55 protein-coding genes (2 of these 55 cut by a window edge) are annotated in these 56,771 nt (G+C 62.7%); 35 read left to right on the top strand and 20 right to left on the bottom strand.

The genetic code is table 11. The features are described 5' to 3' along the window. Positions 1–2,434 carry the 5' portion of a DEAD/DEAH box helicase gene (locus ACNQOP_RS01070; RefSeq protein WP_257368151.1) on the bottom strand. The gene continues 101 nt to the left of window position 1, outside the view, so the window shows 2,434 of its 2,535 coding nt (coding positions 1–2,434); its start codon is at positions 2,432–2,434; the stop codon falls past the left edge of the window. Between the two features lie 70 nt (positions 2,435–2,504). Between ACNQOP_RS01070 and ACNQOP_RS01075 the strand changes: the two genes are divergently transcribed. The 15 genes from ACNQOP_RS01075 (at position 2,505) to ACNQOP_RS01145 (ending at position 18,357) form a co-directional block, all read left to right on the top strand. Next, the gene (locus tag ACNQOP_RS01075) at positions 2,505–3,281 is read left to right on the top strand and encodes a trans-aconitate 2-methyltransferase (protein ID WP_416403048.1); all 777 of its coding nucleotides are present in this window, start codon (positions 2,505–2,507) and stop codon (positions 3,279–3,281) included. 154 nt (positions 3,282–3,435) lie between these two features. Continuing rightward, on the top strand, positions 3,436–3,816 hold the full coding sequence (locus tag ACNQOP_RS01080) for a GntR family transcriptional regulator (protein WP_257368149.1): 381 nt from the start codon (positions 3,436–3,438) through the stop codon (positions 3,814–3,816). A 65-nt stretch (positions 3,817–3,881) separates the two neighbouring features. Continuing rightward, positions 3,882–6,809, top strand: coding sequence for an excinuclease ABC subunit UvrA (gene uvrA / locus ACNQOP_RS01085; RefSeq protein WP_416403049.1), 2,928 nt, complete (start codon positions 3,882–3,884; stop codon positions 6,807–6,809). Positions 6,810–6,870: 61 nt separating this feature from the next. After that, positions 6,871–7,587 carry an HAD hydrolase-like protein gene (locus ACNQOP_RS01090; protein ID WP_416403050.1) on the top strand — a complete coding sequence of 239 codons (717 nt, stop codon included), beginning with the start codon at positions 6,871–6,873 and terminating at the stop codon, positions 7,585–7,587. Beyond that, the gene (locus ACNQOP_RS01095) at positions 7,574–8,242 is read left to right on the top strand and encodes a lysophospholipid acyltransferase family protein (RefSeq protein ID WP_235521722.1); all 669 of its coding nucleotides are present in this window, start codon (positions 7,574–7,576) and stop codon (positions 8,240–8,242) included. The genes ACNQOP_RS01090 and ACNQOP_RS01095 overlap by 14 nt, the downstream gene beginning before the upstream one ends. 61 nt (positions 8,243–8,303) lie before the next feature. Next, on the top strand, positions 8,304–10,319 hold the full coding sequence (gene uvrC, locus ACNQOP_RS01100; RefSeq protein ID WP_416403051.1) for an excinuclease ABC subunit UvrC: 2,016 nt from the start codon (positions 8,304–8,306) through the stop codon (positions 10,317–10,319). 53 nt (positions 10,320–10,372) lie between these two features. Continuing rightward, the gene (gene rapZ / locus ACNQOP_RS01105; protein ID WP_235521724.1) at positions 10,373–11,293 is read left to right on the top strand and encodes an RNase adapter RapZ; all 921 of its coding nucleotides are present in this window, start codon (positions 10,373–10,375) and stop codon (positions 11,291–11,293) included. Then, a complete protein-coding gene (locus ACNQOP_RS01110) occupies positions 11,293–12,309 on the top strand; it encodes a gluconeogenesis factor YvcK family protein (RefSeq protein WP_235521725.1) in 1,017 nt (338 codons plus the stop codon). Before rapZ ends, ACNQOP_RS01110 begins: the two co-directional genes overlap by 1 nt. Positions 12,310–12,318: 9 nt before the next feature. After that, the gene (whiA, locus tag ACNQOP_RS01115; protein WP_235521726.1) at positions 12,319–13,299 is read left to right on the top strand and encodes a DNA-binding protein WhiA; all 981 of its coding nucleotides are present in this window, start codon (positions 12,319–12,321) and stop codon (positions 13,297–13,299) included. A gap of 172 nt (positions 13,300–13,471) precedes the next feature. Next, on the top strand, positions 13,472–14,095 hold the full coding sequence (locus ACNQOP_RS01120; RefSeq protein WP_211712622.1) for a superoxide dismutase: 624 nt from the start codon (positions 13,472–13,474) through the stop codon (positions 14,093–14,095). 270 nt (positions 14,096–14,365) lie between these two features. Further along, complete coding sequence (gene gap / locus ACNQOP_RS01125) at positions 14,366–15,376, top strand: type I glyceraldehyde-3-phosphate dehydrogenase (protein ID WP_024821016.1); 1,011 nt, start codon at positions 14,366–14,368, stop codon at positions 15,374–15,376. A 9-nt stretch (positions 15,377–15,385) separates the two neighbouring features. After that, positions 15,386–16,612: a phosphoglycerate kinase gene (locus ACNQOP_RS01130; protein WP_257368145.1), complete on the top strand. Its 1,227-nt coding sequence runs from the start codon at positions 15,386–15,388 to the stop codon at positions 16,610–16,612. Positions 16,613–16,687: 75 nt separating this feature from the next. Beyond that, complete coding sequence (gene tpiA, locus ACNQOP_RS01135) at positions 16,688–17,503, top strand: triose-phosphate isomerase (protein WP_416403053.1); 816 nt, start codon at positions 16,688–16,690, stop codon at positions 17,501–17,503. A 36-nt stretch (positions 17,504–17,539) separates the two neighbouring features. Continuing rightward, positions 17,540–17,797: a preprotein translocase subunit SecG gene (gene secG, locus ACNQOP_RS01140; RefSeq protein WP_211712625.1), complete on the top strand. Its 258-nt coding sequence runs from the start codon at positions 17,540–17,542 to the stop codon at positions 17,795–17,797. A gap of 164 nt (positions 17,798–17,961) precedes the next feature. After that, on the top strand, positions 17,962–18,357 hold the full coding sequence (locus ACNQOP_RS01145) for an RNA polymerase-binding protein RbpA (RefSeq protein WP_284985654.1): 396 nt from the start codon (positions 17,962–17,964) through the stop codon (positions 18,355–18,357). On the opposite strand, the gene pgl is transcribed toward ACNQOP_RS01145, so the two are convergent. From pgl to tkt, 6 genes are read right to left on the bottom strand one after another with little or no spacing between them, the layout of a single operon-like run. Beyond that, the gene (gene pgl / locus ACNQOP_RS01150) at positions 18,310–19,128 is read right to left on the bottom strand and encodes a 6-phosphogluconolactonase (protein ID WP_257368142.1); all 819 of its coding nucleotides are present in this window, start codon (positions 19,126–19,128) and stop codon (positions 18,310–18,312) included. The two genes, ACNQOP_RS01145 and pgl, sit on opposite strands and share 48 nt — an antisense overlap. Beyond that, complete coding sequence (locus tag ACNQOP_RS01155; RefSeq protein WP_257368141.1) at positions 19,118–20,059, bottom strand: glucose-6-phosphate dehydrogenase assembly protein OpcA; 942 nt, start codon at positions 20,057–20,059, stop codon at positions 19,118–19,120. Before ACNQOP_RS01155 ends, pgl begins: the two co-directional genes overlap by 11 nt. Then, the gene (gene zwf / locus ACNQOP_RS01160; RefSeq protein WP_235521733.1) at positions 20,056–21,612 is read right to left on the bottom strand and encodes a glucose-6-phosphate dehydrogenase; all 1,557 of its coding nucleotides are present in this window, start codon (positions 21,610–21,612) and stop codon (positions 20,056–20,058) included. The genes ACNQOP_RS01155 and zwf overlap by 4 nt, the downstream gene beginning before the upstream one ends. A 15-nt stretch (positions 21,613–21,627) precedes the next feature. Next, the gene (locus tag ACNQOP_RS01165; RefSeq protein ID WP_416403057.1) at positions 21,628–23,259 is read right to left on the bottom strand and encodes a glucose-6-phosphate isomerase; all 1,632 of its coding nucleotides are present in this window, start codon (positions 23,257–23,259) and stop codon (positions 21,628–21,630) included. Positions 23,260–23,265: 6 nt separating this feature from the next. Continuing rightward, positions 23,266–24,384, bottom strand: a complete 1,119-nt coding sequence (tal, locus tag ACNQOP_RS01170) for a transaldolase (protein ID WP_235521735.1) — start codon at positions 24,382–24,384, stop codon at positions 23,266–23,268. A gap of 31 nt (positions 24,385–24,415) precedes the next feature. Next, the gene (gene tkt, locus ACNQOP_RS01175) at positions 24,416–26,533 is read right to left on the bottom strand and encodes a transketolase (RefSeq protein WP_257368433.1); all 2,118 of its coding nucleotides are present in this window, start codon (positions 26,531–26,533) and stop codon (positions 24,416–24,418) included. 435 nt (positions 26,534–26,968) lie between these two features. Here tkt and ACNQOP_RS01180 point away from each other — a divergent pair, with 435 nt between their 5' ends. The 5 genes from ACNQOP_RS01180 (at position 26,969) to ACNQOP_RS01200 (ending at position 32,509) form a co-directional block, all read left to right on the top strand. Continuing rightward, positions 26,969–27,931: a heme o synthase gene (locus ACNQOP_RS01180; RefSeq protein ID WP_257368138.1), complete on the top strand. Its 963-nt coding sequence runs from the start codon at positions 26,969–26,971 to the stop codon at positions 27,929–27,931. A 181-nt stretch (positions 27,932–28,112) separates the two neighbouring features. Beyond that, the gene (locus ACNQOP_RS01185; RefSeq protein ID WP_416403058.1) at positions 28,113–28,421 is read left to right on the top strand and encodes a peptidase inhibitor family I36 protein; all 309 of its coding nucleotides are present in this window, start codon (positions 28,113–28,115) and stop codon (positions 28,419–28,421) included. Between the two features lie 57 nt (positions 28,422–28,478). Further along, positions 28,479–29,405: a hypothetical protein gene (locus tag ACNQOP_RS01190; RefSeq protein WP_416403059.1), complete on the top strand. Its 927-nt coding sequence runs from the start codon at positions 28,479–28,481 to the stop codon at positions 29,403–29,405. Continuing rightward, the gene (locus ACNQOP_RS01195) at positions 29,392–30,558 is read left to right on the top strand and encodes a hypothetical protein (RefSeq protein WP_416403060.1); all 1,167 of its coding nucleotides are present in this window, start codon (positions 29,392–29,394) and stop codon (positions 30,556–30,558) included. The genes ACNQOP_RS01190 and ACNQOP_RS01195 overlap by 14 nt, the downstream gene beginning before the upstream one ends. 97 nt (positions 30,559–30,655) lie before the next feature. Next, complete coding sequence (locus ACNQOP_RS01200; RefSeq protein ID WP_416403061.1) at positions 30,656–32,509, top strand: ATP-binding cassette domain-containing protein; 1,854 nt, start codon at positions 30,656–30,658, stop codon at positions 32,507–32,509. On the opposite strand, the gene ACNQOP_RS01205 is transcribed toward ACNQOP_RS01200, so the two are convergent. Genes ACNQOP_RS01205 through ACNQOP_RS01215 form a run of 3 tightly spaced genes read right to left on the bottom strand, consistent with a single transcriptional unit; the run spans position 32,506 to position 35,225 of the window. After that, a complete protein-coding gene (locus ACNQOP_RS01205) occupies positions 32,506–33,450 on the bottom strand; it encodes a COX15/CtaA family protein (protein WP_284985659.1) in 945 nt (314 codons plus the stop codon). The two genes, ACNQOP_RS01200 and ACNQOP_RS01205, sit on opposite strands and share 4 nt — an antisense overlap. Before the next feature lie 48 nt (positions 33,451–33,498). Continuing rightward, on the bottom strand, positions 33,499–34,263 hold the full coding sequence (locus ACNQOP_RS01210; RefSeq protein ID WP_257368132.1) for an ABC transporter permease: 765 nt from the start codon (positions 34,261–34,263) through the stop codon (positions 33,499–33,501). Continuing rightward, positions 34,260–35,225 carry an ABC transporter ATP-binding protein gene (locus ACNQOP_RS01215; protein WP_257368131.1) on the bottom strand — a complete coding sequence of 322 codons (966 nt, stop codon included), beginning with the start codon at positions 35,223–35,225 and terminating at the stop codon, positions 34,260–34,262. The genes ACNQOP_RS01210 and ACNQOP_RS01215 overlap by 4 nt, the downstream gene beginning before the upstream one ends. A gap of 110 nt (positions 35,226–35,335) precedes the next feature. Here ACNQOP_RS01215 and ACNQOP_RS01220 point away from each other — a divergent pair, with 110 nt between their 5' ends. The 6 genes from ACNQOP_RS01220 to ACNQOP_RS01245 are packed head-to-tail and all read left to right on the top strand — an operon-like array spanning position 35,336 to position 40,489. Then, on the top strand, positions 35,336–36,157 hold the full coding sequence (locus tag ACNQOP_RS01220) for a helix-turn-helix transcriptional regulator (RefSeq protein ID WP_257368130.1): 822 nt from the start codon (positions 35,336–35,338) through the stop codon (positions 36,155–36,157). Next, complete coding sequence (gene sufB / locus ACNQOP_RS01225; protein WP_011774792.1) at positions 36,157–37,620, top strand: Fe-S cluster assembly protein SufB; 1,464 nt, start codon at positions 36,157–36,159, stop codon at positions 37,618–37,620. Before ACNQOP_RS01220 ends, sufB begins: the two co-directional genes overlap by 1 nt. 2 nt (positions 37,621–37,622) lie before the next feature. After that, positions 37,623–38,936 carry a Fe-S cluster assembly protein SufD gene (sufD, locus tag ACNQOP_RS01230; protein ID WP_257368129.1) on the top strand — a complete coding sequence of 438 codons (1,314 nt, stop codon included), beginning with the start codon at positions 37,623–37,625 and terminating at the stop codon, positions 38,934–38,936. Positions 38,937–38,957: 21 nt separating this feature from the next. Beyond that, positions 38,958–39,314 carry a non-heme iron oxygenase ferredoxin subunit gene (locus ACNQOP_RS01235; RefSeq protein WP_257368128.1) on the top strand — a complete coding sequence of 119 codons (357 nt, stop codon included), beginning with the start codon at positions 38,958–38,960 and terminating at the stop codon, positions 39,312–39,314. Positions 39,315–39,357: 43 nt separating this feature from the next. Beyond that, a complete protein-coding gene (gene sufC, locus ACNQOP_RS01240; protein ID WP_257368127.1) occupies positions 39,358–40,143 on the top strand; it encodes a Fe-S cluster assembly ATPase SufC in 786 nt (261 codons plus the stop codon). A 13-nt stretch (positions 40,144–40,156) separates the two neighbouring features. Further along, a complete protein-coding gene (locus tag ACNQOP_RS01245) occupies positions 40,157–40,489 on the top strand; it encodes a metal-sulfur cluster assembly factor (RefSeq protein WP_018777579.1) in 333 nt (110 codons plus the stop codon). 86 nt (positions 40,490–40,575) lie between these two features. Here ACNQOP_RS01245 and ACNQOP_RS01250 read toward each other — a convergent pair whose 3' ends face one another. Next, entirely contained in the window at positions 40,576–41,481 is a 906-nt protein-coding gene (locus ACNQOP_RS01250; RefSeq protein WP_416403064.1) for a neutral zinc metallopeptidase, read from the bottom strand. Positions 41,482–41,542: 61 nt separating this feature from the next. On the opposite strand from ACNQOP_RS01250, the gene ACNQOP_RS01255 reads away from it, so the two are divergent. Both ACNQOP_RS01255 and ACNQOP_RS01260 read left to right on the top strand, forming a co-directional pair. Continuing rightward, on the top strand, positions 41,543–42,934 hold the full coding sequence (locus ACNQOP_RS01255; RefSeq protein WP_416403065.1) for a class I adenylate-forming enzyme family protein: 1,392 nt from the start codon (positions 41,543–41,545) through the stop codon (positions 42,932–42,934). A gap of 10 nt (positions 42,935–42,944) precedes the next feature. Then, entirely contained in the window at positions 42,945–44,129 is a 1,185-nt protein-coding gene (locus ACNQOP_RS01260; protein ID WP_416403250.1) for a thiolase family protein, read from the top strand. On the opposite strand, the gene ACNQOP_RS01265 is transcribed toward ACNQOP_RS01260, so the two are convergent. The 3 genes from ACNQOP_RS01265 to ACNQOP_RS01275 are packed head-to-tail and all read right to left on the bottom strand — an operon-like array spanning position 44,118 to position 46,138. Next, on the bottom strand, positions 44,118–44,753 hold the full coding sequence (locus tag ACNQOP_RS01265; protein ID WP_416403066.1) for an energy-coupling factor transporter transmembrane component T family protein: 636 nt from the start codon (positions 44,751–44,753) through the stop codon (positions 44,118–44,120). The two genes, ACNQOP_RS01260 and ACNQOP_RS01265, sit on opposite strands and share 12 nt — an antisense overlap. Next, complete coding sequence (locus ACNQOP_RS01270; RefSeq protein WP_416403068.1) at positions 44,750–45,499, bottom strand: energy-coupling factor ABC transporter ATP-binding protein; 750 nt, start codon at positions 45,497–45,499, stop codon at positions 44,750–44,752. The genes ACNQOP_RS01265 and ACNQOP_RS01270 overlap by 4 nt, the downstream gene beginning before the upstream one ends. 18 nt (positions 45,500–45,517) lie before the next feature. Next, positions 45,518–46,138, bottom strand: coding sequence for a biotin transporter BioY (locus tag ACNQOP_RS01275; protein ID WP_257368122.1), 621 nt, complete (start codon positions 46,136–46,138; stop codon positions 45,518–45,520). A gap of 293 nt (positions 46,139–46,431) precedes the next feature. Between ACNQOP_RS01275 and ACNQOP_RS01280 the strand changes: the two genes are divergently transcribed. Continuing rightward, positions 46,432–48,030 carry an ABC-F family ATP-binding cassette domain-containing protein gene (locus tag ACNQOP_RS01280; RefSeq protein WP_211712652.1) on the top strand — a complete coding sequence of 533 codons (1,599 nt, stop codon included), beginning with the start codon at positions 46,432–46,434 and terminating at the stop codon, positions 48,028–48,030. A 7-nt stretch (positions 48,031–48,037) separates the two neighbouring features. On the opposite strand, the gene ACNQOP_RS01285 is transcribed toward ACNQOP_RS01280, so the two are convergent. Genes ACNQOP_RS01285 through ACNQOP_RS01300 form a run of 4 tightly spaced genes read right to left on the bottom strand, consistent with a single transcriptional unit; the run spans position 48,038 to position 50,145 of the window. Further along, complete coding sequence (locus ACNQOP_RS01285; protein WP_416403069.1) at positions 48,038–48,505, bottom strand: YbaK/EbsC family protein; 468 nt, start codon at positions 48,503–48,505, stop codon at positions 48,038–48,040. Beyond that, complete coding sequence (locus ACNQOP_RS01290) at positions 48,506–49,372, bottom strand: SURF1 family protein (protein ID WP_416403071.1); 867 nt, start codon at positions 49,370–49,372, stop codon at positions 48,506–48,508. Next, positions 49,373–49,648 carry a hypothetical protein gene (locus ACNQOP_RS01295; protein WP_416403072.1) on the bottom strand — a complete coding sequence of 92 codons (276 nt, stop codon included), beginning with the start codon at positions 49,646–49,648 and terminating at the stop codon, positions 49,373–49,375. Further along, the gene (locus tag ACNQOP_RS01300) at positions 49,645–50,145 is read right to left on the bottom strand and encodes a DUF3099 domain-containing protein (RefSeq protein ID WP_416403073.1); all 501 of its coding nucleotides are present in this window, start codon (positions 50,143–50,145) and stop codon (positions 49,645–49,647) included. The genes ACNQOP_RS01295 and ACNQOP_RS01300 overlap by 4 nt, the downstream gene beginning before the upstream one ends. Positions 50,146–50,296: 151 nt before the next feature. On the opposite strand from ACNQOP_RS01300, the gene ACNQOP_RS01305 reads away from it, so the two are divergent. From ACNQOP_RS01305 to ACNQOP_RS01320, 4 genes are all read left to right on the top strand, one after another. After that, positions 50,297–51,022, top strand: coding sequence for a beta-ketoacyl-ACP reductase (locus ACNQOP_RS01305; protein ID WP_416403075.1), 726 nt, complete (start codon positions 50,297–50,299; stop codon positions 51,020–51,022). 109 nt (positions 51,023–51,131) lie between these two features. Further along, the gene (locus tag ACNQOP_RS01310; protein ID WP_235521760.1) at positions 51,132–51,884 is read left to right on the top strand and encodes an SDR family oxidoreductase; all 753 of its coding nucleotides are present in this window, start codon (positions 51,132–51,134) and stop codon (positions 51,882–51,884) included. A gap of 238 nt (positions 51,885–52,122) precedes the next feature. Continuing rightward, entirely contained in the window at positions 52,123–52,401 is a 279-nt protein-coding gene (locus tag ACNQOP_RS01315; RefSeq protein ID WP_416403077.1) for an ATP-binding cassette domain-containing protein, read from the top strand. Positions 52,402–52,449: 48 nt separating this feature from the next. Next, positions 52,450–53,670 (top strand): ATP-binding cassette domain-containing protein, encoded by a 1,221-nt coding sequence (locus ACNQOP_RS01320; RefSeq protein WP_416403078.1) that lies wholly within the window; start codon positions 52,450–52,452, stop codon positions 53,668–53,670. Between the two features lie 91 nt (positions 53,671–53,761). Here ACNQOP_RS01320 and ACNQOP_RS01325 read toward each other — a convergent pair whose 3' ends face one another. Together ACNQOP_RS01325 and serB are read right to left on the bottom strand one after the other, a co-directional pair. Then, on the bottom strand, positions 53,762–54,391 hold the full coding sequence (locus tag ACNQOP_RS01325) for a hypothetical protein (protein WP_284985670.1): 630 nt from the start codon (positions 54,389–54,391) through the stop codon (positions 53,762–53,764). A 232-nt stretch (positions 54,392–54,623) separates the two neighbouring features. Beyond that, on the bottom strand, positions 54,624–55,517 hold the full coding sequence (gene serB / locus ACNQOP_RS01330; RefSeq protein ID WP_257368114.1) for a phosphoserine phosphatase SerB: 894 nt from the start codon (positions 55,515–55,517) through the stop codon (positions 54,624–54,626). A gap of 111 nt (positions 55,518–55,628) precedes the next feature. On the opposite strand from serB, the gene ACNQOP_RS01335 reads away from it, so the two are divergent. Both ACNQOP_RS01335 and ACNQOP_RS01340 read left to right on the top strand, forming a co-directional pair. Then, positions 55,629–56,414, top strand: a complete 786-nt coding sequence (locus tag ACNQOP_RS01335; RefSeq protein WP_416403080.1) for an ABC transporter ATP-binding protein — start codon at positions 55,629–55,631, stop codon at positions 56,412–56,414. 17 nt (positions 56,415–56,431) lie between these two features. Then, positions 56,432–56,771, top strand: partial view of a sulfite exporter TauE/SafE family protein gene (locus ACNQOP_RS01340; protein ID WP_416403082.1) — the beginning only. The gene runs 446 nt beyond the window's last position; only the first 340 of its 786 coding nucleotides appear in the window; its start codon is at positions 56,432–56,434; its stop codon lies off the right edge, out of view.

The following is a 56,771-nucleotide window of genomic DNA, read 5'->3' on the forward strand; positions in this document are numbered from 1 at the left end:
CCGGGTCATCGAAGATTTGCCGGACCTTCCACGTGCCGGGCTCTTCGGTGATGATGAGCAAGCCCGGTCCGCGCGCGTCGGGTCCGGTGCCGATGTCGTCGTGTTCGTCAAAGTAATCGTCCAACACGTCTTCCCAACGCCCGGCATCCCAGCCGGCATCGGCATCGAGTTCGCCCAAGGCATTGGAATCCTCGTCGGCGAAAAGTTCAACCCTGCGGAACATCTCGTTACGGACCATCACCCGGAAGGCCCGGATATTGGACGTCAGCGACGGAGGCGGGGGCGGTGGCGCATCGTGCGGCGTCGGGGCAGCCCCGGAGGTGAGTTCCTCCCATTCATCCAGCAAGCTGGAGTCCACCTGGCGCACCAGTTCCCCCAGCCATGCGATCAGGTCTTCGAGATCCTCGCGGAGCAGGTCCTGGGGAACTGTCTGCCGGAGGGCCCGGAAACCGTCCGCCAGATAGCGGAGGACAATGCCCTCCGAACGGGCCAAGCCGTAGAACTGGACGAACTCCCCGAAGTTCATGGCCCGCTCATACATGTCGCGGACAATCGACTTCGGCGCGAGTTCGAAGTCGCCAACCCATGGGGCTGCCTTGCGGTAGACCTCGAAGGCTTCGCCCAGGATTTCGGCCAACGGCATGGGGTAGGTTACTTCGTCGAGCATGGCCATGCGCTGGTCGTACTCGATGCCGTCAGCCTTCATGGCCGCAACCGCCTCGCCGCGTGCCTTCTTCTGCTGGGCGGAGAGTATCTGTCGTGGCTTCTCAAGCGTTGACTCGATCACGGACACAACATCAAGGGCATATGACGGCGACTCCGGGTCGAGCAACTCCAACGCGGCAAGGGCGAAGGGGGACAACGGCTGGTTCAGGGCAAAGTTTGCCTGCAGGTGCACTGTGAGACGAACCGAGCGCCCCTCGGCTTCCTGCTGGTCCTCAGGGATCCGTTCAACAACTCCTGCTGCCAGGAGCTCACGATAGATTCCCAAGGCTTTCTTCATCAGTTTCAGCTGTGCGGGCCGGCTCTCATGGTTTTCGCTCAGAAGCCTGCGGGTTGCCTGGAAGGGGTCGCCAGGACGTTCCATGAGATTCAGGAGCATCGCGTGGGTGACGGTGAAGCTGGACGTCAGCGGCTCCGGAATGGATTCCACCAGTTTGTTGAACGTCGGCTCGCCCCAGGAAACAAATCCCTCCGGCGGTTTCTTCTTGACCACCTGGCGCAGCTTCTTTTGGTCGTCGCCGAACTTGGCCGTGGCCTTGGCCATGGCTTTGGTGTTCTCCACCACGTGTTCGGGAGCCTGGACGACCACCGTGCCTGCAGTGTCGTAGCCGGCACGGCCTGCGCGGCCGGCGATCTGGTGGAACTCACGGGAGTTCAGGGGGCGGGTTCGAACGCCGTCGTATTTACTTAGGGCCGTCAACAGCACAGTGCGGATGGGCACGTTGATGCCAACGCCCAACGTGTCAGTGCCGCAAATAACCTTCAGGAGTCCTGCTTGGGCGAGTTGCTCCACCAGGCGGCGGTATTTGGGGAGCATTCCAGCGTGGTGAACGCCAATGCCATGCCGGACCAGCCTGTTGAGGGTCTTTCCGAATCCGGCGGCAAACCTGAAGCCCGCGATGAGTTCAGCGATCCGGTCCTTCTCGTCACGGCTGCACATGTTGATGCTCATGAGGTTCTGGGCGCGCTCAATGGCTTCGGCTTGGCTGAAATGGACCACATACACCGGAACCTGCTTGGTGGCGAGCAGCTCCTCAAGGGTCTCGTGGACAGGCGTCACCTGGTAGTAGTAGTGCAGCGGGATGGGGCGTTCGGCCGAGCTCACAGTGGTGGTGGAGCGGCCGGTGAGATCAGACAGGCCGGCCTCGAAGCGCGTCACATCGCCCAACGTCGCGGACATGAGGAGGAACTGGGCCTGGGGGAGTTCCAGCAGTGGCACCTGCCAGGCCCACCCCCGCTGCGGGTCGGAGTAAAAGTGGAACTCGTCCATGATGACGGAGCCCAACTCGGCAGAAGCACCCTCGCGGAGGGCGATGTTCGCGAGGATCTCAGCTGTACAGCAAATGATCGGCGCATCCTGGTTCACCCCGGAGTCACCGGTGATCATGCCAACGTTCTCTGCGCCGAAAATGTCGCACAGAGCGAAGAACTTTTCCGACACCAGCGCCTTGATGGGGGCGGTGTAGTAGCTCCGTTGGCCGCGCGCCATGGCTTCGAAGTGCGCAGCGATCGCCACCAGGGACTTTCCGGAGCCCGTGGGAGTGGCAAGGATGACGTTGGCGCCCGAGGCGAGCTCCATGATCGCTTCGTCCTGCGCCGGGTACAGCTGAAGCCCGCGACTCTCCGTCCACTCCACGAACCGTGTGTAAATTTCGTCCGGGTCCAGGGGACCGGTGTCGGCAGAACCGGGAAGCTGCTCAAGAAGTTTCATTGGTTTCCAGCTTAGTGCCCGCACGGTTTAGGCTCGGCCCAGCAGTGATGCCAGACGCGAGGAGGCTCTAATGAAGTGGGACCCGTCCAAGTACACCGAGTTCGGTAATCATCGGGACAGGCCGTTCCATGACCTCGTGGGGAGGATCCAGGCCAACGACCCGCGGAAGGTGGTGGACCTCGGTTGCGGCCCCGGAAACCTGACGGCGACGCTGACCGATCGATGGCCCGAGGCCCGCGTGGTAGGCGTTGACTCCTCGGCGGAGATGCTCCGCAAAGCGGAGTCGCTGGCGAAGCAGACCGCGCGGCTGGAGTTCGAGCTAGGCGACATCGCCCGCTGGGAACCGGATACGGATACCGATGTGGTTGTCACGAACGCGGCGCTCCAATGGGTACCGGGCCACCAGGAAATGGTGGCTGCTTGGCTGCGCGACCTCAAACCCGGCGCCTGGTTCGCCATGCAGGTACCGGGAAATTTCACCTCTCCGTCCCACGCCCTGATGCGCGGACTGGCAGAGTCGCCGCGGTGGTCGCCCCGGTTGGCTGGAGTCCTTCGGCACGATGGCGCTGTAAGCAGTCCTGCGGATTACCTGGGCATCATGCTCGACGCCGGTTGTACGGCTGACGCTTGGGAGACCACCTACCAGCAGGTACTGACCGGCGAAGACCCTGTTCTGGAGTGGGTCCGCGGCACGGGCTTGCGACCTGTGCTGGCGGCTTTGTCCGCGGAGGAAGCCGCAGACTTCGAGCAGGAATACGCCGCGATGCTGCGGGAAGCTTATCCGGCCACGAAAAACGGCACAGTTTTTCCTTTCCGGCGGATCTTTGCGGTCGCGCGCAAGAATTGAACCCCGGATTGCCGCCAATTCCAGCAGCCGACAGTTTCCCCCGCCGGACCGGCTTGTCCCGTACCGGCGTCGCTGGTCTAATTTTCGACATGGACCATGGACGTTTCGAACCCCTCACGCCGCGCACGACGCCGGTGACCGGCCGGAGTTACTGATGACTCCCACAGGCGAGTTCCCCGGCACTTGGCGGCCCCACACCGGGAGCGCCGTAGCGCTCTTTGAACAGTTGCGCCTCCGGATCATCGAACTGGTTGACTCCGGAGCCCTTGCGGTCGGGGCGAAGCTTCCTCCGGTCCGCAATCTTGCGGGTGCGCTGGATGTTGCACCCCATACAGTGGCCCGCGCGTACAAGGAGCTGGAAGCGGCCGGCGTTGTGGCTACCCGGGGGAGGAACGGCACGGTCGTCTGCGCGCGGGATGACCGATGGGGAGCGCTGGCCGGCGTAGCTGCCGAATATGCGGCTGCCGCGAAAGCACAGGGGGCTTCCTTCGCCGAAGCGGTGCAGCTTCTTGCGGCCGCCTACGACGCCGACTGATACCGATCAGTAGGGTGTGAGGCACGACATGGAAATTCGAAGAAGTTTTCGATTAGCATTGGTAGGTGCCCAAAGCCTTAGCTGAAGATACCGCCATCGAATCGCCGAACAGCATCCCAGCCGTTCTTGAAACCAGGCCCGCCAGGCCGGACCTGTCGCGCCTGGTGGTCAAGGGCGCCCGGGAACACAACCTTCGCAACGTGGACCTGGACCTGCCGCGGGACGCCATGATCGTGTTTACGGGACTCTCGGGTTCCGGCAAGTCATCGCTGGCTTTTGACACTATCTTCGCTGAAGGCCAGCGCCGGTACGTGGAATCGCTGTCCGCCTACGCGCGCCAATTCCTCGGCCAGGTGGACAAACCCGATGTCGATTTCATCGAGGGCCTGTCACCTGCGGTGTCCATCGACCAGAAGTCCACCAGCAAGAATCCGCGCTCCACCGTGGGCACCATCACTGAGATTTACGACTACATGCGGCTCCTGTGGGCCCGCGTCGGCCGCCCGCACTGCCCAGTGTGCGGCGAGCCGATCACCCGCCAGACTCCCCAGCAAATCGTGGACCAGCTCCTGGAGCTGGAGACGGGTACGCGCTTCCAGGTCCTCGCACCCGTGGTGCGCGGACGCAAGGGAGAATTCGTTGACCTTTTCAAAGAACTGACCGCCAAGGGCTACTCCCGTGCCCGCGTGGATGGTGAGCTGGTACAGCTGAGCGATCCTCCCAAGCTGGGCAAGCAGTTCAAACACACCATCGAAGTCGTGGTGGACCGCCTGGTGGTCAAGGAAGACATCAGCCAACGGCTCACCGACTCTGTCGAAACAGCCCTGGGCTTGGCCGAGGGGCGCGTCCTGGTCGAATTCGTCGACCTCGATGCCGAAGATCCTGGACGCATCCGGGCGTTTTCCGAGAACCTGGCCTGCCCCAACGAACATCCCCTGGCCATCGATGAGATCGAGCCACGTTCTTTCTCGTTCAACAATCCCTTCGGTGCGTGTTCCGCCTGCAGTGGTATTGGCACCAAGCTTGAAGTCGACGAGGAATTGATAGTTCCCAACCCGGAACTTTCGCTTGGCGAGGGCGCCATCGCCCCATGGTCGCTGGGTACGGCGACCACCGAATACTGGAACCGCCTCCTGGAGGGCCTGGCCCACGAATTGGGCTTCTCCATGAAGACCTCGTGGGAGAAACTCCCGAAGGACGTCCGCAACACCGTGCTCCACGGCAAGGACCACAAGGTCGTTGTCCAGTACAAGAACCGTTTCGGCCGGGAGCGCAAGTACAGTACCGGCTTCGAAGGCGCCATCCAGTATGTCCACCGGAAGCACGGGGAAACGGACTCGGATTGGGCCCGCGACCGTTACGAAGAATACATGCGCCAAATCCCCTGCCCTGAGTGCAATGGCGCGCGCCTGAACCCGGCGTCTCTGTCGGTATTGATCAACGGCAAGTCGATCGCCGCAGTCGCAGCCCTGCCAATGCGGGAGTGCGCGGAGTTCCTGGGCAGCCTGACCCTGACCAACAGGGAGGCGCAGATTGCCAACCAGGTGCTGAAGGAAATCCAGGCCCGGCTGACCTTCCTCCTGGATGTCGGTTTGGAGTACCTCAACCTCGAACGGCCCTCCGGCACCTTGTCCGGCGGCGAAGCGCAGCGGATCAGGCTGGCAACCCAGATCGGATCTGGCCTTGTGGGTGTGCTGTATGTCCTCGACGAGCCATCGATCGGACTCCACCAGCGCGACAACCGCAGGCTCATCGAGACGCTGACGCGCCTCCGGGACCTCGGTAACACGCTGATTGTCGTGGAGCACGACGAAGACACCATCCACGAGGCCGACTGGGTGGTGGACATCGGACCGGGCGCCGGCGAGCACGGCGGCCAGGTTGTGCACTCCGGAACCTACAAAGAGCTCCTGGCGAACACCGAGTCGCTGACTGGCGACTACCTGTCAGGCCGCCGCACCATCGACATCCCCAAGAAGCGTCGTAAATACGACAAAAAGCGCGAATTGAAGGTTGTTGGTGCCCGGGAGAACAACCTCAACAACGTTGACGCGACGTTCCCCTTGGGACTCTTCACCGCCGTCACAGGTGTCAGCGGTTCCGGCAAGTCCACGCTGGTGAACGAGATCCTCTATAAGGTGCTGGCCAATAAGCTCAACGGCGCCAAGCAGGTCGCCGGTCGCCACAAGACCGTGACGGGGCTGGAGCACCTGGACAAGGTGGTCCACGTCGACCAGAGTCCAATCGGCCGCACGCCCCGGTCCAACCCGGCAACGTATACCGGTGTGTTCGACAACATCCGCAAGCTGTTCGCCGAGACCACCGAAGCCAAGGTCCGGGGCTACCAGCCGGGACGGTTCTCCTTCAACGTCAAGGGTGGGCGCTGTGAAGCCTGCTCCGGTGACGGCACCTTGAAGATCGAAATGAACTTCCTGCCGGACGTTTACGTTCCCTGCGAAGTGTGCCATGGAGCCCGCTACAACCGGGAAACCCTTGAGGTCCACTACAAGGGCAAGACGATCGCCGACGTCCTCAACATGCCCATCGAGGAAGGCGCGGAATTCTTTGCGGCCTTCACCCCCATCGCGCGGCACCTGAGGACCCTGGTGGACGTTGGCCTGGGCTATGTACGGCTCGGCCAGCCTGCCACCACGTTGTCCGGGGGCGAGGCACAGCGAGTCAAGCTGGCAGCCGAACTCCAGAAGCGCTCCAACGGCAGGAGCATCTACGTCCTGGATGAGCCCACCACCGGGCTCCACTTCGAGGACATCCGGAAGCTCCTGATGGTTCTCCAAGGGCTGGTGGACAAGGGCAACACTGTTATCACCATTGAACACAACCTGGACGTCATCAAGTCTGCTGACTGGATTGTGGACCTTGGCCCCAACGGTGGATCCGGCGGTGGCCGGATTATTGCCACGGGAACACCCGAGCAAGTGGCTAAATCCACGGAGAGCCACACCGCGACATTCCTGGCCGAGATTCTGGGATAGAAGTATTCCGGTAGCGGCATGCGAGTTTCAGGCATGCCGCTACTCGTGAGAAACTAACCCGGTGACTCAAACAAAGGTGCCCGTAATATTCGATCTGGACGGCACCCTTGTCGATCCTGCCGGTGGCATAACCGGGGGAATCTCTGCCGCCCTCAGGGAAATGGACCTTCCTGTTCCAGGGCAGGCAGTCCTGAATTCCATGGTCGGCCCGAAGCTCAGTGATTCGCTCTTGCATTTGGCCAATGTCCCCACAGAATTGGTGGACGAGGTCATTGATCGTTATCGGCGCCACTACAAGGAAACCGGAATTGCCCAGAGCAAGCTTTATCCGGGTATCCACGATCTTCTGCAGGACTTTGCTGAGTCCGGCCGTCCGGTGGCAGTAGCTACCCAGAAACCACAGTCCATTGCCCGCCTTGTCCTGGAGCATCACGGCATTGCCGGTTTCTTCGTCTCCATAAGGGGCGCGGCCGACGACGAGTCCTTGGGCGCCAACACTGCTTCCGGCAAGGTTGAAATCGTGGGCGCAGCCCTGGCCGACCTGCACTCGCAGCCCGCAGTCATGGTGGGGGACAGGCACCAGGACGTAGCAGGTGCCATGGCCAACGGGCTGGACTGCATCGGCGTCGGTTGGGGTTTTGCCCCCGACGGAGAACTCGAGCAGGCCGGGGCAGTGGCCGTGGTGGGCACCGCGCTCGAACTGAAAAGCACAATCGAAGAACTTGACGCTGTCCGCGCGGCAGCCCTGAGCGAGGTACAAAACGATGGCAGTATTTGATGCGATCCGGTGGACTACCCGCGGGCTCATTTCGTCCACCTGCCGCCCTACGGTCATTGGACTTGAGAACGTACCCACCGACGGCCCGTTCATTGTGGCCCCCAATCACCTCTCCTTCCTTGACAGCGTGATCGTTCAGGCACTGATGCCACGACCGGTCGCGTTCTTTGCCAAAGCGGAATACTTCACCACCAAGGGCGTCAAGGGCGCTGTGATGAAGTCCTTCTTTGAAGCCGTTGGTTCCATACCCGTAGAGCGGGGCGAGCAGGCGGCCAGCGTCCAGGCGTTGAAGACCCTGCTGGATATCCTTGAATCGGGCAAGGGCATCGGCATCTACCCCGAGGGCACCAGGTCCCGGGATGGAATCCTCTACCGTGGTCGCACCGGCGTGGGCTGGCTTGCCCTGACTACGGGTGCACCTGTCATCCCCGTGGGGCTGATCGGCACAGAGAAGCTCCAGCCGGCGGATAAGAATGCCGTCCGTCCCCAGCACTTCACCATGAAGGTTGGGGAACCGCTCTACTTCGATAAGACGGGTCCGGATCATTCGCTGCCCGCCCGCCGCGAGGTCACGGACAAGATCATGGACGCCATTGCGCTGCTCAGCGGACAGGAACGCTCCACGAGCTACAACCAGAGCAAATCCGTGGACTAGCCACCCGGGCCCTGGCTTGGCCGTGGCATCTGGTGTCGGTCCGGTTCACTAGACTGGACATGTGGCAGATCCAGCAAGTTACCGACCCCAAACAGGTGAAATTCCCACCACGCCGGGCGTCTACCGTTTCCGCGACCCCCACGGCCGGGTCATTTATGTAGGCAAGGCCAAGAACCTCCGTTCGCGGCTGAATTCGTACTTCGCCAACCCGGCGGGCTTGCTCCCCAAGACCCATGCCATGGTCCATGCTGCCAGCAGCGTTGAATGGACCGTGGTTGGCAGTGAACTCGAGTCGTTGCAACTCGAATACACATGGATCAAGGAATTCAAGCCCCGCTTCAACGTCGTCTTCCGTGACGACAAGACGTATCCGTACCTTGCTGTGACAATGGGCGAGAAATACCCCCGGGTACAGGTCATGCGGGGCGAGCGGAGAAAAGGGACCAGGTACTTTGGGCCCTACACAGCCGGCGCCATCCGGGAAACCATGGACACGCTGCTGAGGGTATTCCCGGTCCGCAGCTGCAGTGCCGGCGTGTTCAAGCGGGCCGAGTCCAGCGGAAGGCCGTGCCTCCTTGGCTACATCGACAAATGTTCGGCGCCATGTGTCGGCAGGGTCACTCCCGATGAGCACCGGGTGCTCGCAGAGGACTTTTGTTCGTTCATGGGAGGTGAAGCCAAGCGCTTCATCAGCCGACTCGAGAAAGAGATGGCCTCAGCGGTAGCCGACCTTGATTACGAGCGCGCGGCGGGGCTCAGGGATGACATCATCGCCCTGCGCAAGGTCTTTGAACGCAATGCCGTAGTGCTTGCCGAGGACACCGACGCCGACGTCTTCGCTTTGCATGACGACGAGCTGGAGGCCTCGGTACAGGTCTTCCACGTGCGCGGAGGCCGCGTCAGGGGCCAGCGCGGATGGGTCGTGGAAAAGGTCGAGGATGCCACCACCCCCGAGCTCATCGAACATCTGCTGCAGCAGGTCTATGGCGAGGACAGCGAAGTCCAGGGCCGCATTCCGCGGGAAGTCCTGGTCCCCGAGAACCCCAGCAACCACGCTGAACTGACTGAATGGCTGGGAGGCCTTCGCGGTGCCAAGGTGGACATCAGGGTTCCGCAGCGTGGGGACAAGGCTGCGTTGATGTCCACGGTCCGCGAGAACGCGGAGCAGGCACTCAAGTTGCACAAGACACGGCGTGCCGGCGACATCACCGTCCGGTCCTTGGCCCTCCAGGAACTCCAGGAAGCCTTGGACATTCCTGTGCCGTTGCTTAGGATCGAGTGCTTCGACATCTCGCATGTGCAAGGGACCAACGTGGTGGCGTCCATGGTGGTCGTGGAGGATGGCCTTCCCAAGAAAGCCGACTACCGCAAGTTTTCCATCACCGGTGCCGCCGCGGCGGACGACACCGCAGCCATGCATGACGTCCTGACGCGCAGGTTCCGGCATTACCTGGCGGACAAGGTGGCACAGGTCCCTGTGGTCTCCGGCGAAATCAGCAACCCCGCCCGGCCCGGAAGTGCCCGCGCAGGTGAGGCGCCGCCGTCGGACCCCACCATGCCGGCACCGAAAGCCAAGTTCGCCTACCCACCCAACCTGGTGGTGGTGGACGGCGGTCAACCTCAGGTCAACGCGGCTTCGCGCGCCCTGGCGGATCTGGGAGTCGACGACGTCTACGTCGTAGGACTGGCCAAGCGGCTCGAGGAAGTCTGGCTGCCCGACAGCGACTTCCCGGTCATCCTGCCCCGAACCTCCCAAGGCCTGTACCTTCTCCAGCGGATCCGGGACGAAGCACACCGCTTTGCCATTACCTTCCACCGGCAAAAGCGTGGCAAGGCCATGACGGTCTCCGCGCTGGACGGGGTTCCTGGCCTCGGTGAAGCAAAACGCAAGGCGCTGGTGGCACACTTCGGCTCGCTGAAGAAAATTCGGGCCGCGTCCGTCGAGGAGCTCACCTCCGCCAAGGGCATCGGCCCGGCACTGGCAGCCGCCGTTGTCCAGCACCTGGGCTCCACTGCGGACTCCGAGGAGGCAACTCCGGCGATCAACATGACCACCGGCGAAATCCTTGAATCTTAGCTAGGGTAAGAAGTTGCTGCAACGACCATTCCGAACTGAACGGGGAACACTTGATGGATGAGGCAACAGGGTCCGGCACGGAGCAGGACGGCCTCACGCCGGTCAAACCACCGGAGGCGGAACTGCTGGTGGTGACTGGCATGTCAGGGGCAGGGCGCAGCACGGCCTCGGACGCCTTGGAAGACCATGGCTGGTACGTCGTGGACAACCTGCCCCCGCAAATGCTGGGTACGTTGGCTGAAATTGTTTCGCACGCCCCCAAATCGATTCCCAAGCTGGCCGTTGTGGTCGATGTCCGCAGCAAGGACCTCTTTACTGACATCCAAACGGCACTGGGAGCCTTGAGCGCCACGGGCATCACCTTCCGCGTGCTTTTCCTGGATGCCAGTGACGAAGTATTGGTCCGCCGGTTCGAGCAAGGCCGCAGGCCCCACCCGCTTCAGGGCGGCGGCAGGATCCTCGATGGCATCGGCATCGAGCGCGAGGTCCTGCGGGAACTGCGCGAGCATGCTGACGTCGTCCTGGACACCACGGAGTACAACGTCCACGGGCTTGCCACGGCCATCACCGAACTGTTCAGCGACACCGGACCTGTCACCCTGCGTCTGAACGTCATGAGCTTCGGCTTCAAGTACGGGCTTCCCGTGGACGCCAACTTCGTTGCCGACGCACGCTTCATTCCCAACCCGCACTGGGTTCCGCAACTCCGGCCGCACACCGGCTTGGATGAGGACGTCAGCAACTATGTCCTCGCGGCCGATGGCGTCCACGAATTCGTGGACCGCTACGTCAGCGCCCTCGAACCGGTACTGGACGGCTACCGGCAGGAGAACAAGCATTACGCCACCCTGGCCGTTGGCTGCACCGGAGGCAAACACCGTTCGGTGGCCGTCGCCGTCGAGCTGTCCAAGCGCCTGGCGCAGTATCCACGCGTTACTGTCACTACCACCCACCGCGACCTGGGGCGCGAGTAGTGGGGGTCCTGACCGGCCCGCTGCCGCTCATTCCGCCGAAAGGTGTCCCCGGCAGCCAACAGAAGAAAAGCCCGTCGGTGGTCGCCTTGGGAGGCGGACATGGACTGGCAGCGTCACTGTCGGCGCTGCGGCTGCTGACGTCCGAGCTGACGGCAATCGTGACAGTAGCGGACGACGGCGGATCTTCCGGGCGTCTCCGTGACGAGTACGGCGTCCTCCCGCCCGGGGACCTGCGGATGGCCTTGAGTGCGCTCTGCGACGATACCGACTGGGGACGCACCTGGCGGGACGTCATGCAGCATCGTTTCGACGCCGGCTCGGCCAAGGGCGGGTCGCTGGACAACCATGCCATGGGCAACCTGCTCATCGTCACCCTGTGGGAGTTGCTCGGGGACACCGTCGCCGGACTGAAATGGGCAGGAGCACTGCTCGGTGCCCGCGGGCAAGTACTGCCCATGTCCAGTGTTCCCCTCACCATTGAGGGGAGGGCCAGGGTGGAACTCCCCGACGGCGGCTACGAACTGCAGACCGTCCGTGGCCAGGCGAAGTGCGCCGTAGCCGGGAAGCTGGAAGACGTTACCCTCCTTCCCGAAGCCGCTCCGGCCTGCACGGAGGCGCTCACCGCCATCGAACTCGCCGACTGGGTGATCCTCGGGCCCGGTTCCTGGTACACCTCGGTGCTCCCGCACCTGTTGCTCCCTGAGCTCCGCCAGGCGCTGGGGGACACCGCGGCCAAGCGCTGCCTGACCATGAATCTGGACGTCGAGACCAAGGAAACCTCGGGTATGACGGCAGCGGACCATTTGGATGTCCTGCGCCGGTACGCACCGGAGTTCAGCGTGGATGTGGTTCTCGCCGACCCCGCTGCAATCCAGGACCTGAAGGCCTTCGAGAAGGCTGCCGGGATGCTCGGTGCGGAAGTGGTGTTGGGTAGAGTAGGGGCGTCGAGGCGGCGCCCCGTCCATGATCCATTGCTGCTGGCAGCGGCCTACCACGATATTTTCGGGAACAGTTAGGAACACACGATGGCACTTACTGCGTCGGTCAAGGACGAACTGTCCCGGCTTGACATCAAGAAATCTTCGGTGCGCAAGGCCGAGGTTTCGGCAATGCTGCGCTTTGCGGGCGGCTTGCACATCATCTCCGGGCGCATCGTCATTGAGGCCGAAGTGGACCTCGCCTCCACGGCGCGGCGCCTGCGCGCCGCGATCGCCGAGGTTTACGGCCACCAAAGCGAAATCATCGTTGTTTCCGGGGGCGGCCTGCGCCGCGGGAGCCGCTACGTTGTCCGGGTAGTCCGGGACGGTGAGGCACTGGCCCGTCAGACGGGCCTCCTGGATGGGCGTGGCCGCCCGGTCCGGGGGCTCCCATCGGTAGTCGTCAACGGTTCAGCAGCTGACGCCGAGGCTGTCTGGCGGGGCGCTTTCCTCGCGCACGGGTCCCTGACGGAGCCGGGACGTTCGTCATCCCTTGAAGTCACCTGCCCCGGGCCAGAGTCGGCCCTTGCCCTGGTGGGTGCGGCCCGGCGCCTGGGAATCCAAGCCAAGGCCCGCGAAGTGCGCGGCGTGGACCGCGTCGTCATCCGTGATGGGGACACCATCGCCACCCTCCTGACCCGCATGGGAGCCCACGACGCACTCATGGTTTGGGAGGAACGGCGGATGCGCAAGGAAGTCAGGGCCACGGCCAACAGGCTTGCCAACTTTGATGACGCCAACCTGCGCCGCTCGGCCCAGGCTGCCGTTGCGGCCGGCGCAAGGGTGGACCGTGCCCTGGAGATCCTTGGTGACGACGTTCCGGACCACCTCAAGTACGCGGGGGAGCTCCGCGTCGCCCATAAACAGGCAAGCCTGGACGAACTGGGCCGGCTCGCTGATCCGCCCATGACCAAGGACGCCATCGCGGGTCGTATTCGCCGCCTGTTGGCCATGGCTGACAAGCGCGCCCTGGACCTGGGCATCCCGGGCACCGAGGCAAATGTGACTCCCGAAATGATGGACGAGTAGGCCACACCCATAGAATCGAAAAAGTGCGGAGGAAATACTGTGAGGGCCCGGCGGGTTGTTCCCGGTGGACGCAGGAGCAGGCTTCTTCGCCAAGGATTTCCGGCCGGTCCGCTGGCCGGATGAAATAACGAGTTACCAACCCGGACGTCAGTCCATTACATTGGAGGATTTCGTGACAGAGTACGTTCTGCCCGAGCTCGGCTACGACTACGCAGCACTCGAGCCGCACATTTCGGCAAAGATCATGGAACTGCACCACAGCAAGCACCATGCGGCCTACGTCGCAGGCGCGAACAACGCGCTCTCCCAGCTCGCAGAGGCACGCGACAAGGGCGACTTCGCCAACATCAACCGCCTCTCCAAGGACCTCGCGTTCCACACCGGTGGCCACATCAACCACTCCGTATTCTGGAACAACATCTCCCCGGACGGCGGCGACAAGCCCGAAGGTGAACTGGCAGCAGCCATCGACGACGCTTTCGGTTCCTTCGATGCCTTCCGCGCACAGTTCAGCGCTGCTGCACTGGCCCTGCAGGGTTCGGGCTGGGCATTCCTTGCCTACGAGCCCATCGGCGGAAACCTGGTCATCGAGCAGCTTTACGATCAGCAGGGCAACGTTGCGCTCGGCACCACCCCGCTGCTGATGCTGGACATGTGGGAGCACGCCTTCTACCTGGACTACGTCAACGTCAAGGCTGACTACGTCAAGGCTTTCTGGAACATCGCAAACTGGGCAGACGTCGCCAAGCGCTTCGAAGCCGCACGCACCAACGCCACGGGGCTCATCGTCCTCTAGTGGTGAGCAAGGGTTCACGCAGATGTAACAAAAGTCACTTTTAGCGTGAATTCCGGCTAAATGCTGAAAAGCCTGCCTCCGCAGTTGCGGGGGCAGGCTTAGTTAAACGTAAGATGGATCACGGAAGGCGGTTAGCCTTCAGCAACGTGGCTGGTCGCCCTCCGATCTGATAATCACCTCTGCCCAACGGCGTGCGGGGTCTGTTAGTTGGAAATATCTGATCCGACTCACTAGGCGTGCTTGCAAGAGCACCAAGGAGATTGACACATAGTGACCACCCGTATTGGTATCAACGGCTTCGGCCGCATCGGCCGCAACTACTTCCGCGCAGCACTGGCCCAGGGCGCAGACCTTGAGATCGTCGCAGTCAACGACCTCACCAGCCCCGAGACCCTCGCCCACCTCCTGAAGTACGACTCCGTCGGTGGACGCCTCGCCCAGACCGTGGAAGTTGTCGATGGAAACCTGGTTGTCGACGGTAAGTCGATCAAGGTCCTGGCAGAGCGCGATCCCGCGAACCTTCCGTGGGGCGAGCTGGGCGTGGACATCGTTATCGAGTCCACCGGTTTCTTCACCAAGGCCGCCGCAGCGCAGAAGCACATCGACGCCGGAGCCAAGAAGGTCCTCATCTCGGCACCTGCCAGCGACGAAGACATCACGATCGTTATGGGCGTAAACCACGAGCTCTACGACCCGGCAGCGCACAACATCATCTCCAACGCGTCCTGCACCACCAACTGCCTCGGCCCGCTGGCCAAGGTCGTCAACGACGCCTTCGGCATCGAGCGTGGCCTCATGACCACGGTCCACGCCTACACGGCCGACCAGAACCTGCAGGACGGCCCGCACGGCGACCTCCGCCGTGCCCGTGCAGCAGCCATCAACATGGTTCCCACCTCCACCGGTGCGGCCAAGGCAATCGGCCTCGTCCTGCCCGAACTCAAGGGCAAGCTCGACGGCTACGCCATTCGCGTTCCCGTCCCCACCGGTTCCGCAACGGACCTCACGGTCACGGTTTCCCGCGAAGTCACGGTCGAGGAAGTCAACGCCGCAGTGAAGGCTGCAGCAGAGTCCGAACAGTGGGCTGGCATCCTCTCCTACACAGACGCTCCGATCGTGTCCTCGGACATCGTTGGCGACCCGGCGTCGTCCATCTTCGACTCCGGCCTCACCAAAGTCATCGGCAACCAGGTCAAGGTTGTTTCCTGGTATGACAACGAGTGGGGTTACTCCAACCGCCTCGTCGACCTCACGGAGCTCGTCGCATCCAAGCTGGGCTAGGGTAGACACATGACATCTCACACCCTCAACGAACTCATCGCTGAAGGTGTCCGCGGGCGGTACATTCTGGTCAGAAGTGACCTGAATGTGCCGCTCGACGGCTCTACAGTGACCGACGACGGCCGCATCAAAGCGTCCCTGCCTGTCATCAAGAAGCTCTCGGACGCCGGTGCCCGTGTGCTCGTAACCGCCCACCTCGGCCGCCCCAAAGGTGCCCCCGAGGAAAAGTACTCCCTGAAGCCCGCAGCGGACCGCCTGGCTGAACTCGCGGACTTCTCCGTGCAGCTCGCCAAGGATACCGTTGGCGCCTCCGCCAAGGAGCTTGCCAGTGGCTTGCAGGACGGAAACGTGCTGGTCCTCGAAAACGTCCGTTTCGACGCCCGTGAAACCAGCAAGGACGATGCCGAGCGCGGCGCGTTCGCCGACGAACTCGTTGCCCTGACAGGTGGCAACGGTGCGTTCGTGGACGATGCTTTCGGTGCGGTACACCGCAAGCACGCCAGCGTTTACGACGTCGCCACTCGGCTGCCCTCTTACCTGGGCGATCTCGTCCACACCGAAGTTGAAGTCCTTCGGAAACTGACCAGCGACACGCAGCGCCCCTACGTCGTGGTCCTCGGCGGTTCCAAGGTCTCCGACAAGTTGGCTGTCATCGACAACCTGCTGGGCAAGGCTGACACCATCCTGGTTGGCGGGGGCATGCTCTTCACCTTCCTGGCTGCTGCCGGGCACAAGGTTGGAGCAAGCCTCCTGGAGGAAGACCAGATCCCTGTCGTCCAGGACTACCTCAACCGTGCCGCCGACGCCGGAACGTCGTTTGTCATTCCAACTGACGTGGTGGTAGCCAGCCGCTTCGCAGCGGATGCCGACCACGAGGTTGTCAGGGCGGATGCCATTGAGGAAAGCTCTTTCGGTGCTTCCGGCATCGGCCTGGACATCGGACCCGAAACGGCCTCGGCTTTCGCAGCACAAATCGAGGGAGCCAAGACCGTCTTCTGGAACGGCCCCATGGGCGTCTTCGAATTTGAGGCCTTCTCTGCCGGCACCCGTGCCATCGCGCAGGCGCTCACCGACACTGTGGCCTTCACAGTGGTGGGCGGCGGCGACTCAGCGGCCGCGGTTCGCACCCTCGGCTTTGACGATTCGCAGTTCGGCCACATCTCGACCGGCGGCGGCGCAAGCCTGGAATACCTTGAAGGCAAGGAACTTCCGGGGCTCAGCGTCCTGGACCGCTAAGCACCAAACCGGCCGGCAGGACGCCTATGCGTCCTGCCGGCCGTTCCACATCACAACGTAATCTTTGGAGTTCATGTGACTACCTCTGCCAACGGCAACTTCGTTCGCAAACCCTTCATCGCCGGCAACTGGAAGATGAACATGGACCATGTCCAGGGCATCACCCTGCTGCAGAAGCTCGCCTGGACCCTGTCCGACGCCAAGCACGACTACAACCGGGTAGAGGTAGCCGTCTTCCCTCCGTTCACCGATCTCCGCGGCGTCCAGACCCTGGTTCAGGGCGACGACCTGGAAATCGTTTACGGCGGCCAGGACCTGTCCCAGTTCGACTCCGGCGCTTACACCGGCGATATCTCCGGTCAGTTCCTCAACAAGCTGGGCTGCGCCTACGTCCTGGTGGGCCACAGTGAGCGCCGCACCATCCACAACGAGTCCGACGAAGTCGCGAACGCCAAGGTCAAGGCAGGCTTCCGCCACAGCGTCACCCCGGTGCTGTGCGTGGGAGAAGGCTTGGAAGTCCGCCAGGCCGGAACGCACGTCGAACACACCTTGGCCCAGCTGCGGGCCGGCGTTGAGGGTCTCACCGCCGAACAGGGTGCTGAGCTCGTCGTTGCCTACGAGCCCGTCTGGGCCATCGGAACCGGGGAAGTAGCCGGTCCTGAGGATGCACAGGAAATGTGTGCCGCCATCCGTGCCGAGCTTGCCGTGCTGTTTGACGAAACCGTCGCGTCCAAGACGCGGTTGCTGTATGGCGGTTCCGTCAAAGCCAACAATGCTGCGGCCATCATGGCTGAAACCGACGTCGACGGTTTGCTTGTGGGTGGCGCCAGCCTGGACCCTGCGGAGTTTGCTAACATTGTCAGGTTCGAGAACCACCTGGTCACCGACTAGTCCGGCTCCCGATTTCCGCTTCTTCGAAAGGCCGTCGTGGACGTTCTTCAAGTCATTCTGCAGATCCTGCTGGGCATTACCAGCCTCCTGCTGACGTTGCTCATCCTCCTGCATAAGGGACGTGGCGGCGGTTTGTCCGACATGTTCGGTGGCGGCATGAGCTCGGGTCTGAGCTCCTCAGGTGTTGCCGAGCGCAACCTGAACCGCTTCACCATTATTCTCGGAATTACCTGGGGCGTTGTCATCATTGGCTTGGGCCTGATCATGCGTTTTGCTTCAGGTGGCGACTCTTAGTCGTCCCTGCACAGGGGAGGTTCCTTCACGGGAGCCTCCCCTTTTTTCTTGATCCGCACCAAACAGCAGTGCCGCCGTCGGGCTCCCCGGATTAGAATTGGCGTGTCGGCCGCAAGGCCTGCAGGGCCGTGACGGCCGACCACCGACTCGCTAGGGGTTCGAAAATGGTTCATGGCACGCCCGGTTACCGGGGCACCCGAGTAGGGGTCGCCCAAGGATCCGCACCCAGAAATCACAGCGACCATGGCGAAGGGCAACAGCTGCCCCGCATCCGCGTGCCGTATTGGTGCGCCAAGGGCCACGAAACGCAACTGGTATTCCTGAAACTTCCGGAAGAGCAGATACCCAAGTCCTGGGATTGCCCCAAATGCGGCCTGCCTGCTTCCAGGGACCCCAGCCATCCTGCCTCATCGCGGCCGGAGGACGAGATCTTCAAATCGCACTTGGACTACGTTAAAGAGCGACGCTCCAGCCAGGACGCTGAAGTGGTCCTGGCTGGAGCGTTGGAGCGGTTACGCGCCCGCGGGGTCCTTCCGGACAAGTTGCTGGGGGACTCGTGACGCTGCGTTCTCGTCGATAAGCCACAGAGTCCTCGAACGGCCCACAGGGCCCGCTGCCGGGACTTGTACCGGGTTGGCGCCGGCAAGGGCCAACCCAACAGCACCGGCCTTATCCTCACCGGCAACCACCATCCAGATTTCCTGGGCGGTGTTGATGGCTGGAAGAGTCAGCGAGATGCGCGACGACGGCGGCTTCGGCGAGTTCTCTACGCCTACCACCGTGCGGGTCTTCTCCCGGATGCCCGCCTGTTCAGGGAACAGGGACGCCACATGCGCGTCCGGGCCAACGCCGAGAAGAAGGATGTCGAATCGGGGGAGTACGCCCGGGTGCTCCGGCCTGTCATCGGACATGTCTGCTGCGTGTTCCGCTTCTGCGGCAGCCTTAAGCTCATCGGCGTAGGCAGCAGCTGCTTCCTCGGAGGAAGCGAACTGGTCGGTCGAACCGGGTTCGTGGACACGGGCCGGATCCACATCCAGGTGGGACAACAGAGCCTGGTGCGCCTGGCGGGTGTTCCTTTCATCGCTGTCCGCAGAAACGAAACGCTCATCGCCCCACCAGAAGTTGACCTTGGACCAGTCCACCGCGGGAGCCGCAGCCGAGTCGGCCACTGCCTTCAATGTTCCAATGCCAACAGTGCCGCCGGTCAGGACTACCGTGGCTTCACCGTGTTTGTCCTGGACGTCCACGAGCTTGGTGATCAGGCGGGCCGCAATGGCGGCCATCAGCACTTTGGAGTCGGGGTGGATGCTTACTCTTGGCTCAGCGTGCACTGGTCTGGACTCTCCTCTGGCTGGTAAGTGGCAGTCCCATCGTAATCACTTCTCCGAAGACTTCGTCGGGATCGAGTCGACGCAGTTCCTCGGCCAGGCAGTCCTTGAGGCTCCGGCGGGGAAGCGTGATGCGCTGGGCCGGTTGACCGGGCTGGGTCAGTTCCGCCACGGACAGGCCGGGGCGGAACAACTGCACGTCACCGCTGGCACGCGTCAGGCGGACCCGGCGAATGCCAGTGCCTGCCGGATCAGCCACAATCGTGACGGGGGCCTGCAGGGCAAGGCTCAACCACGCAGCGAGCAGCAACGTACTGGGAGAATCCGAGGCACCCTCGACCGCAATGGCCGAAACGGGGTCTCCGTCCACCTGGTCGAAGACAGCGGCCAGTTGCATGCGCCAGTTGGTCAGGCGCGTCCACGCGAGGTCGGTGTCGCCGGCCTTGTACGTGGACCGGATGTTCTCCAGCGCCAGGCGCGGATCGGGTTCGTTGGCCGAATCCGTGATCCGGCGGTGCGCTATGCGGCCGATCGACGTCTCACACGCGCTTTCCGGTGCACCGTGCGGCCACCAGGCAACGATGGGAGCATCCGGAAGCAGCAAAGCGGCAACCAGGGATTCGCTTTCGTGGGCCATGTGGCCGTGGCCGCGCAGGACAATGACCTCGGACGCGCCGGCGTCGCCACCGACGCGGATCTGCGCGTCCAGGCGGTCAGGGCCTTCAGCGCCGGCGTCAGCGAGCACGATAATCCGGCAGGGGTGTTCCCGGCTGGCTTCGTTGGCCGCCTCGATGGCTTCCTCTTCCTGCCCGGACTTGGTGACGACGACCAAGGTGAGGACGCGGCCCAAGGCGATCACGCCGCCCTGTTCGCGGAGCGACATGATCTTCTTGGAGATCTTGGAAGTGGTGGTATCGGGAAGATCTACGATCATGGCCTTCTCCAGGTTCGTCCGTCACGTGCCAGCAGGGCGTCGGCCGAGGCCGGCCCCCAACTGCCGGGGGCGTAAGGTTGCGGTTGTTCGTCGAGCCCGGCCCAGTAATCCTCGAACGGGTCGAGGATCTTCCAGGACAGTTCGACTTCCTGGTGCCGGGGGAACAGCGGCGGCTCGCCCAACAGCACGTCCAGGATGAGGCGTTCGTACGCTTCGGGGCTGGACTCCGTGAACGAATGCCCGTACCCGAAGTCCATGGTGACATCGCGGACTTCCATTTGGGTGCCCGGTACCTTTGACCCGAAACGGATCGTGGCGCCCTCATCGGGCTGGACGCGGATCACCACGGCGTTCTGGCCGAAGTCGTCCTCACCGTGGTCACGGAAAAGCAGGTTTGGTGCACGCTTGAACACCACTGCAATCTCGGTGACGCGGCGGCCGAGGCGCTTGCCCGCACGCAGGTAGAACGGAACACCGTTCCAACGGCGGGTGTTGATGTCCACCCGGATCGCAGCGTAGGTCTCGGTCTTGGAGTCGGCGGGGATACCGTCCTCGTCCAGGTATCCGAGGACTTCCTCGCCGCCCTGCCAGCCGCCGGTGAACTGCCCACGCGCCGAATGAGTGGACAGGTCTTCGGGCAGCTTGACGGCGGCGAGGACCTTTTCCTTCTCAGCGCGCAGGTCATCGGCGTTGAAGGAGATGGGTTCTTCCATGGCCGTTAGGGCCAGAAGCTGCAACAGGTGGTTCTGGATGACATCGCGGGCTGCGCCCACGCCGTCGTAGTAGCCTGCACGGCCCCCGGTGCCGATGTCTTCGGCCATGGTGATTTGCACGTGGTCAACGTAGTTGGCGTTCCAGAGCGGCTCGAACAACTGGTTCGCGAAGCGCAGGGCGAGAATGTTCTGCACCGTCTCCTTGCCCAGATAATGGTCGATCCGGAACACGGCGTCCGGCGGGAACACCGATTCGACAATGTCGTTCAACTGACGCGCGGATTCCAGGTCGTGGCCGAAAGGTTTCTCAATGACCACACGACGCCACTGGCCGGGCTTGGCCTGGGCCAAGCCATGCTTGGACAGCTGGCGGCACACCTGTTCAAAAGCCTTGGGCGGGATGGACAGGTAGAAACCATGGTTGCCGCGGGTACCGCGCGTCTCGTCAAGTTCGTCCAGGACGTCGCCAAGGCGCTCGAAAGCGTCGTCGTCGTCGAACTCGCCTTGGACAAAGCGGATACCGGACGCAAGCTGCTCCCAGACCCCTTCATCGAACTTTGTCCGGGCGTTGGCCTTGACGTTTTCCTTCACCTCGGCGGCGAAGTCGGCGTTGTCCCACTCGCGCCGGCCGAAGCCCACCAAAGCGAAGCTGGGAGGCAGCAGGCCACGGTTTGCGAGGTCGTAGACCGCGGGCATGAGTTTCTTACGGGCGAGGTCGCCGGTGACTCCGAAGAACACCAACGACGAAGGCCCGGCGATGCGGTTCAGGCGCCGGTCCCGCGGATCCCGCAAGGGGTTCCGCAGGCCGGCGTTCTTCCTGCCGTTTTCAGTTTCTGGCATGTTGTGTATTGTGCCTTAGCTTTCGAGTGCGCTGGCCTGGCCGGCAAGCGCAGCGACGACATCCTGGAGCTGCGCTACACCTGCGGCGCGCTCTGTGAGGTGCAGGCGCAGCACAGGACGGCCGTGTCCTTCAAGAACCTGGGCGTCACCCGACGCCTGCGCCGCGATGAGTTGGCCGAACGTGAACGGACGCTCCGGGATTTCAAGATCTGTGGAAGCGGCGGCGGTTACCTGCAGGAACACGCCGATGGCCGGTCCGCCCTTGTGGAACTGGCCCGTGGAGTGCAGGAACCGCGGACCCCAGCCGAACGTGACCGGGCGGCCGCTCACGGCAGCAAGTTCGTCCCGGATGCCTTCGAGGGGAGCGTAGGAAATGCGGTCCAGGTACGCCTGGACGCTCAGGTAACCATCAGCGCCGAGCTGGTCCAGAAGTGCCTGAACGGCTTCGGCCACGGTCGAGGCCGAACCGAGCCAGTCGCCACCGCGAACCTCCACCACACCGTCGGTGAAAGCGGCAGGTGTGGGCTCCGGGCGTGCATCAAGCAGGCCGCGGGCGGCCACTTTGGCGGCTTCGACGTCGGGCTGGTCAAAGGGGTTGATGCCCAAAAGACGGCCCGCAACCGCGGTGGCAAACTCCCAGACGAACATCTGGGTAGGCAGTCCGCCGGCGATTGCAACCTCGTTTTCGCGAAGTTCGACGTCGGCGTCGGCACCTACCAGCCGAACCACCAGGACATCCTCGGCTCCGTTGAGGGCCTCCGGGGATTCAGGACCGGCCACGACCGGCAGGAGGCCGGTTCCCAGCTTGCCTGTGGATTCCGCAATGAGCTGTTCAGCCCAGTCGGCAAAGCCAACAATGCCGGAGCCGTCCTCTGCAATGACGATCTTGTTGCGAAGGGGGTTGGTGCCGCCCAGGGCGCTGCCCAAAGCCAGGCCGATGTTGTCTGCCGAGTCCTCGTTGAGGATCTCGGCCGCTTCCTCGGCTTCATCCAGGAACGCCTGGATGTCCACTCCGGCAAGGCCACAAGGAACCAGGCCAAAAGCAGTGAGTGCAGAGAACCGGCCGCCAACGTTGGGATCGGCGTTGAACACCGCGCGGTAGCCTGCCTCGCGGGAGGCCTTGTCCAAGGGGGAACCAGGATCGGTGACGATGACGATGCGGCTCTTGGCATCGATACCGGCGTCTGTGAACGCCTTCTCGAATACGCGCCGCTGCGAGTCGGTTTCCACGGTGGAGCCCGACTTGGATGAAACGACGATGGCCGTTTCCTCCAGCCGGTCAGCCAGGGCAGCACCTACCTGTTCGGGGTCGGTGCTGTCCAGCACGGTCAGCTCGACGCCGGCGGTGCCGGCAATAACCTCGGGAGCCAAGGACGAGCCACCCATGCCACAGAGGACAATGCGTGAGACTCCTTCGGCACGGAGGGAATCACGAAGTTCCAGGATGTCCGCGACCAAGGCCTGGGACACAGTGGCGGCTTCCACCCAGCCGAGGCGGATCGCCGACTCGGACTCCGCATCAGGGCCCCACAGTGTGTGGTCCTTGGCGAAAATCCGCGTGGCGATCTTTTCCTCGACCAGGCCGTCGATGTGCTGGGCGATGGCCTGCTGGGCGGCACCGCTGGCGTCGTAGCTGATTGTGCTCATAGTGGGTTAGGAAGCCTTCCGTGCGGTGACGAGTGCGCCTTCGACGTCGGCGAGGAGTTCCTTCCAGGAGCCAACAAACTTCTCGAGGCCTTCGGTCTCCAGGAGGGTGACGACGTCGTTGTAGGAGACTCCCAGTGCTTCGAGGGCGTTGAGGGTCTCGTTCGCTTCGTCGTAGGTCCCCGTGATGGTGTCCCCGGTGACGACACCGTGGTCGAACGTGGCGTCGAGCGTTTTCTCCGGCATGGTGTTGACCACTCCGGCGGCAACGAGCTCGGTGACGTAAAGAGTGTCCGGGTACGCCGGGTCCTTTACGCCTGTGGACGCCCACAGCGGCCGCTGGGGCAGGGCCCCGGCCTCGGCCAGTACTGCCCAGCGCTCAGTGGAGAAGAGCTCTTCGTAGACCTGGTAGGCCAAGCGTGCGTTGGCTACGCCTGCCTTGCCCTTGAGTGCCTTGGCCTCTTCGGTGCCAATGGCGTCGAGGCGCTTGTCGATCTCGGAGTCAACGCGGGAGACGAAGAAGGAAGCCACGGAGTGGATCTTGGAGAGGTCGTGGCCGTTCTCCTTGGCCTGCTCCAGGCCGGACTGGAAAGCGTTGATGACGGCGCGGTAGCGCTCCAGGGAGAAGATCAGGGTCACGTTGACGCTGATTCCCTCGGCCAAGGTTGCCGTGATGGCTTCCAGGCCTTCCAGTGTTGCCGGGATCTTGATGTGGACGTTGTCCTTGTTGACCTTGGCGTAGAGGTTCTTGGCTTCGGCGATGGTTCCCTCGGTGTCCCAGGCGAGGCGGGGATCCACCTCGATGGAGACCCGGCCATCGACACCGTTGGTGGCAGCGGCGATCGGTGCGAACAGATCGCAGGCGTCCGCAACATCCGTTGTGGTGATTTCGAAGATGGTCTCTTCGACGCTGGCGCCGGCAGCGGCCTTGGCGGCGATGGTGGCGTCGTAGTCGGTACCGGCGGTGATGGCGGCGTGGAAGATGGACGGGTTGGTTGTCACGCCAACCACGTTCTTCTCGTCGATCAACTTCTGCAGGGTGCCGGTCTCAAGGCGTGTACGGGAGAGGTCATCGAGCCAGATCGAAACGCCGGCGTCGGAGAGTTGCTGCGTGGGAGTAGTAGACATGTGTATTTCTCCTGTTTTGGGGTTCAGACTGTTACGCGTTGGTGTCCGCGAGGGAGTCTTTGGCTGCGGCGGCAACGGCTTCGGCGGTGATGCCGAACTCGTTGAAGAGCCGCTTGTAGTCGGCGGAGGCGCCGAAGTGTTCCAGGGAGATGGAACGGCCGGCGTCGCCGACGAATTCCTTCCAGCCCAATGCCAGGCCGGCCTCAACGGAAACGCGGGCCTTTACGGACGCGGGAAGGACAGACTCGCGGTAGGCCTCGTCCTGCTTGTTGAACCATTCAACGCAGGGCATGGAAACCACGCGGGCAGCGATGCCTTCGGCCTGGAGGGCTTCGCGGGCAGCGACCGCGAGCTGGACCTCTGAACCGGTGCCGATCAGGATCACCTGCGGGTCGACCGTCTCGCCGTCCTTGGAGGCTTCGGCCAGAACGTAGCCACCCTTGGCAACACCTGCGGTGGAGCCGAAGGTGTCACCGGCAGCCTCGCCTTCGCCGCGGGCGTAGGTGGGGATGTTCTGGCGGGTGAGCACTATGCCGGCAGGGTTTTCGTGGTTCTCCAGCATGGCCTTCCATGCGGCAGAGACCTCGTTGGCGTCGCCGGGGCGGACAACGTCCAGGCCCGGGATGGCGCGCAGTGACGCGAGCTGCTCGACAGGCTGGTGGGTAGGTCCGTCTTCGCCCAGGCCGATGGAATCGTGGGTCCAGACGTACAGGGACGGAACACCCATGAGTGCGCCGAGGCGGATGGCCGGGCGCTGGTAGTCGCTGAAGATCAGGAACGTGCCGGAGAATGCCCGGGTGCGGCCGTGCAGGGAGATACCGTTCACGATCGACGCGGCAGCGTGCTCACGGATACCGAAGTGCAGGACACGTCCGTACGGGTTGCCCTTCCAGGCGTCCGTGGAACGCGATGTCGGGATGAACGACGGCGAATCTTCGATGGTGGTGTTGTTGGACTCGGCGAGGTCGGCGGAGCCGCCCCAGAGTTCGGGAAGGACCGGGCCAATGGCGTTCAGGACCTTGCCGGAGGCGGCACGGGTGGATACATCCTTGCCGGCTTCGAACACCGGAAGTGCGGCGTCAATGCCAACGGGAAGCTTCTTGGCTTCAACGCGCTCAAGCAGGGCAGCAGCGTCCGGGTTGGCGGCCTGCCAGGCCTCGAACGAGGTCTGCCAGGCAGCACGCGACTCAGCGCCGCGGTCCAGGACCTTGCGGGCGTGGGCCAGGACTTCTTCGTCAACGTCGAAGGACTTGGCCGGGTCGAAACCGAGCACCGTCTTGAGCGCTGCGACTTCCTCGGCGCCCAGGGCGGAGCCGTGGATCTTGCCGGTGTTCTGCTTCTTCGGGGCCGGGTAGCCGATGATGGTGCGCAGCGAAATGATGGACGGCTTGTTCGTCTCAGCCTTCGCAGCCTGCAGGGCCGAGTACAGTTCCTGGACGTCCTCGACGTAGTCGCCGGTCTTGGTCCAGTCCACGCGCTGGGTGTGCCAGCCGTAGGCTTCGTAGCGCTTGAGGACGTCCTCGGTGAAGGCGATGTCGGTGTCGTCTTCGATGGAGATGTGGTTCTCGTCGTAGATCACTACAAGGTTGCCCAGTTCCTGGTGCCCGGCCAGCGAGGACGCCTCGGACGTGACACCTTCCTGCAGGTCGCCGTCGGATGCGATCACCCAGATGGTGTGGTCGAACGGCGATTCGCCGGCGGGAGCATCGGCGTCGAACAGGCCGCGCTGGCGGCGCTGCGAGTAAGCGAACCCAACGGCGGACGCGAGGCCCTGGCCGAGCGGGCCAGTGGTGATCTCCACACCGGCGGTGTGCTTGTACTCGGGGTGGCCCGGGGTCAAGGAACCCCAGGTACGCAGTGCCTCAAGGTCCTTCAACTCCAGGCCGTAGCCGGAGAGGAAAAGCTGGATGTAGAGCGTCAGCGATGTGTGGCCGGGGGACAGGACGAAACGGTCACGGCCGATCCAGTCCGGGTTCTTCGGGTCGTGGCGCATCAGCTTCTGGAACAGCAGGTACGCTGCCGGAGCCAAGCTCATCGCCGTACCAGGGTGGCCATTGCCGACCTTCTCCACGGCGTCGGCGGCCAACACGCGAACGGTGTCAACAGCCTTCTTGTCCAGATCGGTCCATGACAGTTCTTGCTCTTCCAAATGTGGCACGAAAACCGAGCCCCTCTCTGTGCTGACGGCAGGCGTACGGACAGCACGCAGGAAGCACAGGATGGCGCCCGCTGCAATGTGTCTACCAGCCGTTCACCATTGAAACGTTGATCTCTCATCCAGACGCACGAATATCCGAGAATACGGTTTCCCGGATGCTCAACGTGTGCTGATCTGCTCACCAGCTTAGCCCCAAACGTGTCATGGAACTCAGGGAATCCCAATAACTGGACAGAAATTCCCTTATATGAATCACGATGGCCGGGCGCGGGAGTGAAGATTCGGAAACATTGACGAATTTTGCGGACATTGGGCCACTTCCGGCCACGGTATGATATTTGGAGGCCACCAGCGGTTCATGCGCCCGTGTTTGCTTTCGAAAACCGGGACGGCAGCCGCTGCGAGAACCCCAGAGCATAGAACAGAGTGACTGCCGCCGTGAGCACAACTGATACGCCCGTCAACGCGTCCCCGGCCCGGGGAAGCATTGGAATGTCCCGTAAATTCAAGGCGTATCTGGCTCTGACCAAACCCCGTGTCATCGAACTCCTGCTGGTCAGCACGCTGCCCACCATGATCTTTGCGCAGCGGGGATTCCCTTCCATCGGGCTGATCCTGGCAACTTTGGTCGGTGGCGCATTCGCTGCCGGCAGTGCGGGCGTTTTCAACTGCTACATCGACCGCGACATTGACAAACTGATGCACCGCACGGAGAAGCGTCCGCTGGTTACCGGTGAAGTGACTCCGCGGGAGGCACTGGTCTTCGCCTGGATCCTTGGTGCCGCTTCCATCGCGATCCTTTGGTTCGGCGCGAACCCGTTGTCCGCATGGCTTGGCCTGGGGGCAATTGTCTTCTACGTGGTGATCTACACCATGATCCTCAAACGCCGAACAGCCCAGAACATCGTGTGGGGCGGCGCCGCCGGTTGCTTCCCGGTCCTCATCGCCTGGGCCGCTGTGACCAACACCGTTGAGTGGCCGGCGATTGTCCTCTTCATGGTGATTTTCCTCTGGACGCCTCCGCACTACTGGCCGTTGTCCATGCGCTACGGCGAGGATTACCGCAACGCCAACGTACCCATGCTCGGAGCAATCGCCGGAGCCAAAGTGGTTTCGGTGCAGGTCGTCCTCTATGCCTGGGCCATGGTTGCCTGCTCGCTCCTCATGGTTCCTGTTGGCGGTGCCGGCTGGGTTTACACCATCGTCGCGGTTGCTGCCGGCGCCTGGTTCCTCTACGAGAGCCACGCCCTCTACAAGCGTGCACAGGGCGGCGACGTCTCCAACAAGGGCGCCATGAAGGTCTTCCACGGCTCCATCAGCTACCTGACACTGCTGTTCATCGCGCTGGCAGTCGATCCCTTCATTGGTTCACCGCTTATCGGCGGCTGAGCCGACTCTGCCCGCACCACCTACACGGCTTCCATCAGCACCTAGTTCAGGGCGCCAAGCACTCATTTTCTGCGCAAACAACACCTAGTTGGGCTGGATGGCGACTAGGTGTCGCAATACACCCCCTACCGTTCGAAGCGGAACAAAGCTGTTCCATTTCCGACGAAGACTTGGGGAAGCGATGAAGAAGCTATTGCGTACTGCCGGAGTGATGACCATTGCAGGGGCTTCGGTCCTGACGGGCGTTTCCGCCGCCCAGGCCGCACCGGCTTGCTCCACGGCAAGGGTCTGCCTCTACGACGACTATTGGTTTACGGGAACGCAGCGAACCTTCGGCTGGGTGACCTCCAACGTCGGAACGGCAGCCAACGACAAGGCAAGTTCCCTGGTGGTAGGGCCAGCGGCCGATCCGGCTTCTCCGTATGTCTATTTCTACGTTGATGACAACTTCTCGGGATACAGCATCATCTTCCGGGGCGGGAACGCATGAACGACCTGAGGGGCAGTGCCATGGTGGCCGGCAGGAACTGGGACGACGAAATCACGAGTGTCTGGGGCTGACCGATTGCGCAATGCAAGGACCCTGCCTCAAGCCGTATACGGCGCTGTGACGATGCTGGTGGTTTCAGGCATCGTCACAGCCTGTTCGCCCGTGGACCACGTTCCGCCCGCGCCAACGTCAACGCCGAGCCTTCCTGTTGTCGATCGCGCAGCAGGAGCAGGTGCGCGGGCGGTCCTCAATGACGCCACTGGAGAGGTAGCGCTCCCGATGAGTGCCTACTGGTACTCCGACCGGGAGAATACCCTGGTCAATTCCGCGGTGGCATTCCTTGTCTACGACTGCGTCGAGCACGCCGGATACACCGTGGCACCATGGGGCGGCGACGGGAAAGGACTTCAAGACCGCCGTTACGGGCAGTGGTCCAAGATGCTGGCCGCTAAGAACGGTCAAAAGCCCGAGATCCGTAAGATCCCCGGCGTGATGCCGGAACAGCCGGCCAGACCTGCCTTGAGCCCGGAGCATCAGCGGGCAGAAACCACGTGCATGAACGCTGTAGGACGGGCCGGGTTTCCGGAGCTCCTTGAGGGGCTGGCCGGTGACCTGTCTGTCCAGCAACAGATAACTCAAAATGCTGTCGGGCTCACAGAGCGTGATGCTGAGTACGTCGAATATCGCGAGGCCTGGCAGCGATGCCTCGCCTCGAAAGGATTGAAGCTCAGGGCCGGTGATACCTGGACCGTCGAGTCGAGCGGGTTAACGGAGGATGAAATCCGCGTTGCACTGCTTGACGTTGAATGCAAGGAATCCAGCGGGGGCGCACGCAAGCCGTACGACATCTTTGCGCAGTACCAGGCAGCCCAAATGAAGGATCACCAGGCAGAACTGAACGCTTTGGCGGAACAAAAGAGCGCTGCGGTGGAGAGGGCCAGGCAAGTCCTCCGCGATCATGGCGTGGCTGATGCCCGACTCTGAGACGGCACTCAGCCGCCGTGCCATGACGCGCGTGCCACGATGGTGGTTGCTTCTGTCCTGTGTCGCGCTGGTGGTCGCAGGCTTGGTCGCAGCTTACTGGGCCGGATCGGCTGCAGCGGCGTCCGCGGGGCCACACTACGAGCCCCCTGCGGAGATTCCCGTCTCTGCAACTGTCCAGAAGCGGGCGGTGAACCAGCAGGCCATCCTTACCGGCAGGGTGGTCGCCGGGGCAACGTCCGCTGTCCGGGCCAGCCTGCCTGAGGGTACAGACAGGCTGATTCTCACATCAACGCCGAAAGCCGCAGGGGACAGCGTAGCTCCCGGGGAACTGCTCGCCGTCGTATCCGGCCGCCCCCTCCTGATGATCCAGGCCAGCGTGCCGCTATACCGCGACATCAAGCCCGGCGATGCGGGCATGGACGTCCAAGCGCTGCAGCGGGCCTTGGTCGGGCTCGGTCTTGATGTGAAAATCAGTGGCATCTTTGATCAGCCCACGCAAAGCGCCTTGAAGACCTGGTACGGCAACGCAGGCTTCGAGGCCCCTTCACCGCTGGAATCTGTTTCCGCGGCCACGAACGGCGGCGGCAAATCCTTGGAAGCTTCGACCGTCATGTTTTCCTGGCGGGAATTTGTGCAGGTTCCTGGTGACACAGGCAGGATCGCCTCCATGGCCGCCGTCGGAACGCTGCTGCCGGAGGATGGTGTCGTGGCCCATATTGCCATTGCTGAGGACACGATCGTGGCGAGGGCGAATCTTCTTCAAGCCAAGGATTTCGCAGTGGGCGCGCCGGCCACCGTCAGGGCAGGCTCCGCAAGCATGGATTCCTCGGTAGCCGCGGTCAGTGCCTTCGTAGAAGGAGATGAGAGCAAGAACGAAGTCCCGGGAGTGGACATCACCCTGCCCATACCCGCCGGAGCCCAGGGACTCAGTCCTGAACAGTCTGTGACCGTGACCTCGGGAAGTGTTCCTCCTGAATCGCTGGCGGTACCGCTTATCGCGATCCGACAGGAGAACGGCATAGCAAACGTCCAGCTCAGCGGCCCTGATGGCCCACGCCGGATCGACGTGACCGTTACGGCACAAGCCGACGGTTGGGCCGCCATAGACGACGGCGGCGGCCTCGCCGTGGGAGATTCGGTCCTGCTGCCATGAGCGAAGGAGAACATCAGCTACAGCCGCACGACGGAAGGCCGCTCCTTTCCCTGCGAAATGTGGGCCTGCATTCCCGGGCGCCAAAGTCCTGCAGGAGGTGGACCTCGATGTCCACCCAGGTGAATTCCTTGCGATCGTGGGCCCATCGGGTTCCGGAAAATCCACGCTCCTGAACATCCTTGGACTCCTTGATACCCCCAGTTCAGGCACCTATCTCCTCCACGGCGAGGACATTGCAGCAGTCCGGACCAAGCAGCGGGCCGAGCTGCGGGGGAGAGTCTTTGGTTTCGTCTTCCAGGAGTCGAACATGGTGGGCCGGGACTCAACGGCCCGTAACGCAGTACTTGGACTCAGGGCGCGGGGCATTGCTCCGAAGACACAGGCACAGCTGCTGGTGCCGGCCTTGCGCAGGTTCGGGTTGGAGCACCGCAGGAACACACCGGCTTCGACGCTCTCCGGGGGCGAACGTCAACGCCTTGCCATGGCGAGGGCCGTCATTGGAGCTCCCGAGGTGGTGTTGGCTGATGAACCCACGGGCAGTCTCGACTCTGCCAATGGGCAGATCGTTGTGGACCACCTCCGAGAGCTTCATCGGTGCGGCACGACCGTCATCCTGGTCACGCACGATCCGGGCCTTGCTGCCTCGGCGGACAGGATCGTGACCATGCAGGATGGCTGGATCGTCGGTGATACCGGCAGTTGCGAACCAGCAAGGACCGCTGCAGGCACGGATCCTGCCCCGGCCGGCCACCGGCCCGGTCTGGTGAGGCGCCGTCGTCATGAAATCGTCGACCTTACGGCGGATGCACTCTCAGCGCTGACACTTCGCCCTGCCAAAGCCCTCCTCCTGGTTCTGGCGTTCCTGTTGGGAAGTGGTGGTCTTGGGGCGGCCGTAGGACTCAGTGAAAGCGCCGCCATCAAGGTTTCGACCCGCCTGGACGTCGAAGCCCACGACGAGGTCAAAGTCTCCAGGAAAACCGGGTATTCATCCTGGGAAGCGGTGCGGAGCGACGTGTCGTCGGTGCTGGCGTTACCGGGGGTGGTTGACGCTGGTGTGGTGGCAGACCTTCCAGCCAGCGAGGTGCAGCCATCGACGTTCCGTCCGGGGTCCCTGCCGGCACCGGATGCTTTCAACGGTGCCGTCCGTGTGGCGGATTCCGCCTATCTGCGGACACAAGGAGTAGCTGTCCGGTACGGTGACACAGCGTTGCTTGACCAATCGTTCGGAAGGCCCGTGGCCCTCATTGGCCTGGATGCTGCCCGTCAACTGGGCGTCGGAAGGCCAGGACCCGGCGTCGTGCTCTGGCTGTATGGCCAACCCGTGCCCGTGGTGGGACTCATCGAAGAACCGGGCCGCGATCCTGTGCTCTCGGGTGCCGTGGTGGTGGGCGTTGGTTCCTACCCGATGACGTCGAAAATGGCAGCGCAGGTGGTGGTGCGTACCCAGCCCGGAGCGCCTGCTGCCATAGCTGAAGCGCTGCCGAAAGCCCTGGATCCCGCAGCGACAGATACTGTCGACGTACAGACCGTGGCCGACCTGAGGGACCTCAAGCACGGCATCAACACGGACCTCGGACGACTGGTGGCGATAGTTTCGGTGATCCTGCTTGCCATCGCCAGCCTCAGCGCAGGAACAACGATGTACGTGGGCGTTCTTGCAAGGTCGGCCGAGATTGCCCTCAGGCTCGCCCTGGGGATGCGGAGAAGCACCGTAGCGGCCATGTTCCTGGTGGAGGGGGCAGTAGTGGGCGTCCTCGGGGGTGCTGCAGGGGCAACCGTTGGTATCTTCGCGGCGTTGGCCTATGCCTCCAGCGAAGGTTGGGTGCCGATCCTCCCCGATTACACGGCAAGCTGGGGAATCCTGGCCGGACTGCTCAGCGGAATTCTCTCTGCGGTCTACCCTGCAGTGATCGCCTCACGGGCCAACCCGGCCCAATTGATCCGAAGCTAGCGCACCGGGCTGGACGTCGCAATGTCGGCGGCATTGGTGGCGGCGCTCATCAGGACGGCCGCACCGAACATGTGCGCACCCACAAGCAGGGCCGGAATACCGTTGTAGTACTGCGTGAAGCCGATCACGGCCTGGAGCAGTGTCACCCCGAGCAGCAAGTACGCTGCAGTGCGGAAAAGCCCCGGTATGCGGTGGCGGATTACCAGGTAGATGGCGAAGAGGGTGCCGCCGGTAATGAGGTACGCAGGCACGGCGTGGATATGCGAGAAAAGATCCCAGTCAAGGTCGTTGCGTGGCGCGTCTGCGTCGCCGGCGTGCGGCCCGGCACCTGTGACCACGACGCCCAGCATGACGGAGAGAGCAGAGAACACAGCAACGGCAAGCATGAGCGGACGGGCTACGCTTGGCAGCGCCGGCAAGGTGCGGTTCATGAAACGGCCCGTCCGGCCGTATGCCCGGTTCACCAGGAGTGTCGCAAAGACAACCAGTGCCATGGACACCAGGAAGTGCAGACCCACCACCCAGGGGTTAAGCCCGGACAGGACAGTGACTCCGCCGATGATGGCCTGCGCCGGGATGCTTGCCAGCAGGCCCAACGCCAAAAGGAAGAGATCGCGCCGTTCCTTGCGGAGGTTCCACAAGTACACCAACATGAGCGCGGCGACGGCCGCGAGGGCGAATGTCAGGAGTCGGTTGCCGAACTCGATGAATCCGTGAACTCCCATTTCAGGAGTGTTCACCAGCGAGTCGCTGGTGCACCGCGGCCATGTGGGGCAACCCAGGCCGGAGGCAGTGAGGCGGACAGCGCCGCCGGTGACAACCAGGACGGTCTGCCCGATAAGCGAGAACAGGGCCAGACGGCGGACAGTCGTGTTGACCTCGGTCGGCAACTTGGACGTCAGGCGCTGGACGGTTTTCGGAAGGCGCGAAGCCGTGCTCACAGTTTTCTCACTTCTCAGTTCTGCTTGGTTGGTTGATTCCGGGCCGGGTCAGTTCCACTTGAACCAGCGGATGGCGGCGGCACCGGCCAGTACCGTCCACAGGAGGAGGACCAGGACGGCGGGCAGGGCGACTGTACCGTGCAGGAACGCTTCCCGCATGGCCTCTCCCAACGCTCCGGATGGAAGGTAATGCACAATGCTTTGCACCAGGGCGGGGAGGCGTTGGGCCGGTACGACGATTCCACCCAGGGCGCCGAAGAGTATCCACACCAGGTTGGTGATGGCCAGGGTAGCCTCCGGGCGAACTGTGCCGGCCACCAGCAGACCCAATGCAGTGAAGGACGCAGCGCCAAGTACCAGCAAGCCAAGTCCAGGAAGCCAGGCTTCGGGCCTGGGCTGCCACCCCAGGAAGCCCGCAACGGCCCCCACCACCAGGACCTGGAGTACCAGGACCACCAGGACTGCCAGGACCTTTCCGGCAATCAACCCGGTTCGGCCGAGGGGAGTGGTGGACAGGAAACGGAGGACGCCGTATCGGCGGTCAAAGCCCGTTGCGATGCCCTGGCCGGTGAAGGCCGTGGACATGGCGCATAGGGCCAGGATTCCTGGAGTGGCAACATCTACCCGGGAACCGCCAAGGCCGTCGAGCAAGGGGGTAACAACCAGTCCCACCAGCGCCATTAGCGGCAGGACGATCGCGAGGATGAGTTGCTCCCCGTTGCGGAGCATGGTGATGGTTTCGTAGCGCCCTTGCTGCATGATCCTGCGGGGCAACGACGCCGGCCCGGCGTTGGGTGTAAGCAGTTTGCTCATCGGACGTCCCTTCCGGAGATGTCAAGGAACACGTCTTCCAGGCTGCGGGCTTCCAAGCGCAGCGAGGCAGGCATGATGTTCCGCTCTGCCCACCAGGCCGTCAAGGCAGCGAGGTCCTTGGGAGTGAGTTCCCCGGTTACCGAGTAACTGCCCGACCGGCTCTCGCTGACCCGCAACGCCCCGCCAAGGACGCCTGTGAAGTCCAGGCCGGCGGGAGCGTCGAAGTACAGGGTCCGCTCAGCAATGCTGGCCTCAGTGCCGTGGTCGTGCCGGAGGAGATCGGCAACAGTACCCTCCACGACGTTATGGCCGCCGTCGATGATGTAGACATAATCCGCAAGGCGTTCGGCGTCGTCCATGAGGTGCGTCGTCAGGACGATCCCCATACCGGCGTCGCGAAGTTCCGCAATCAGGTCGAAGACCACCTGCCGCGACTGCGGGTCGAGTCCCGCGCTTGGCTCATCCAGGAACAGGATCTCCGGATTTCCCACCAAAGCCGCTGCCAACGCCAGTCGCTGCTTTTGGCCGCCGGAGAGCCGACGCACGGTGGTGCGGCTGAACTGGTCGATTCCGAGGCGCTGCACCAGTGCGTCGATGTCCATGGGGTTTTGGTACATGCCGGCAATGTGCCGCAGCAACGCGATGGGACGGGCCGACGGCGGCAGGCCACCATCCTGGAGCATCACGCCTACGCGGGACCTCAGCTGGGCCCCCGCTGTATCCGGGTCCTCACCGAGCAGGGAAATACTGCCACCGGTCCGCCTCTGCAGGCCCTGGGCACACTCAAGCGTGGTGGTCTTGCCGGCACCATTGGCCCCAAGCAGGGCAGTCACCTGACCGCGCTCAGCCGACAGGGACAGCCCGCTGACTACCCGGAGCATCTTGCCGTCAAGGGAGGCCAGGGGGCCTACATCCTTAATTAGTCCGTCTATGGTGAGGACAGGGGAATCGGGTGATCGCACCAGAGTATTCTACGGGAAGTAGTACGGTCACACTTGGCGGGCAGGCGTAGGTCAGTCTTGCCTTACTGGATGCATGAAACAAATTACGACATGATTGTGTTGTGTATTCCATGAGCAGTCCAGTTTCCATGCCCCTAAAGCGGCATGCTGCAGCAGCAGGGGCACCCGTTGCCGCGCCTGCGTTGCCGGACGCGGATGACCGCACCCGTGACCGTGTCCTCAGCGCCGTGCTTGAGAACGGACCCGTGAGTGCCGCCGAGCTCGGCGACCTCCTCGGTTTTACCCCCGCCGCTGTTCGCAGGCACCTTGACCACTTGGAACGCTCCGGCGTCATCGAGGTCAAGCGGGTAGCGAAGGCCGGGTCAGGCGCCGGCCGCCCCGCACGCCGGTACGTGCTCAGCTCCCAAGGACAGTCCAAGCTCGGCGACGACTACCTGAACATCGCCAGTTCCGCGCTCCGGCGCCTCCAGGAGCTGGCCGGTGAAGACGCGGTCCGCGAGTACGCAGAAGAGCGCTTCTCGGATATGGAACGCCGGTACGCCCCGGAAGTGGAAGCAGCAGGGGACGACATCACAGCCCGGGCCCTGGCTTTGTCAACGGCCCTGAGCCGCGACGGATTTGTTGCCTCAGCACATTCCATCGAAGCCAAGGCACCCCTGCCGGCGGCATTGTCCAGCGTGCAACTCTGCCAGGGACATTGCCCCATCCAGCGCCTCGCTGCTGAATTCCCCGTTTTTTGCGACACCGAAACCAAGGTCTTTTCCCGTCTGGTCGGCGTCGACGTCCGGCGGCTGTCTACGCTCGCGCAGGGCGGACATGTTTGCACTACCCACATACCTACCGGGCGCTTGGCTGCCACGGTGCCTACAGGTGCCGAAGAGCAGTCCGTGAGTCCGTACCAGGAATCAAACAACCAGCAAGAAAGGCCGTGATGACGGACCAAATAGCAGAGAAAGCGGTAGCCGACGGCACTGTGATCTCGGAGATTCTGGAGAAGAATCCCGAACTGCACGGTATCGGAAACTACGAGTACGGCTGGGCCGACAAGAACGACGTAGGCGCCAACGCCCGTCGTGGCCTCAACGAGGAGGTCGTCCGCGACATCTCCTCGAAGAAGAACGAGCCCGAATGGATGCTCGATCTGCGCCTTAAAGGCCTGAAGTACTTCGACCGTAAGCCCATGCCCACCTGGGGTGCAGACCTCTCCGGCATCGACTTCGACAACATCAAGTACTTTGTGCGTTCCACCGAGAAGCAGGCGGCAACGTGGGAAGACCTTCCGGAAGACATCCGGAACACCTACGAGAAGCTCGGCATCCCCGAAGCTGAGCGCAGCCGCTTGGTATCCGGTGTCGCGGCTCAGTACGAATCCGAGGTCGTGTACCACCAGATCCGTGAGGACCTGGAAGCCCAGGGCGTCATCTTCCTGGACACCGACACCGCGCTGCGCGAGCACCCGGAGATCTTCCAGGAGTACTTCGGAACCATCATCCCTGTGGGCGACAACAAGTTCGCTTCGCTGAACACGGCCGTGTGGTCCGGCGGTTCCTTCGTGTACGTGCCCAAGGGCGTTCACGTGGACATCCCGCTGCAGGCCTACTTCCGCATCAACACGGAAAACATGGGCCAGTTCGAGCGCACGCTCATCATCGCCGATGAAGACTCCTACGTTCACTACATCGAAGGTTGCACGGCGCCGATCTACACCTCGGATTCCCTGCACTCGGCTGTCGTGGAGATCATCGTGAAGAAGGGCGCCCGCGTCCGCTACACGACCATCCAGAACTGGTCCACCAACGTGTACAACCTGGTCACCAAGCGCGCCATCTGCGAAGAGGGCGCCACCATGGAGTGGATCGATGGCAACATCGGTTCCAAGGTGACCATGAAGTACCCGGCCGTCTACCTCGTTGGCGAGCACGCCAAGGGTGAGACGCTGTCGATCGCCTTCGCAGGCGAGGGCCAACACCAGGACACCGGGTCCAAGATGGTTCACATCGCTCCGAACACCAAGAGCTCCATCATTTCCAAGTCCGTGGCCCGCGGTGGCGGCCGTGCAGCTTACCGCGGCCTGGTCCAGGTCCGCGAGGGCGCCAAGCACTCGGCCAACACGGTCCGTTGCGATGCCCTCCTGGTGGACACGATTTCCCGCTCGGATACGTACCCGTACATCGACATCCGCGAGGATGACGTTGTCATGGGCCACGAGGCCACCGTTTCCCGCGTCAGCGAAGAGCAGCTCTTCTATCTGATGTCCCGCGGCATGCCCGAAGACGAGGCCATGGCCATGATCGTGCGCGGCTTTATTGAGCCGATCGCCCGTGAACTCCCCATGGAGTACGCCCTTGAGCTGAACCGCTTGATTGAACTGCAGATGGAAGGGTCCGTCGGTTAACAATGACTGATATCACAACAGAAAAGGCGCGCATCGGCGCGCCCTCGGCCCAGCCGTTTATCAACGGCTTCACCGAGGAAGGCGAGAACCTTTCGCCCGTCAACACCGGAACGAACACCAGCACGACGTCGGAGCAGCCTTCCGCTGGTCCGCTCGGCGGCGCTTCGGCCAAGAGCCACTCGCATGGTGGCGGCGTGGGCATCCCCGACAGCTCCCGTGCCGGCCGTCTCACCTCATACAAGCTGGCTGACTTCAAGCCGTTGAACGGCCTTGAGGAAGACTGGCGCTTCACCCCGCTGAAGCGCCTGCGCGGCCTCCACACCGAGGTGCTCAACGGTGCAGCTCCCACTGTCAGTGTCACGGCGCCTGCCGGCGTCGTTGTTGAGACCGTGGGCCGCGACGACAAGCGCATTGGCCAGGCAGCCATCCCGGAGGACCTCGTGTCCGCCAATGCGTGGGAAAACTTTGCCGAAGCAACGGTTGTCACTGTCCCCGCCGAACTGCAGGCCGAAAGCGAAGTTTCGGTCCTGGTCACAGGCGCCGGAGAGGCACCGTCAGCCCAGCACATCGTGATTGTGGCGGAGCGCTTCTCCAAGGCTGTCGTTGTCCTTGACCACCAGGGCACTGCCGTGGTGTCCGAGAACGTCGAGATCATCGTCGAAGACGGTGCTGAACTGACAGTGATCTCACTCCAGGAATGGGCTGACACCGCTGTCCACGCGTCATCACAGCAGGCGAAAATCGGCCGCGATGCCAAGTTCAAGCACATCGTGGTCAGCCTTGGCGGCGACCTCGTGCGTGTCACGCCGTCCACCCGCTTCACCGCACCTGGCGCCGACGTCGAGATGTTCGGTCTCTACTTCGCCGATGCCGGGCAGCACCTGGAGCAGCGCCTGTTCGTTGACCACGCCGTGGCCAACTGCAAGTCGAGGGTCCTCTACAAGGGCGCGCTGCAGGGTCGGAATGCCCACAGCGTGTGGGTCGGCGACGTCCTCATCCGCAAGGAAGCAGAAGGCACTGACACCTACGAGGCCAACCGCAACCTGGTCCTCACCGATGGCGCCCGCGCAGACTCCGTGCCAAACCTGGAAATCGAAACCGGTTTGATCGAGGGGGCCGGCCACGCCAGCGCCACCGGCCGTTTCGATGACGAGCACTTGTTCTACCTGATGGCCCGTGGCATTCCCGAAAAGGTTGCCCGCCGCCTGGTGGTCCGGGGCTTCCTCAACGAGATCATCCAGCAGATCAAGGTCCCGGCAATCGAAGAGCGCCTGACCGCGGCTGTTGAGCGCGAACTCGCCGCGACCGACAACTAAGACAGGCCAGGCAGGACAACCATGAGTGAAGAAACCAAGGGCGAACTGGTATGCAACGCCAATGACATCCAGGTCAAGCAGGCGCTGCGCGTCCTGATCGGTGACTACCCCGTAGCCATCGTGAGGGACTCGATGGGCGAAATCCACGCCATCGGCGATACCTGCTCGCACGCCGACATCTCACTGTCCGAAGGTGAGGTTGAAGGCTGTGCGATCGAGTGCTGGGGACATGGTTCCCAGTTCGACCTGCGCAGCGGCCAGCCCCTCCAGCTGCCTGCCTATGACCCCGTCCCGGTTTTCGCCGTCACCATCGATGGCGACGACGTCTATGTGGACGTGACCAACGTTGTGAACGGTGCATCGGTAGATAACTACTGAGCACCCAGTACCGCCAGACTTACGAACGAAAAGAAAGAAGAGCATGTCAACTCTTGAGATCAAGGACCTGCACGTCAGCATTGAGACGGAGCAGGGCACCAAGGAGATCCTGAAGGGCGTCAGCCTGACCATCAAGACCGGTGAAACCCACGCCATCATGGGTCCCAACGGTTCGGGCAAGTCCACCCTCGCCTCCACCATCGCCGGCCACCCGCGTTACACGGTCACGAGCGGCACCATCACCCTGGACGGCGAAGACGTCCTGGAGATGAGCGTCGACGAGCGTGCACGTGCAGGCGTTTTCCTGGCCATGCAGTACCCGGTAGAGGTTCCCGGTGTGACCATGACCAACTTCCTGCGCACCGCCAAGACAGCCATCGACGGCGAAGCGCCGGCTCTTCGCACCTGGACCAAGGACGTCAAGGCAGCGATGCAGCAGTTGCGCATCGACGCTGACTTTGCCCAGCGCAACGTCAACGAAGGCTTCTCCGGTGGCGAGAAGAAGCGCGTCGAGATCCTCCAGTTGGAACTCTTCAAGCCGAAGTTCGCCATCCTCGACGAGACCGACTCCGGCCTTGACGTCGACGCCCTCAAGGTAGTGTCCGAGGGCGTTAACCGCGCGCACGAAGAGGGCAACATGGGCACGCTGCTCATCACCCACTACACGCGTATCCTGCGCTACATCAAGCCTGAATTCGTCCACGTTTTCGTAGACGGCAAGGTTGTTGAGGAAGGCGGCCCCGAGCTCGCCGACCGTCTCGAAGAAGAGGGCTACGACCGCTACGCTCCCGGCGCCGGCGTAGCCGTTGCCCCTGCCGTGCAGGCCTAGTTAGGATCATTCCATGACCGAAATCAACGCGGCGCGCACCAGCCTCGAGGACGTCGAGGAAGCGCTCAAGGACGTCATTGACCCGGAACTTGGCGTCAATGTAGTGGACCTGGGGCTTCTGTACGGGCTCAAGTATTCAGACGAAGACGGCGCGCTCCTGATCGACATGACACTGACAACGGCGGCATGCCCGCTGACGGACGTGCTTGAAGAGCAGGTAGGCAAGTCGCTCGACGGCGTCGTTGATGACTGGCGCCTGAACTGGGTATGGATGCCGCCATGGGGTCCCGAGCGGATCACCGACGACGGCAAGGACCAGATGCGGGCCCTCGGCTTCAACATCTGATCAGCATGTTTCACCCGCTCGCAGCGGGAAAAGAATGGTTCCGGGCAATGTGCCCGGAACCATTCTTTTTGTTAACAGCGAAAGTCCTAGGGAGCGGCAACTCCGAAGGTGTCGCACTTGTTGATGTCACCCGTGGTGTAGCCCTGATAGAACCACTTCTGGCGTTGTGCACTGGAACCGTGCGTCCACGATTCCGGGGATACCCGCCCGGTGGCCGCTTTTTGAATACGGTCATCGCCGACGGCGGAGGCGGCCGACAGGGCGTCCTGCAGGTCCTGCTCGGTCAGGGGATCCAGGAACGGCTTACCGCTGGCATCGGTTTGCGTTGTGGCGTGCCGGACCCACAATCCTGCGTAGCAGTCGGCTTGCAGTTCCACCCTGACACCACCGGACTGGGGACCCTGCGGGTCCTGCTGTGCCTTGTCGAGGTTGCCCAGGAGATTCTGCACATGGTGTCCAAATTCGTGGGCCACCACATACTCCTGCGCCAGGGGTCCGCCCGAGGAGCCGAAGCGTGTCACCAGTTCATCGAAGAAGCCGGGATCGAAATAGGCTTTCACGTCCGTGGGGCAGTAGAAAGGGCCCACATCCGTTGTGGCGGGGCCGCAGCCAGTGTTGGTTGCTTGGCTGAAAATGACAGTCCCGGGGCGGGAATACTTTACGTTGTACTGGGCCAGATATGTTGGCCAAAATGCATTGAGGCTGTTCACCGTGCCCGTGATCCGGCAATCCAGTCGCTTGTCGGCGTCGGCGCCTGTTTGGCACTCCTGGAGGCCGCCCGCGCCCGCGGTACCGCTTTCGATGGCAGGCGGTTGGGTACCGGCGCCCGTCAGGTCGCCCAGGATGCTGGGGTTGATCCCGAAAAGGGCCAGGAGCAGCACCACAATGCCGCCACCGATTCCACCACCGATCTTGGTTCCGCGGCCCATCCCGCTGCCACGTCGGTCTTCCACCTGGGAAGGGTCAAGCTGTGCGCCGTCATTGAAACTCATACAGTCAGAATAGACGTCACTTTTGGTGCTTGGTGTTGGACACTGCCGTAAAATTGGCTGGATGCCTTTCCTGGACAAACTTCAGCTCTGGGCCGATGAGCGCCCACATGACACCGCAGTCGTCGTGGGAAATGCCGGGCTCACCTGGGCCGGACTCCGCGATGCCGCAGCAGCGCTGCTCGGCACTGCGGGAGCCACCACTGTTCTTGCCGAACCCAACTCATTGCGGTTCGTGGAACGTTATGCGGCGGCCGTGGCCGGGGAACGGCGGTGTGCTGTCCTGGATCCGCAATGGCCGGCCCACATGGTCGAGGAAGTCTCGGCGCGCATCCTGGATTCGGGCTCCGCGGAAGGTACGGGGTTGGAAGACGGCGATCCTTCCAGCACGTTCCTCATCGGCCTCACCTCGGGGACGACGTCCATCCCGAAGGCCTTCACGCGTTCGCGCAACTCGTGGCAGGCGTCCTTCGAAGCATCCATAGAGTTCTTTGGCCTCACAACATCGGACCGGACATTGGCCCCGGGACCATTGTCAGCCAGCCTTAACCTGTACGCCCTCTCGGAGTGCCTGTACGCGGGAGCTGCCTTCCACACGCTTGACTCCTTCGACGTGGGTGAAGCACACTCCGCCATCAGCCATGACGGCATCACGCGCCTGGTCCTTGCACCCACCATGCTGCGGCTGCTCAGCGAACGTGGCCTTGCGGGGGACGTTGACGCATCGGGCCTTCGAAGCATCATTTGCGCTGGTTCAAAGTTGGACGCCCGCACCTTGGAAGCTGCCCGGCGATGGGCCCCGCATGCCGCAATTTACGAGTACTACGGCGCCTCGGAGTTGAGTTTCGTGTCCGGTACCCGGCTCCCTGCGGGCGAACGGCTCGACGCTGGCGGCACCGGCATTGGCAAGCCGTTTCCAGGCGTGGAACTGCGCATCCTGGATGACAAGGGCCGGTCCCTTCCCGACGGCCGGCACGGAAATATCAGCGTGCGCAGTGCAATGGTCAGCAACGGCTACCTGTGGGGTGATGACGGGCAGGCCCTGCGATGCCTGGACGGTTGGTACACCGTGGGTGACCAAGGCTATGTGGAGGACGGGATCCTCCACATTCTGGGGCGGCGCTCAGACATGATCCTTACTGCCGGCAAGAACGTCTACCCCCACGAGGTGGAGCTTGCCCTCGCCTCGGTTCCGGGGATAGAATTGGCTGTTGCTGCCGGGGCGCCTGACGATATCCGCGGGCAAAAGGTGATTGCCGGCGTCGTACCTGCCTACGGCGCCGTCACCGCGACGCAGCTGCGTACCGGATTGGACGGACTGCTTGCAAGGGACAAATGGCCGCTGCAATTCTTCGTGCTCGCGGAGCTGCCCATGACGGACCGGGGCAAAATCAGCAGGGGTGTCCTTTTGGACTGGATCAAGAACCACGACCCGCGGGCGCAGCCCCTTGGCTGACGCAGCACCCATGAACGTGCAGGCGGACGAGTCCCTCCAACCGGTGATCATAGCGGCGCTCCGTACCCCCATTTGCCGCGCCAATGGCCAAGTGAAGCACTTCCGCGCGCCGGACCTCCTGGCGCCGGTGATCCGTTCGTTGGTTGAATCGGCGGGCGTGGATGCCGCCGCGGTTGACGACGTCATCATCGGCAACGCGGTGGGCGGCGGGGGAAATGTGGCGCGGTTCGCCGCGCTGCAGGCCGGTTTGCCAATCTCGGTTCCTGGACTCACGGTGGACCGGCAGTGCGGCTCGGGACTGGACGCCATTGCGTTGGCGTCCCGGCTGGTGGCAGCCGGCGGCGACCCCCTCTATATTGCCGGTGGCGTCGAAAGCATCAGTACCGCTCCCGCCCGGGCCAACAGGAACGACGACGGCGGCCTGGACTTCTACTCGCGCGCCACCTTTGTGCCAATGCAGTACGGCGACCCTGATATGGGGGTGGCCGCCGAAAACGTGGCACGGGAATGTGGCGTGTCACGGGAACGGCAGGACGACTACGCACTCCGCAGCCATCGGAGGGCGGTCAGCGCCGCCGAAGACGGCAGGTTCGTGAGCGAGATGGTCTCCCTGGCGGGCCAGGAAACGTCGGTGACCCGCGATGATGGTCCCCGCCCCTCGCTTCGCGCGCCGATGATGGCGCGGTTCCCTGCAGCCTTCGTGCCCGGAGGAACAGTCACCGCAGGGAATTCGTGTTTCGACGCGGACGGTGCCTCCGCCGTCGTCGTTACCTCCCTCAAGCGCGCACGGGCCATGGGCGCGAAGGACGGCTTGCTGGTTTTGGGCTGCGATACCAGCGGTGTAGATCCGGAACTGCTGGGCGTCGGTGCTGCCTACGCGGCCGAAAAGCTCCTGTCGGAACTCAAAGTGGAACCGGACGACGTCGACCTCATCGAATTCAATGAAGCGTTTGCCGCCCAGACTATTGCTTGCCTGGACCACCTGAGGATCGCGCCGCAACGGGCGAACCTGGACGGTGGAGCCTTGGCGCTGGGCCACGCCTACGGTGCGTCGGGGGCGGTCCTGGTGACTCGCCTCCTGGCCCAGGCGCGCCGCCGGTACCTTCAGTCGAGGGAGTCGCCCTTGGGGCTGGCAATGATCAGCATCGCCGGCGGCATGGGAACAGCGGCACTTATGCGGTACTCAAGGCTCTAGCGGGTCTTCCGGCTCACCCAGGCCGCGGGCAGCCAACGCATCGCCCGTCTGCCGGGCGTACGCCACGGTAGTGATGAAGACAGGGAGCACCAAGGCCCGGGGGTTGCGCTCCAGGCCACGGGCCCGGGCTGAGTCGCGCACATCGGCGAAAGCTCCGGCGATGAACGGGATGCTCCGAAGCATCACGGCGATGGTCAGGGCAAAGCGTTCGGGGTCGGCTCCAAAGCGCCGGAACGGCTTGGCCAGTGAGACAACGCCATCCAGGAGCTCCTGCACCGGAGTGGTAGCCGAGAGCACGGATGCTGCCACCACGCACACCAGGATATTGAGGACGATCCGGGCCGCCGTGGATCCTCCGAGTTGCCACCACTGGAACAATCCAATGACCAGCACGATGGGCGCCACCATCCGGATGGCTCCGGCAAGTCGCCGCAGGCCTGCTCCGCTGAGGAGGAACAGGCCACACATGATGCAGAAGACCACCAGGGAAACGGCCCAGTCGACCACCAGGAAGGATACTGCCCCGCAGGCGGCCACCACCAGGAATTTCAGCAACAGGGGTGCGCGATGGATCACGGACTTCCCGGGAACGTAGTTGGCGATCAGGAAACCATGACCCCTCACCTCGGCACGTCGCCTGTCCTGCTTCCGGTCGGAAGCTCGTCCAACGCCGCCGCGCAAAGCATCCGGTACCGTGCGACGCCTTCTTCCGCATCGCCGTCGAACACTATCCGGCCCGACTCGACAACCAGGACACGGTCCATGTCCATCGCCAGGTCCAAATCGTGGGTGGACATGATGACCTGCTGGTCCAGGCCTGCGATGGTGCGGCGAAGGAGCTCCCGGTTGCGCAGGTCCAGCAGCGTGGATGGTTCGTCGAGGACCAGTACCTTGGGGTCAACCGCCAGGACGGCCGCCAACGCCAACAACTGCCGTTCTCCGCCGGAAAGTTCGTAAATGCTCTGGTCGGCCAGGCCCAGGAGGCCGAAACGGGTAAGGACTGTTTCGGCCCGGGCAGCGCGTTCTTTGGAGTTCTTGACGGAACGGCGGAGTGAAAGCTCTACGTCTTCACGGCCCGTCGGCATGACCAGCTGCGACAGGGGATCGGTAAACACGAAACCCACGTTTCGCCGAACCCTTCGAACGTTTGCCACGGTGTCATCGCCGTGGACTACGATCCTGCCCTCGCTGGGTGCAACCAAGCCATTGAGCAGGCGCAGCAGTGTGGACTTGCCGGAACCGTTGGCCCCTATGACGCCAATGCGCCGCTCAGTGAGCTCCAGCGAAATGTCATGCAGCAGGGTCTTGGCAGTGTCGCTGCCGTCGACCGAAACGCGTACCGACACGCCGTCGAAATGGATGGAATTCATGCGGTGATAGTTCCTGGCCTACTTGACCCGACGGACCAGGACATCAGGAAAGGCCTTGTGGATAGCAAGTGCAATGACCACGGCCAGCACGTTCTTGAGGATGTCTCCCGGGTAGAAGGCAAGGTCGGCAACGAAAGCCTTGCCAAAGTCGAGTTTGCCGTTCACCATCATGCCCAGTACACCGAGTCCGTGGATGATGACGACGCTGCTAACCATGGCGGCGGCGAAAAGCCACAGCCCCCGGTACTTCACCGTCCGGCGGATCACGACGGCGGCCAGGTAGCCGGTAGCGGCAGCGGCCAAGGGGAAGGCCACAATGTAGCCTGCGGAAGGCGTCGCCAGGATCCCCAAGCCGCTGCGTCCACCACTGAAGATGGGCAACCCTGCCAGGCCGAGCAGGACATAAAGCCCGACGGCGGCGAACCCGCGTCCAGCACCCAACACCAGTCCGCTAAGCATCACGGTGAGGGTCACCAAGGTGATCGGGACTCCCAATGCTCCCACAGGGATTCCGGGGACGATCGAGGAGGCTGCGACGAGCGCTGCGAAGACAGCGATAAGTCCGATGTCAGTAGCGGTCCATCGCCGACGGGCGGGTGCAGTAGTGAGCTGCGCTGTGGCAGAGTCGGTCTGGCTCATGAAGGGTCCAATCAGGTGTGATGCGATGCGGTGTGTGCGGAACTTCCCCCTGCCTTCGAGGGTACGGACGTCACGGGACCCTCATTTTGGAGCCTTCCCACAACGCACGCCGCGGATTCTTTGAAGGGTGCCGCAAAATTTCGCTGGGCGGGCAAATGCCAGTCCCCGGCCGGGGTACCGGTAGACTTGAACAGGCTGTTCTCACAGCCCACCCCGCCGCAGCTGTCAGGCTCCGCACCTGACCGGGCCCACCGGTCCCCGCAGGCGTTCCCCATTGAAAGGCATCACCCGAATTGATTACCGTCCAGGACCTCGAACTCCGCGCCGGCGCACGCCTGCTCATGGACCAGGTTAACTTCCGGGTGGACAAAGGGGACAAGATTGGCCTCGTTGGGCGCAACGGTGCCGGCAAAACCACTCTGACCCGCGTCCTCGCAGGCGAAGGGCTCCCTGCTGGGGGCAAGGTAACCCGCAGCGGTGAGATCGGCTACCTGCCGCAGGATCCGCGGACGCCTGACATGGAGCAGCTCGCCCGCGACCGCATCCTCTCCGCCCGTGGCTTGGATGTCGTGGTGGGCAAACTCAAGAAGGCACACGAGGACATGGCCAGCGAGGACGCCGCCGTCCAGCGCAAAGCCATGGGCCGTTACGACCGTCTCGAAGCAGAATTCCTGGCAGGCGGAGGTTACGCTGCCGAAGCCGAAGCCGCGGCGATCTCCTCCAACCTGGCGTTGCCGGACCGCCTCCTGAACCAACCGTTGAAAACCCTCTCCGGTGGACAGCGCCGCCGCGTGGAACTGGCACGAATCCTTTACTCCGACGCAGAAACCCTGCTCCTGGACGAACCCACCAACCACTTGGATGCCGACTCCATCACCTGGCTCCGGGACTTCCTGAAGAACCACCAGGGCGGCCTGATCGTGATCAGCCACGACACGGACCTGCTCGAGGCCACCGTCAACAAGGTCTACCTCCTTGATGCCAACCGCGCCCAGATCGACTACTACAACATGGACTGGAAGCGCTACCTGCTCCAGCGTGAAACGGATGAACGCGCCCGCAAGCGCGAACGCGCCAACGCAGAAAAGAAGGCCCAGGTCCTGATCGACCAAGCGAACAAGATGCGGGCCAAGGCCACCAAGGCAGTAGCAGCCCAGAACATGGCCAAGCGTGCCGAGCGGCTCCTCAGCGGCCTGGAAGCTGTCCGTGAGAACGATCGCGTAGCAGCACTGCGCTTCCCGGATCCTTCACCGTGCGGCAAGACCCCGCTCACGGCCGAAGGGCTTAGCAAGTCCTACGGCTCGCTGGAAATCTTCACTGATGTGGACCTCGCCATCGACCGTGGCTCCAAGGTGGTTATCCTGGGTCTCAACGGTGCCGGCAAGACCACCCTGCTGCGCATGCTCGCCGGAGTCGACAAGCCCGACACAGGTGACATCATCCCCGGGCACGGCCTCAAGGTGGGCTACTACGCCCAGGAGCACGAAACCCTGGACGTTGATCGCACCGTTCTCGAGAACATGCGCTCATCGGCGCCGGACATGAAGGACGCCGAAGTCCGCGGCATCCTGGGTTCATTCCTCTTCTCGGGCGACGACGTCGACAAGCCCGCCGGTGTGCTCTCGGGTGGAGAGAAGACGCGCCTGGCCCTGGCCACCATCGTTGCCTCCAGCGCCAACGTTCTGCTGCTGGACGAACCCACCAACAACCTCGACCCCGCCAGCCGCGCCGAAATCCTGGGCGCGCTCAAGAACTACAGCGGCGCCGTCGTCATGGTCAGCCACGACGAAGGTGCCGTGTCGGCGCTGAACCCGGAACGCGTAGTGCTGCTTCCGGACGGCGTTGAGGACCACTGGAACGAGGACTACCTGGACTTGATCACGCTGGCGTAAGCGTCGCCTAGCGGACCTGCAAGGGTTCGGCGTTGGTGACGCGCGCCAGCTCTTGGTAGCTGATGGAGAACATGGAGTTGTGGTCTCCGGCTCCTGCCCAGAGCAGTGGGTATTCCCGCAGCGAACTGTCCAGGATGGTTCGGAGTTTCTTAGGGTGGCCCACTGGGGCTACACCTCCTACTTCTTGGCCGGTGTGCTCCAGCACGAATTCCGGTGTGGCGCGGCGGATCTTACCCGTACCCAACTGTGCTGCAACCAATGCTGTATCAACCTTGGCGGCGCCGCTGGCAAGGATCAGCAGGGGAGCGCCGTCGAGCTCAAAGATCAGGCTGTTGGTGATGGCGGCGACGTCGCAGCCCAACACGGAAGCAGCGGCGGCCGCCGTCGGAACCTTGTCCTCGAAGATTTGCACCGTGTCCGAAACTCCGGCGGCAGTCAGGGCTGACTTTACGTTCAGTACAGGATCCGGAATCATTCAGTAACCTTGGGCATCAAGGATGGCGTCTTCCTCTTCTTCGGACGTGGGCCTCTTGTTCTTTCGCGCCGCCGGGGTGCGGGGCTTGGGTGTCCCGCCGGCGGCAATGATCCCGTCGTCCTCTTCCTCTTCGGCGTCGATTGCCGCGTTGCGGGCCTGCTGGCGTGCGGCATAGCCGAAACCGATGAACATCAGAACACCGAAAGCGAACCACTGCAAGGAGTAGGAAAGGTGCGTACCCTCTTCCGTGGCCGGCTTCGGGAACGGCGTGGGCATCGGTTGCACCGCAGGGTCCTCACTGGCCAACTGCCCGTAGGCTCCCGTGGCGATGGGGTACGGGAGTTCTTTGGCGAAGCCGGCAAGGTCGATTGAAGCGAGCTGCCCATCCACGGCGCCGCGGTCAAGCTTCGGCTCGGCAGGTTTCAGCCGGGCCACTACGGTGACTTCGCCCGCCGGAGGAGCCGGCACGACGTCGGGTCGGCCGGGCGTATTGTTGCCGATCGGCAACCAGCCACGGTCAATCACCACGGTCTCGCCGGTGGTAAGCCGGAAGGGAACCACGACGTCGTAGCCCGGCTGGCCATTCAGCGGACGGTTACGGACAACGCGCTGCCCGTCGAGGTCGTAGCTGCCCCGTAGCCGGACCTGTGTCCACTCGCGTTCGGGGTCCAGGGCACGGAACTGGTCACTGATCTCAGAGAAAGGGATGGGGGTCGCTGAGTAATTGCTGACCACGCGGTTGATTTCGGCAAGGGTCTCGGCCCGGCGGTCCATTTGCCAACGCCCCAGGAAGACGCATGCGGTGGCAAAAATCACGGCCAGGACAAAATACCCCAGCCATTTGCTGGAGAAAAGGAAACGGTACATTCAGCCGGCCTCGTTCGCAGGGTCCTGGTGGGCCACGAAGGGCACGGTTTCCTTCCACAGGCCGCGGGTCTGAAGGTAGTCCTCCAGCCACTCCCGGTGTTCCCCGCAGGAGAGCCACACTTTCCGCCGCTCCGGAGTATGGATGCGTGGGTTGTTCCACAGAAGCTGCCACTCAGCACCGGCACGGCATCCCTTCCTCGAGCATGTCGCCGGTCCCTGGGCCTGTCGGAATTCCTGGTCAGACAGACCAGGTCCGCCGAGGCTAAAGATATTCATGAAGTCGCCTGTTCATCGCCGGGTTTCCCGGCCTCGCTTGCTTCGCCACTGGTGTGTTCGGCACTGCGGGACGGCGGATCATCATCCACCAGCTCGCCTTGGAGCACCGTTGGCGTGTCTGCGGATCCATCGTCCGCAGCTTGGTATGGCCTTTCGATTTCCGGCACCGCCACGTAATCCAGGAGGGACTCGCTGTGGACCTCGGCCTTGTCGCTGCCATTGGCGATGACGACGGCAATCCAAGGAAGGAAGACAGCACCTGCAATGGCGATGATCTTAAACCAGCCGTCCACCACAAAGATCAGGATGATGCAGACCATGCGGATTCCCATGGCGATCGCATACTTGGCCATGCGCTGGCGCATGTCCTCGGAATGGCCAGCTGCCGCATCGGTGATGCTGTGGACTTCGGGGTCGCCGGAAACAGCGTCCGGATCTCCGGGCACTTGCTGCAGGGGACTGCTTCCTGGGGTCACAGTTGAATCATCACGCTCCAAAGGCCTCTTCCAATTCTCTCACCAAGCCGGTAGCCACCCAAACCGCGGACGGCCCTTGTTGCCCGCCGGTTGCTGCGTACGGCGGATAAGATCAACAAAGGAAAATCCCTGTCGCAGCGGCACCGAATGCCGCGGAACCTGGAGCACATGTATGTCTGAAGCAGTATCGGCCCCCCGCAGCGTCCTCATCACCGGCGGCAACCGCGGCATCGGCCTGGCCATCGCGGAATCGTTCCTCGCCAACGGTGACAAGGTCGCCGTCACCTACCGCAGTGAAACAGCACTGCCTGAGGGAATCCTGGGCGTCAAAGCCGATGTGACCGATGAGGCGTCGATCGATGCTGCATTCAAGATCGTCGAGGAAGCCCACGGTCCCGTGGAGGTCCTGGTGGCGAATGCCGGGATCACCAAGGACACCCTTCTGCTCCGCATGAGCGAGGAGGACTTCACGTCGGTCCTGGACACAAACCTCACTGGCGCATTCCGCGTCATCAAGAGGGCGTCCAAGGGCATGATCCGGCTGCGGAAAGGCCGCGTGGTCCTTATTTCGTCGGTGTCCGGGCTCTACGGTGCACCTGGCCAGATCAACTACTCCGCCTCCAAAGCCGGCATGGTGGGCATCGCGCGGTCGCTGACCCGTGAACTCGGCAGCCGCGGGATCACGGCGAACGTAGTGGCTCCGGGCTTCATCAACACGGACATGACTGCCGAACTGCCCGAAGAAACACAGAAATCGTATCTGGCCAACGTTCCGGCCGGTCGCTTCGCGGAGGCATCCGAAGTAGCCGACGTCGTTCGCTGGGTAGCCAGCGACGAAGCCGCCTACATCTCAGGTGCTGTCATCCCGGTGGACGGCGGACTGGGAATGGGCCACTAGCCACGACGGCAGTTTTTTGTCCGGGGGCGACAAAGGCTTTGGTCCGTGCCACTGGCAAGATGGAAACCGAGCCCACGGAATTTGGATGAAGTGAACAAAAGGAGCACGAATGGGAATGCTGGATAACAAGACCGCGATCGTCACGGGGTCTTCCCGTGGAATCGGAGCGGAAGTTGCCAAGATCCTCGCTGGCGAGGGTGCCGCCGTCGTCGTCAACTACCGCCAAAAGGCGCCCCGCGCCAACAAGGTTGTAGCTGACATCCAGGCGGCAGGCGGCCGGGCTGCGGCTGTGGGAGCGGACCTCACCACGGACGAAGGCGTACACGCCCTGGCCAGCACGGCGATGGAGGAATTCGGCTCCTTGGATATCCTGGTGCTCAATGCTTCGGGCGGCATGGAGTCGGGCATGGAGGAAGGCTACGCGCTCAAGTTGAACCGCGACGCCCAGGTCAACATGCTCAATGCCGCTGTGCCGCTGATGCCGGAGGGCTCGCGGGTTGTCTTCGTAACCAGCCACCAGGCCCACTTCGTGGAAACCGTGCCCACGATGCCCGAATACGAGCCCGTTGCCAAGAGCAAGCGTGCCGGCGAGGACGCACTGCGCGCCCTCCTGCCGAATCTGGCCGACAAGGGGATCTCCTTGGTGGTCGTTTCTGGTGACATGATCGAAGGAACAGTGACTGCCACCCTCCTGGACCGTTCAAATCCAGGTGCCATTGAAGCCCGCCGCGCCGAAGCCGGAAAGCTCTACTCCGTTCAGGAGTTTGCAGCGGAGGTTGCCAAAATGGTTACCGCAGACGTGGAATCGGGACACACCGAATACGTTGGCGGCTCTGACTACTTCAACAAGTCAGGCGAGTAGCAGCAGTAGATCGCCTCATACGGAACGGCCCGGGACAGCGTCCCGGGCCGTTCCGCTTTAAGTCTCCGGCTGCATTTCGGGGTGGAACAATGATCGATGACAATTAGATAAATATCGCCCAAAACCGCGTCACGAATTATAAAGATCTGTTTGCGCTTTTATTTTTGCATTTGTTCCGGGCGTCTGATTGACTCTGAAAAGCGCCTCCTTCGAGGCTCGTCACTCATTAGCGGTACCCATGCCAAAGCCGCTGGACTCACACGGTGCGGCTCATACAGGAGTTTCTTTGGACTTACTACTGCATGCGGATGATATCCATGCGTCCTATGAACAGCGCCAAATCCTCAGAGGGGTCAGCCTTTCGCTGAATCGCGGCGAAATTCTCGGCATGATCGGAACCAACGGTGCCGGAAAAACAACGCTCATGGGCGTCCTCGCAGGGACCCATCAACACCAGGCCGGCCACATCATGCTGGCGGGCGAGAAGTATCGGCCCGAGTCCGCAGAGGAAGCGTGAGCGTGCGGCGTCGGGCTCATCCCACAGAACTTCCGGCTGGACCCTGAATTGACCATCGCCAAGGCAATCTTTCGAGGAACATTCCAGGCCGGCAAGCGCCATGAAGAACTCCGTGGCCGGGCCGCCGAACTCATCCGGGACATCGGCGTCACCATGGATCCGGACGCCAAGGTGGGCACCCTGATCCGCGCCGAGCAGGCTCTTGTGGAAGTTCTCAGGATGGTTGCCGAAGAAGCCCAGTTGGTCATCATGGACGAGGTTGCCGCGTCACTTCCGGACCACGATGTTGCCGTCCTTCATCAGGTCCTGCGCATGCTGACCAGGCAAGGCCGCGCAATTATCTACATCACCCATCGCCTGGATGAGGTCCGTTCCATCGCCCACCGCATCGCCGTGCTCAGGGATGGCAGGGTCCATAAAGTCCTGGAAGCCAGCCAGACCAACGTAGACGAACTGGCGTTCCTGCTCCTCAATCACGAGTTGGAGGGCAACGTCAGGCCCACCGGGCGATCAGACACGGGGGAGGCCTTGCGCGTGGTCGACCTTAGCGTCGATGACGCCGTGCGGGGAGTCTCCTTTGACGTCTCCAAGGGAGAGTTTTTCGGCCTTGTGGGAACACATCGCTCCGGCGTCTATCAGCTGGTCGAGGCATTGGCAGGCGTACATCCAAGCACCTCCGGCGAGATCCGTATCCGGGGTGAGCGCGTGGAGATCCGCGGGATCCACGACGCAGCGAGGCTAAAGATCGGTTACCTCTCAGATACGGCCGAATCGGCGCCGACCGATGCCAGCATAACGGAAGGCCTTCAGAGCAGCGGCAGCCCGAGCGGGGACCTGGAGGAAGAGATCGCCACGTTGAGGAGCGTGGTTGAGGTGGTTCGCCGCATGCGCATCAACACCACCAACATCCACGGTGCCTTGGACACTCTTTCCGGAGGTGACCGGCAAAAGGTGCAGCTGGCCAAATGGATGAGTGCCGGCTGCGATGTGCTGATTCTCAGCCACCCCAGCCGCGGCATCGACATTGGCGCCAAGGAAGTCGTCTACGAGATGCTGAGCGAACTCAGCGAGCTCGGGGTCGCGATCATTCTGTTGTCGTCGGATTTGTCGGAGTTGGTTGGCTGGTGCCACCGGATCGGGGTGATGCGCGATGGCGAGCTGGTCACCATTGAGGCCAATGCCAACACGAACGAGGACGTCCTGGTCCACCACATGCTGGGCGTGAAGTTCGAGTCGGGGACCAGAGACGCGCGGCGGGTCATGACCTGATCCGCAGCCGGTTATCCGGAATAGGTTACTGATGGCGAAAAAGGACGGTCGCGGTGTACGCGGCCGTCCTCTCCCGTTCAAAACGCAGGCGCTAGATACTGACGCCCTTGGAGATGCTGCTGAGTTTGTGGCGTGCCAGGGCCAGGTTCGCGTACGTGCGATCAAGCACCAAATACACGAAAAGGCCTTTGGAGCCTTCAGAGTTCAGGACGTTGATCAGGTGGTACTGGGTGCCCAGGGTGATGAGGATGTCTTCGATGTTGCTGTCCAGCTTCAGATCCGCCATGGTTCGCAGTTTTGAACTGACCACGTTGGAGTTGCCGGCCGCGGCCACCCCGAGGTCGAAGCCGGGGTTTCCGCCCTGCGCCAGGGCCATTCCGCTGGAGTAGTCAACGATGGCTGCCCCTGTAGCGCCCTCTATGGACAGCAGTTGCTTCATGGCGTCATCAAGTGAGCTCATAATGGATTCTTCCTGTTCTGTTTCGTCATGGCCGGAATCCGTGAAGTACATGGTTCGGGTCTCCTGGTATAGAGGCGTTCCGCTGGAAGATCCAGGCTCGAACACCTCCGCTGCCGGCAGTTCGTCCCCTTGAGGTTCGACCCCGAGGAATTCATGAAGTGGTGTCGGACTTTCTTCTGCGGCAAAGGACGTCAATTCGCCGGCGTCCAGACCGTCATTACGCTTCCACCACTTCCATGTGCGTCCCGAACGGTCCACCACCTGCCCTGCACTTCCTTCATCCCGGACCGTTATTGCATAACGGATGTCCTTTTGAAGTTTCCATCCTCACACACGGAATTGGGCGCAGCATATTCCCTTGGACATTTAATGCGATCGGGTGACAATCGAATAAATTAGTGCGAATTCACCGTCATGAAATGCAAGGCGCCTACACTAATGCGCTTTCAATCTCATGGCAAATAGGGCAGTAGCCAGGGAAGACTCCGGCGACCTAGACGTTGGCGATGTGCCGGACTGCGTCCAGATACGGCATGTTGATGGCGGCGTCCGCCACGGCGCGAACGGCCGGTTTGGCATTGAAGGCAATGCCGATCCCGGCTGCACCCAGCATGTCCAGGTCGTTGGCGCCATCACCCACCGCAATGGTGTGCTCCAGGCTGATGCCCTCGGCAGCGGCCCATTCGCGCAGGTATTTCTCCTTGGCAGCGCGGTCAATAACCGCGCCGAGTACCTTGCCGGTCAACGCGCCGTCGACAATTTCCAGCTCGTTGGCGATCCAGTAATCCAGGCCCAGCCCGCCCGCAATCGGTTCAAGGATCTGGTTGAACCCACCTGACACAACGGCCACGGTGTGGCCGGCGGCCTTGAACGCCGCAACCAGTTCAGCCGCACCGAGGCTGAGGCGAACTTCTTCCCGGACGGAATCGACGACGGCGGCAGGCAGCCCGGCGAGCACTGCAACCCGCGCGTGGAGGCTCTGTGCGAAGTCGAGCTCGCCCCGCATGGCTGCCTCTGTGACAGCAGCGACTTCCTCCCGTTTACCTGCATGGGCGGCCAAAAGCTCGATGACTTCCTGTTGGATCAAAGTTGAGTCGACATCCATGATGAGCAGCTTCCGCGCTGCCTGCCGCAGCCCCTGGGGAACAATGGCCGTATCAACTCCAGGGCCTGCCACCTCAGCTACCTTGCGTCGCACGCCGGCGAGGTCCGAGGCCGCATCCTCCAGAGGCGTGAGTTCCACTGTGTGAACGGCGAAGCGCTCATCTGCGGAGTGTGATTCGGACGACACTGTGACGCCGGCGCCAGCCAGGGCAAGGCGGATATTTTCCAGGGATTCGGCGGTCAAGTTCACGCCATAGCTGACCGCAGCCAAGTTCGAAGTCATGGCCCCAATCCTACTGAGGGCGCCGCACCCGCCCGAATTCATTTCATGTCACCGGGCATGCGCCGCAACCGGTTATCAGTCATGTGGATTTTTGTCCTAGTGTCTACTGCTATGAGTGATGTTCTGGAATTGGCTTCCGTCAGCGTTGTCCGAGGCAAAAAGACCCTGCTGGACAAGGTTGACTGGCAGGTCAACGAAGGCGAACGCTGGGTCATCCTGGGCCCCAACGGCGCCGGCAAGACGACCCTCCTCCAGATTGCCGCAGCGCGACTGCACCCCAGCAGCGGCCAGGCAGGGATTCTCGACGAAGTTCTTGGACGCGTCGACGTCTTTGAACTGCGTCCCAGGATCGGACTGTCGTCGGCAGCACTTGCGACCCAAATCCCGGAACACGAGAACGTGCTCAATGTGGTGGTCACGGCAGCCTATGGCGTAACCGGCCGCTGGCGGGAAGGCTACGAACGCGACGACGAACGTCGTGCTTTCCGTCTGCTCAACGACTGGGGAATGGGCCCGCTGCTTAACCGCACCTTTGCCACCCTGTCCGAAGGGGAGCGCAAGCGCGTCCAGATTGCCCGGGCACTCATGACCGATCCTGAACTGCTTCTCCTCGACGAACCTGCAGCCGGCCTGGATGTGGGGGGCCGCGAAGAACTCGTCCACAAGCTAGGCGAGCTCGCCAGCGACGAGGACGCCCCTGCCATGGTCCTGGTGACCCACCACCTTGAAGAAGTGCCCCCGGGCTTCACCCACGCCATGCTCCTGCGCGAAGGCGGTGTCGTGGCCGCGGGTCCCATCATGGAAGTGTTGACTGACGAACACCTGAGCAACACCTTCGGCCTGCCCCTGAACGTTACCGAAAACGCCGGCCGCTACACGGCCGTCGCCCGCCGATAGGCAGACCCGAAACCACAATGGAAATCCTTAACGACATCCTGGTCTTCTTCGCGGGCTTGTGGGCCGGAACCATCAATGCGGTGGTCGGCTCCGGCACGTTGGTGACCTTCCCTGTACTTATTGCCATTGGTGTGACGCCGGTGGTTGCCTCCATGAGCAATGCCATGGGCCTGGTAGCGGGCAACGCCGCCGGTGCATGGGGCTATCGGCGCGAGCTTGCCGGTCGCGGCAGGCAGTTGATGAAACTGTTGCCGGCCTCGTTGCTGGGCGGTATAACCGGGGCTTGGCTGCTGCTGCACCTGCCGGAGAAGGTGTTCCACTACGTCGCCCCTGTGCTGCTGGTGGTGGCACTGCTGA

Origin of the sequence: Arthrobacter sp. LFS091, assembly GCF_047977885.1 — a bacterium.
GTDB lineage: Bacteria > Actinomycetota > Actinomycetes > Actinomycetales > Micrococcaceae > Arthrobacter.

What these genes read in the sequence shown, in the direction of transcription:
- ACNQOP_RS01075 (WP_416403048.1), top strand. Translation starts at nt 2,505, where the DNA reads ATGAAGTGGGACCCGTCCAAGTACACCGAGTTCGGTAATCATCGGGAC.
- ACNQOP_RS01080 (WP_257368149.1), top strand. Translation starts at nt 3,436, where the DNA reads ATGACTCCCACAGGCGAGTTCCCCGGCACTTGGCGGCCCCACACCGGG.
- ACNQOP_RS01095 (WP_235521722.1), top strand. Translation starts at nt 7,574, where the DNA reads ATGGCAGTATTTGATGCGATCCGGTGGACTACCCGCGGGCTCATTTCG.
- rapZ (WP_235521724.1), top strand. Translation starts at nt 10,373, where the DNA reads ATGGATGAGGCAACAGGGTCCGGCACGGAGCAGGACGGCCTCACGCCG.
- whiA (WP_235521726.1), top strand. Translation starts at nt 12,319, where the DNA reads ATGGCACTTACTGCGTCGGTCAAGGACGAACTGTCCCGGCTTGACATC.
- ACNQOP_RS01130 (WP_257368145.1), top strand. Translation starts at nt 15,386, where the DNA reads ATGACATCTCACACCCTCAACGAACTCATCGCTGAAGGTGTCCGCGGG.
- ACNQOP_RS01145 (WP_284985654.1), top strand. Translation starts at nt 17,962, where the DNA reads ATGGTTCATGGCACGCCCGGTTACCGGGGCACCCGAGTAGGGGTCGCC.
- ACNQOP_RS01155 (WP_257368141.1), bottom strand. Translation starts at nt 20,059, where the DNA reads ATGATCGTAGATCTTCCCGATACCACCACTTCCAAGATCTCCAAGAAG.
- zwf (WP_235521733.1), bottom strand. Translation starts at nt 21,612, where the DNA reads ATGCCAGAAACTGAAAACGGCAGGAAGAACGCCGGCCTGCGGAACCCC.
- ACNQOP_RS01165 (WP_416403057.1), bottom strand. Translation starts at nt 23,259, where the DNA reads ATGAGCACAATCAGCTACGACGCCAGCGGTGCCGCCCAGCAGGCCATC.
- tal (WP_235521735.1), bottom strand. Translation starts at nt 24,384, where the DNA reads ATGTCTACTACTCCCACGCAGCAACTCTCCGACGCCGGCGTTTCGATC.
- ACNQOP_RS01185 (WP_416403058.1), top strand. Translation starts at nt 28,113, where the DNA reads ATGAAGAAGCTATTGCGTACTGCCGGAGTGATGACCATTGCAGGGGCT.
- ACNQOP_RS01195 (WP_416403060.1), top strand. Translation starts at nt 29,392, where the DNA reads ATGCCCGACTCTGAGACGGCACTCAGCCGCCGTGCCATGACGCGCGTG.
- ACNQOP_RS01210 (WP_257368132.1), bottom strand. Translation starts at nt 34,263, where the DNA reads ATGAGCAAACTGCTTACACCCAACGCCGGGCCGGCGTCGTTGCCCCGC.
- ACNQOP_RS01220 (WP_257368130.1), top strand. Translation starts at nt 35,336, where the DNA reads ATGAGCAGTCCAGTTTCCATGCCCCTAAAGCGGCATGCTGCAGCAGCA.
- sufB (WP_011774792.1), top strand. Translation starts at nt 36,157, where the DNA reads ATGACGGACCAAATAGCAGAGAAAGCGGTAGCCGACGGCACTGTGATC.
- sufD (WP_257368129.1), top strand. Translation starts at nt 37,623, where the DNA reads ATGACTGATATCACAACAGAAAAGGCGCGCATCGGCGCGCCCTCGGCC.
- ACNQOP_RS01235 (WP_257368128.1), top strand. Translation starts at nt 38,958, where the DNA reads ATGAGTGAAGAAACCAAGGGCGAACTGGTATGCAACGCCAATGACATC.
- sufC (WP_257368127.1), top strand. Translation starts at nt 39,358, where the DNA reads ATGTCAACTCTTGAGATCAAGGACCTGCACGTCAGCATTGAGACGGAG.
- ACNQOP_RS01245 (WP_018777579.1), top strand. Translation starts at nt 40,157, where the DNA reads ATGACCGAAATCAACGCGGCGCGCACCAGCCTCGAGGACGTCGAGGAA.
- ACNQOP_RS01250 (WP_416403064.1), bottom strand. Translation starts at nt 41,481, where the DNA reads ATGAGTTTCAATGACGGCGCACAGCTTGACCCTTCCCAGGTGGAAGAC.
- ACNQOP_RS01255 (WP_416403065.1), top strand. Translation starts at nt 41,543, where the DNA reads ATGCCTTTCCTGGACAAACTTCAGCTCTGGGCCGATGAGCGCCCACAT.
- ACNQOP_RS01260 (WP_416403250.1), top strand. Translation starts at nt 42,945, where the DNA reads ATGAACGTGCAGGCGGACGAGTCCCTCCAACCGGTGATCATAGCGGCG.
- ACNQOP_RS01270 (WP_416403068.1), bottom strand. Translation starts at nt 45,499, where the DNA reads ATGAATTCCATCCATTTCGACGGCGTGTCGGTACGCGTTTCGGTCGAC.
- ACNQOP_RS01275 (WP_257368122.1), bottom strand. Translation starts at nt 46,138, where the DNA reads ATGAGCCAGACCGACTCTGCCACAGCGCAGCTCACTACTGCACCCGCC.
- ACNQOP_RS01285 (WP_416403069.1), bottom strand. Translation starts at nt 48,505, where the DNA reads ATGATTCCGGATCCTGTACTGAACGTAAAGTCAGCCCTGACTGCCGCC.
- ACNQOP_RS01290 (WP_416403071.1), bottom strand. Translation starts at nt 49,372, where the DNA reads ATGTACCGTTTCCTTTTCTCCAGCAAATGGCTGGGGTATTTTGTCCTG.
- ACNQOP_RS01295 (WP_416403072.1), bottom strand. Translation starts at nt 49,648, where the DNA reads ATGAATATCTTTAGCCTCGGCGGACCTGGTCTGTCTGACCAGGAATTC.
- ACNQOP_RS01305 (WP_416403075.1), top strand. Translation starts at nt 50,297, where the DNA reads ATGTCTGAAGCAGTATCGGCCCCCCGCAGCGTCCTCATCACCGGCGGC.
- ACNQOP_RS01310 (WP_235521760.1), top strand. Translation starts at nt 51,132, where the DNA reads ATGGGAATGCTGGATAACAAGACCGCGATCGTCACGGGGTCTTCCCGT.
- ACNQOP_RS01315 (WP_416403077.1), top strand. Translation starts at nt 52,123, where the DNA reads ATGCCAAAGCCGCTGGACTCACACGGTGCGGCTCATACAGGAGTTTCT.
- serB (WP_257368114.1), bottom strand. Translation starts at nt 55,517, where the DNA reads ATGACTTCGAACTTGGCTGCGGTCAGCTATGGCGTGAACTTGACCGCC.
- ACNQOP_RS01335 (WP_416403080.1), top strand. Translation starts at nt 55,629, where the DNA reads ATGAGTGATGTTCTGGAATTGGCTTCCGTCAGCGTTGTCCGAGGCAAA.